The sequence below is a fragment of the Carnobacterium inhibens subsp. inhibens DSM 13024 genome (genome assembly GCF_000746825.1).
Taxonomy (GTDB): domain Bacteria; phylum Bacillota; class Bacilli; order Lactobacillales; family Carnobacteriaceae; genus Carnobacterium_B; species Carnobacterium_B inhibens.
This window is the reverse complement of the sequence record NZ_JQIV01000006.1, coordinates 115,343-173,013: the sequence shown is the minus strand read 5'-3', so window position 1 is coordinate 173,013 and position 57,671 is coordinate 115,343. Positions and strand designations below refer to the sequence as shown.

Sequence of the window (57,671 nt, the reverse complement as noted above, 5' to 3'; positions counted from 1 at the left end):
CTTCCGGCGCAAATTGTTTTGAGATTGAGCCGCCAGCACTAAATAAAGCAATATCAACATTTTCAAAAGAATCAGCTGTTGTTTCTTGAATTTCGATTTCTTTTCCATTAAATAAAGCTTTTTTTCCAGCTGATCTTTTAGAAGCTAATAGTTTCACCTCTTTAATAGGAAAAGCAGCTTGTTCCAACATTTGAATCATTTTTGTTCCTACAGCTCCAGTTGCTCCAACAACTGCAATAGTATATCCACTCATTTATTTATCTCTCCTAATACATTTCTTTTTATCTATTAACTACACGTACTCCCAATATACATTTTAGCACAATTTTAAAGGAAATTATACACATGTAGATTATTCGCTCTCTTTTGTTTTATTATTATAACGTAGCAAAGTAAAAGTATGATACACTTTTTACGTCTATTCCCTCAATCAAATATGAAAGGAGAGCATATGAAACGCAAATATAAAATTTTAATAATTGGTATCGTTCTTTTTGTTTTACTTATTCTAGGAGGTTTGTTTTTTTTACGCTCTATGACTTACCTGCCTTTAGACGAAGCTATTGAAGAGACTATGCCATCCAATCAGAATTATCAAGTCAAAGAAACCTCTGATGCCGTTATCTTTATGCCATTGAAGGAATCACATCCGACGTCAGTTATTTTTTATCAAGGAGGGTTGGTAGAGGAAAAAAGCTATAGTTCCCTCGCTGCTAAACTCGCTTCAAAAGGGTTTCCTGTATACCTTGTTAAGCATGCGTTAAATCTTGCTGTTACCGATACAAATAAAGCAGAAAAACTGATTGTTGATGAAAACATAACTGATTTCGTTATTGGAGGTCATTCTTTAGGAGGCGTCATGGCCAGCCGCTTTGCAAATGAAATAGATTCGGATCTGTTAAAAGGGGTCTTTTTACTAGCCAGCTACCCTGATGAAAAAGGTCGACTAGACACCTTACCTATTTCAGTTCTTTCACTTGTAGGTTCTAAGGATGGTGTACTTGACAACGAAGCCTACCAAGATGGAAAAACTTACTTGCCTGATTCTACATCCTATTACATTATCGAAGGCGGTAATCATGCTGGATTTGGAGATTATGGACATCAAGAAGGCGATAATGATGCTAGTATTTCTCATGAGGAACAACAAGAATTAACCGTTCAATTTTTAGTAGAATGGCTGAATAAGATTGAAGAATAATCATAAAAAAAGAGCCCAATTAAAAATTGGACTCTTTTTTCTATTCATGTTTATTTTTCTTCAGTTTTCAATAATACTTTACGAGAAAGGTTGATTCTTCCTTGTTTATCGATTTCGATAACTTTAACATCCATTACTTCGCCTAAAGTCAAAACATCTTCAACTTTCGCAACACGTTCGTTTGCTAATTCAGAAATATGAACTAATCCATCTTTTCCTTTAGCAATTTCAACAAAAGCTCCGAATTTTTCAATTCGTTTTACTTTTCCTGAATAAACTTTACCAACTTCGATATCTTTTGTTAATTCTTCAATAATTTCTTTAGCACGTTTGATCATAGCCGCGTCTTCAGATGCAATACTGATATTTCCTTCTTGATCGATATCAATTTTAACGCCGGTTTCATCAATAATAGCATTGATTTGGTCACCACCGCGGCCAATAACAACTTTGATTTTTTCCGGTTTGATTTGCATCATTTCAATTTTAGGAGCATATGCGCTTAATTCTTCATGTGGCTCAGCAATTGTAGAAATCAATTCATCAAGAATTTCCATTCTTGCTTTTTTAGCTTGAGTTAAGGCTTCTTCTAAAATTTGTTGCGTAATTCCTTCAATTTTAATATCCATTTGAAGAGCAGTGATTCCTTTGCTTGTACCAGCTACTTTAAAGTCCATATCGCCCAAGTGATCTTCTAATCCTTGAATATCCGTTAAGACAGTATAGTTTTCGCCTTCTTTAACAAGTCCCATTGCGATCCCAGCTACTGGAGCTTTGATTGGCACGCCGGCATCCATTAAAGCTAATGTACCCGCACAGATACTTGCTTGTGATGAGGAACCATTTGATTCAAGAACTTCAGCCACTAAACGAATCATGTATGGGAAATCTTCTTCACTTGGAATCACTTGTGCTAAAGCACGTTCACCTAATGCTCCGTGTCCGATTTCTCGACGACCTGGTCCACGTGATGGGCCAGTGCTTCCAACAGAGTATTGTGGGAAGTTATAGTGATGAATGAATCGTTTGCTGTTCTCAACACCTAATCCATCAATAATTTGATGTTCGCCTAATGGTGCTAAAGTAGCTACAGACAAAGCTTGCGTTTGCCCACGAGTGAACAAACCAGAACCATGTGCTCTTGGTAAAAGTCCGATTTCTGAAGCTAAAGAACGAATTTCATCAATTTTACGACCATCTGGTCTGATTTTATCGACTGTAATTAAACGACGTACTTCATTTTTTTCCATATCTTCAACAATTTGTTTTACTTCTTTATTGATACGGTTAGATTCATCATGTTCTTTATATTTTTCTTCGTAAAAAGCAATTGCGTCTTCTTTAACTGCTTCAATATTTTCTTCACGAGCTAATTTTTCTTCTGTTTGAATGGCAGCAATCATTTTACTTTGGAAAGCATCATTCACTTCTTTTTCTAAATCTGCATCGATTTGTAATAATTGAATAGTCATTTTTTCTTTGCCGACAGCCGCAACGATTTCTTCTTGGAAAGCAACTAATTCTTGAATAGCTCTATGTCCAAACATTAAAGCGCCTAGCATATCTTCTTCTGAAACTTCTTCGGCTCCACTTTCAACCATGTTGATAGCTTCTTTTGTACCAGCAACTGTTAAGTGTATATCTGATAAAGCTTCTTGTTCAACTGTTGGGTTAATGATGTATTCTCCATCAATGCGTCCAACGTCTACTCCAGCAATTGGTCCATTAAATGGAATATCTGAAATTGCTAGTGATAAAGAAGAACCAAACATAGCTGAGAAAGATGGTGAACAGTCTTGTTCTACAGACATAACTGTATTTGTGATTTGAACTTCATTACGAAATCCTTCAGCAAACATTGGACGAATCGGACGGTCGATTAATCGAGCTGTTAGCGTCGCTGTTTCACTTGGACGCGCTTCTCTTTTAATAAAACCACCTGGGATTTTCCCAACTGAATACATTTTTTCATCATAATTTACAGTTAACGGGAAGAAATCTACATCCTTAGCTTTTTTACTAGCCACAGCTGCTGTTAATACTGCAGTATCATTATAACGAATCAAAACGGCTCCATTAGCTTGTTTTGCTAATTGTCCAACTTCAACTGTTAATGTACGTCCTGCCCATTCTTTAGTGAAAACTTGCTTCTCTGTCATTGTGTGCATTTCTCCTTTTTCTTAAAGCTTTTATTCGTTACTTCCAAACAGACTACTAAACAAATGTCAACATTTCACTTTCATTCAAATGCTCACATTTGTATAGTAGGATGGATAACAAAATAAAACAGCTTTTTTCTTTTACATACAAAATGAAGCGAGATTCCTTAGAACCTCGCTTCTAAATAGACTACGAAAAATTAACGACGTAGGCCTAATCTTTGAATCAATTCACGGTAACGAGTAATATCTTTGTTGCGTAAGTACGCAAGCAAGTTACGACGGTGACCAATTTTTTTCATAAGTCCACGGTAAGAATGGTGGTCTTTTTTGTGAACACGTGCATGTTCATTTAAGTGGTTGATCTCAGCTGTTAATACAGCAACTTGTACTTCGGGAGAACCTGTATCTCCTTCGTGGATTGCGTATTCTTTGATGATTTCATTTTTACGTTCTTTAGAAATTGACATTTCTAAGCACCTCATTTCTCAATTTTTCCTCTTACTGAGTAGACGTTGGTGATTCGTTTTACCAAGTAAAAGGTATGTGTTTAGTACACATTTAAATTCTACTAGAATAAATGACAAAATGCAAGTTTTTTAATTAACATTCTTCATTTAACTAGTCCTTTACTTTCTCCTATAATTCATCATTTTTTTAATTTATATTGAGCTGTTATTTCTAATATCAAATCTCTTAAGTTAGCCGCTTTTTCAAAATTCAATTCTTTTGCTGCAACTCTCATTTCTACTTCCATGCCATCAATTAATTCTAAACGCTGCTCTCTAGTCATCTTAGCAATATTCTCTAATCCAGATGCTCCCACTTCATCTCCTTCTACTACTGAAGTAATAGAAATCAAGTCACGAATGTCTTTAATAATCGTTTTAGGCGTAATACCATGTTCTTCATTGTACTCTTGTTGCGTTGCACGACGCCTTTCTGTTTCTGTTATGGCGGCATTCATAGAATCCGTTATTCGATCAGCGTACATGATCACTTTCCCATTTTCATTACGTGCAGCGCGACCAATAGTCTGTACAAGTGAACGTTCACTTCTTAAGAAACCTTCTTTGTCAGCATCTAAGATAATAACTAAAGATACTTCTGGTACATCAATACCTTCACGTAGCAAGTTGATCCCGATCAGTACATCGTACACACCTAAACGCAAGTCTCGAAGAATTTCTGTTCGTTCAAGTGTTTTGATCTCACTATGCAAATAGGCAACTTTAATGCCTACTTCTTTCAAGTAATCTGTTAAATCTTCTGACATTTTTTTAGTCAATGTAGTAATAAATACACGCTCATTTTTTTCAGTGCGTTCATTTATTTCACCAATTAAATCATCAATTTGTCCTTTGATTGGACGTACTTCTATAATAGGATCTAGTAATCCTGTAGGACGGATAATTTGTTCAATAACCTCTGGAGCTCGCTCCAATTCATATGGTCCAGGTGTAGCTGAAATATACATAATTTGATTCACATGTTTCTCAAATTCTTCCAAGCGTAGCGGGCGATTGTCTAAAGCACTTGGTAATCTGAAACCATATTCAATCAATTGTTCTTTTCTAGCTCTGTCACCGTTATACATTCCTCTAATTTGAGACATTGTAATATGCGACTCATCAATTACGATCAAAAAATCATCTGGAAAGAAGTCAATCAATGTATAAGGTGCTTCTCCAGGTTTACGCCCATCCATATGCCGAGAATAGTTTTCAATTCCAGAGCAATAACCCATTTCCAATAACATTTCTAAATCGTAGTTCGTGCGTTGTTCTAAACGTTGAGCTTCAATCAATTTGTTTTCAGCACGTAAAACTTTTAGGCGTTGTTCTAACTCTTCTTGAATATTTTGAACAGCAGACCTTGTTTGTTCATCATTTGCAACAAAGTGAGTTGCTGGAAAAATCGGAACATGTTGAACATCTGCTTTAACTTCACCTGTTAAAACATCTACTTCTCTGATACGATCGATTTCATCTCCAAAGAACTCTACACGGATAGCTTCACTGTCACGCGATGCTAAAAATATTTCAACTACATCTCCTCTAACACGAAAACGTCCACGTTGAAAATCGATATCATTTCGTTCGAATTGCATATCGACTAAACGACGCAACATTTCGTCACGGTTTATTTCAGCCCCTACACGTAGAGAGAGGACATGATCTCGATAATCTTCGGGGTTAACCAGCCCATAAATACACGAAACGGAAGCTACTACAATCACATCTCGTCGTTCTAATAAAGAACTAGTTGCAGAGTGGCGTAGTTTATCGATTTCATCATTAACGCTCGACTCTTTTTCAATAAATGTGTCACTTGAAGGAACGTAAGCTTCTGGTTGGTAATAATCATAATAACTAACAAAATATTCAACTGCATTATTAGGAAAGAATTCCTTAAACTCCCCATACAGCTGACCAGCTAAAGTTTTGTTGTGTGCAATGACCAAAGTAGGTTTATTTACTTCTTTGATAACATTTGATACCGTGAATGTTTTCCCGGTTCCTGTGGCACCTAGTAAAGTTTGTTCTTTTTTGCCTGTTTCTATACCTTCAATTAATTTTTTTATCGCAGCAGGCTGATCACCGCCTGGTTGGTACTTAGAAACCAATTCAAATTGATCCTTTGGCATTCACTTACCTCCTCACACTTCTAAAAACAAGATTAAATACTATTTAATAGACATACTGCATACTAATCCTATTTTATTATTCTAGCACGGAACGTGTGTTCTTACAACTAATTCGATATGTTTCCGATAGGATTTGACGATTTCTATTTGTTGAAAACAAAAAAAAGCTATAAGTCCTGATTACTCGAGACTTACAGCTTTTTTAAAAATTTTATAACAATGACCTCTTATTTAGCTAATTTAGCAGTTAAACGAGATTTATCACGGTTAGCTTTATTTTTATGAATCAATCCTTTAGATGCAGCCATGTCAATTGATTTGATTGCTTCTTTAAGTAATGGTTCAGCGTTTTCGTTACCTGCTTCAACAGCTTGAACGTATTTTTTAATAGCAGTACGCATTGAACTTTTTTGAACGTTGTTTTGTGCAGCTGATTTCTCAGAAGTACGAACACGTTTGATTGCAGCTTCGATGTTTGGCATTTGATTCACCCCACTTTCAATTATTTACAACATAAAATAGTCTATTCTAGTTGTTTCAACAAATTCAATTATACATAAAGACAAGCTTCAATGCAATAAAAATGTGTAAAGTTTTTTTACTTGATAGCTAGATTCATTTAAATCCTTGTACCTGTCTTCTTTAGAGAGTTCTTTTGTGCATATTGGAGAACAAATAATTCAAATTGCATCTCTTTATCGCCTTGTCCTGTTTTTAAGCGGTATTCTGCATCAATCAATCCTTTATAAGCTTCTATAAGTGCAGCTTCCTTAATTTTTCTCATCTGTTGGATGGCTAGCTTAACACGGTAAGGATGAGTTTTTATTTGTTTCGCAATATCTCCTTGCTGATAGCCCTTTTTTTCTAAAATTTTGACTTGGATAAGCAAGCGGAATTGAGAAGTCATAATCGCATTTATTTTAATTGGATCCTCTTTTTGCAACAAAAGATCTTGATATAAATTAAGAGCTTGTCCGACATCTTTTTTCAAAACATATTCATTTAAGGCAAAAATATTTTGTTCTAACGATTTAGCTACGAGTTCTTGAACGGCTTCTTTTGTAATATACTTAGTATCTTGAGCATAAAGAAAAAGTTTAGGCAGCTCTCCCATTGCTACAGATAGTCTAGCGTCTGTTAATTGAATAAATAATTCAAATGCTTCTGGAGAATAGCGATACCCTTCATTCTCTATTGTATCTTTTACGTACTTTCGCATCTCTTTTTCCACTAACGCATTTACTTCAATAACTGTTGCTGTCTTTTTTAGTAATTTCGTTATCTTTTTGCGTTCATCTAATTTTTCATAGGGAGCAAAAAACACAAGTGTCGTTGATTCAGATGGATGACTTAAATAACTCTCCAACCATTTCAAGTCATGTTCCAACTTTGATTTTATTTTTTCACCTGTTAAAAAAATGGGTCTATCGACAAAAACGACTCGACGGTCTCCAAAAAACGGAATCGATTCTGCATCTTCTAAAGCCGTTCCAATAGTAACCTCTTCCATATCGTACGCACCAAAATTGAGTTCCAATTCTTCTGAAGTCAATAGTGAATCTGTTAGTGTCTTTCTAGCCACACTTGCCAAATAGGACTCAGTTCCTAACACAACATAAACTTGGGCAATCGTACCATTTTTTATTTTAGTTATCTCAGATCCAAAATTCACTTTGTTCCACCACTTTCTTATATTGTCTTTATGGTACATAGCATTAATTTATTTTGCAAGGCTATTCCTGAATTATTTTAAAATCGTTTGAAAATCCATCCCTTTAATTCCATTCCATTGAGTAATATACCGGTATCTAAAACTACCTTGCAGATCTGTGCGGTAGACCAGAGCATTTACATCTTCTAATCGGTTTAACACTTCATCCTTAGGGTGACCATAGCGGTTATTTAAGCCACAAGATATTATTGCTGCCTTAGGATTGATTCCTTCAATAAAGGATTGACTGGTTGAAGTTTGACTTCCGTGATGAGCGACCTTTAAGATATCTACTCTTAGATTAGGATAAAGAGCGGTTAACTCTAATTCACCTTCTTCTTCGATATCGCCTGTAAATAGCCAATAATACTCTCCAATTTTTCCATATAACACTAGAGAATCATTGTTACCGCCTATTCCATTTTTTAAAGGCCATAAAACAGCTAACGACGGACCAACTAATTGTTTCTGATTTGTTTCAGCCGTAACTGCTGTTAACCTCACTCCCTTTTTTTCTAATGCAGTGATTACATCATAAAATTGTTGTTTTTTTGGTGCACTTTTTGGAAAAACAAGCTCCTTTATTTTGATACTCTCAAACATTTCCATTAAAGCACCCATGTGGTCTTCATCTGAGTGAGTAATAAAAACTTGATCCAGTGTTGTTACACCTAAAGATTTAATAACTGGAACTAAAACGCGGCTGGCAACAGTCGATTGTTTTGTTCTTATCTGCCATTCTTCTTTTTCAAAAGTTATTGACCCTCCCGTATCTATTAAATAAACACCCTTTCCATAGGGTTCTTTAATTAAAATAGCATCTCCTTGCCCTACATCTAGTACAATCACTTCTCCATAAGGATTGTAGTTTTGATAACGAGTGAATACACTAAGAATGAGCATAAATAAGATAATTGATCGTTTTCGTTTCTTTTTTTTCTCTAAAGAAATAAGCAAAATAATCAAAGCAGAAACGGTTAAGACAACTAAACTAAGAGGTACTTTGCCTGTAACAATCGTGCCATACGGAAAAAGCGCTATTTTTAAAACGATCCATTCCATTAATTCTACTATCCATTCTGTTAAATGGATAAAAAAATCAAAAAATATTGTTCCATTAAAAATAAACGAACTGAAGAACAATAAAATGATCATAGGCATAACAATCCACGCAAATAAAGGAACAAAGATTATATTAGCAAATATCCCTACCCATGAAAATTCAAAAAAATGGATACTAAGAATAGGAACAGAAATCAACGTTAAAACAAATGAAATAACTAAACTATTTACACTGTTAAACTTTGATTGATTAAATAACGTGTTCGAAAATAAAATCAACGCTAAACTAAGAAGATAACTTAATTGAAACCCTACAGAAAAAATTTGATAAGGATCAACCCAAAGACCAATAATCAACGTCCAAGACCATGTGTCCATCCCAGAAATAGGTCGTTCAAGGCGTGAACCCGTTTGACTAATCAAACTCATTGAAATAGCTCTAAAAATACTAGTTCCCCAACCTGTCAAACTCCCATATATCAGGAGTAAAAACAATAAAATCAGATAGGTACGTTCTCGTGAGATACCAATTCTCCAGAGACTATATGTTAATCCTGTAATTAAAAATTGAATGTGCAGTCCGGAAATACTTAACAAATGAATGATGCCAATTTCTTTGTAGCCATTCATCACTTGGTTCTCAATAGAACTAGTATCTGCAAACAACAGTGTTTTTATGTAACTTGAAACGGTTGGCGTTGTATGATTATCAATATGAGATAAAAGGATTTGTCTTATATTTTTAATGTTTAATTTTTCAAAAAATGTTTGGTGGTAGTTATTTGTATAAGGAGTGATTGTTTCAGCTTCTAATATCCAAAACAGGTTATTCCGGTATAAGTACTGCTGATAATTAAATTGATTTAAGTTTCTATTCTGTTCTGGCTCAGTTAATAAACCGGAGACAATAAACTTCTCTACTGTTCGTTGCTTCTGCCAGAGCAGCTTCTCTTCTTCATCAGATAAACGATAAAAAACAACGACTTTTTCAGAAACTTTTTTATTTTCAACAACTTCTGTAACTGTTCCATAGAACTGAACTTGATCTCCATCGATTTTAAGATCATTGGGGTCTAATGTAATCAAAAATAGTTGTTCTTCTGCAGAAAGTTCTGTATGTCTACTGCTCTTTTCGATACTTACAATCAGAAGGGTGAGACTAACCAGTAAACAAGAGTAAATGATCAGTTTTTTTCTACGAGTAACAAGTAATCGAGCCACCCAAATGATGAGTAAAAGAATACTCAACCAATGAGCAGACAGAACAACGATCGTACATAATAAACACAAAATGGCAGAAAAAAGGACATATCCTTTCAACTATTGAATAGCGGTATGTCCATCACTATGGCTTAAACTAGTTTCTTTATTGGATGAGAAATCTAGTTGTTGAAAAAAATCTTTTGGAAGGGCCACTTTTTGGCATTGAACGTGGGCTTGTTCAATTAACTTTAATGCATAAGGATTATTATGGTAATCTTCTAAATAATTTATTTTAGTAATACCTGCTTGAATAATCATTTTTGTACACTGCAAACAAGGGAAATGCGTGACATATATTTCAGCGCCTTCAGTTTGAGCACCAAATTTTGAACATTGAAGTATAGCGTTCATTTCAGCATGAATCGTGCGTAAGCAGTGTCCGTCAACTACATAACAGCCTTCGTCTATACAATGCACATCTCCATTTACAGATCCATTATAGCCTCCTGCAATGATTCTCTTTTCTCTTACAATAGTTGCACCAACCGTTAATCGAGTACATGTACTTCTTAAAGACAGCAATAAGCTTTGAGACATAAAATATTGATCCCATGGTATACGTTCTGGCATGCCAATCCTCCTCCAATCGATTTCGTTTAAATACTGATTTCATTCATGTTTTCTCAAGTATACAAAAGGCTGTTACGACTTTCAATACTTCTTTTTCTCATTTACTTTCTTTACTCATTGCCCACTGTAATGCTCGATTGTATAGCCTCAAAAGTCTTTTCACCAATGCCGGACACATTTTTCAATTCTTCAATTTTTTGAAAAGAGCCATTATCCTGTCTATAAGTAACGATTTGTTCTGCTTTTTTCTCTCCTATTCCAGATAACTGTTGCAACTCACTAGCATCTGCAAGATTGATATTCACTTTTGTTGATGCGTTGGGTTCGCTACTTCCCTCAGGTACTGTAATAACATTCTCTTCCATCGAAGCAACCTGTGTTTCTTGATCCGTTTGAAGGGTTTCAGAGTCTCCTAATTTTGGAATAAATATGACCATTTGATCCGCTAATTTTAAAGATAGATTTACTGGTGTTTGGTCAGCCTCCTCACTAAACCCGCCAGCTAAATCGACAGCATCAATCAATCGCATGTCACTGGTTACTTCATACACACCTGGAAGGTATACCGCTCCTTTAACATCTACATAGATTTTTTCTACCGAACTTTCAGACACGTGATCTACTGATTCTAGTTCTACGGATGATTTCCTATCATTTTGCAAGTAACTCATTGTCATTGACTGTTCTTCTACAGAGTTCGAATTTTTAAATAGAAGAAAACTTATTCCCAATACGCTTATTATTAAACAACAGAAAACACCTATTTCGATAGCTAAACGGTATTTTATCAACCATTCTTTTCCTGTTTTTAACATCTCCTTACACTCCTTTTCGAGTCCTTCTAACAAGTAATATACGTTAAAACTCATCTTTTCAGTTTAAATAAGCGCTTTAATTTATTTCTTTTCAAGTTTGTAGTATGGTTAAGTTGATTAAAAAAGTTCATATTAGGAGTGATAAAATGAATAAAGGTAAACTGATTGTATTATATGTAGCCTATTTAATAATGGTTGCTACAAATGCTTTAGCAAATATTCTTCCAATAAATGGCTATCAAACGGGAGAAATTTCAGATATGCATGATGTATTTTTTACTCCTGCTGGTTTCATTTTTAGTATTTGGGGAGTGATCTACTTCGCATTGTTAGTGTGGCTGCTAAGTTTTAGTTTCAAAAAGCAAAACTTGAGTCATTCACAACTTTTGGGCTTCTTATTGACTTGTTTGTTTAATGCAAGTTGGATTTTGGTTTGGCATTTCCTTTTAGACGGAGTTGCTCTTATTGTTATTTTCTTATTGCTTCTTTCGCTTATCTTTTTATATCAAGCACAAAAGAAATCTCACTCTTCCAAGCTTTACTTGGTTCCTATTTCACTTTACTTAGGATGGATCATTGTTGCGACAATCACTAATTTCAGCTATTGGTTAGTTGCCAGTATAGGAATTGATGCAAGCCTTCAAAACTTGTTGACGTATGTATTATTAGCCTTAACAACACTTGTAGGATTAGGTATTGTTTTTTATTTAAAAGACTTAGTTATTCCGTTAGTCTTTGTCTGGGCCATGTTTGGTATTTTCACAAAAAACTTGCCTGATCATCGTATGATGGCTATTTTTACAATCGTTTTAGCTATTGTACTTGTCATTGGGAGCTTGGTTTCGTTATTCACTAGCAAAAGAACAAATCAAAAAAATCCTTATCATTTCTAAAATAAGAAATACAAAAAAGAAGTCAGCGCTAAACTGACTTCTTTTTTGTATATAAAATTATAAGCCTTCTAAATAATCAATTGCATCTTGGAAGTTTTTTACTGGAATAATTTTCATTTCAGTATCGATTTCTTTTGCTGCTTCAAGCGCTTCTTGATAATTCGTCATCATTTCAGGATAATTAGCTTTTATCACTGGATCGATCGTATCATCTGGCGCAAAAAAGATCGTGGCACCTTCTTCACTAGCTGCTACAACTTTTTTATCGATCCCTCCAATTCGACCTATTGTTCCATCTGATTCAATTGTTCCTGTTCCCGCGATTTCATTTCCATCACGCAAATTTTTACCAGTCAATTGCGTATAAATTTGCAAAGCAAACATAAAACCTGCAGAAGGTCCACCAATTTCTCCAGCATTTATAGCTACAGGAATTTCTGTTTCAATGGAAGTATTGTCGACTAAAGAAATTCCTAAACCAGCTTGTTTCGTTTCTTTCATATCCATTAGGTTTCCGGATGTCGTTTGTTTTTCACCATTATGCTCATACGTTACTTCTATTGATTGACCAACCTCTTGTTGTTGAACATACTCAATAAATTCTGCTGAACTCTCAAAATTCTGTCCATCAAGCGAAAGTATGGTATCACCAACTGTTAATTTTCCTTCAAAACTGGATCCTTCTAAAATAGACATGATATAGATTCCATTATAGGTCAATTGATACTGCTCACCAGCTGTTTTATATGCCAACTCAATAGCTGAATTGATGGAACTTGTCATGTAGTAATTCTGTAGATTCGTATACTCTTCATTAGAAGTATTTGTACCAAATAGTTCTTCTTTTGTAACTCCCTCATGAAAAGGCAAGTATTTCATAAAGTAAGTAAGTGGTGTAGCTTTTCGAATAGCAACTGTAGTCAACATATAATGACCTTTTTCTTGATCATCTTTTTGATTTACTTTTACCAATTCATTTAACTGTACAGCTGAACCCGGGCCTTCTATATAATAAGGAATAGGCATAAAAATTCCAAAAAGAACAATCAGTACTAGCAGAATAAGTAGACTCTTATGTCTCTTTTTTTTCATATCGTTCATCTTAATCATCCTTTATATACATAAATTGACTATTCAACTACTATTCGATTATTTTTGATACTTCAACTTAATGGCTTCATTTACAACTTTTGGAACCAATGTGGAAACGTCACCGCCAAACATAGCCACTTCCTTGATTAAGCTAGAACTTAAAAATCGATACTTCTCATTTGACATTAAAAAGACCGTTTCAATGTCTTTATGTTGAATCTTATTCATAGTAGCAATAGTAGATTCATACTCAAAATCAGCATTATTTCGTAGTCCTCTTAATAAAGTAACGGCTCCAATTTCTTTTGCCAATTCCACTGTTAGTCCCCCACTGTGTTCAGTCACACTGACATTTTCTAAATAATTTACAGCACTTTTTATAAAGGTTATTTTTTCTTCTAACGTGAACAAAGCATTTTTAGAGGTATTAGTAGCAACTGCTATAACTACCTGATCAAATAATTTAGCAGCTCTTTCTACTGTGTCTAAATGCCCATTAGTAAAGGGATCAAAACTTCCAGGAAACAACGCTATTTTATTCATTTGTCTCCTCCTGATCATTAATGTATTCATACATAACGATTTGAGTTGATCCATAAAGTTCTTTTCTAAACGATATTGCTGCCCCAATAGTTTCTTTTAAATGTGTATGTTTATCCAATTCACAAATAATAATAGCTTTATTATTCAACAAATCAGAAGCGATTATTTTTTCGATTTGTTTTTCAATTTCTTGTTTTGCATAGGGTGGATCTAAAAATAATAAATCGAATTTTTTTTTACCTTTTAATAAATCTAAAGAACGATTAGCATCGTTTCGGTAAACTTCAAATTTTTCTGGTTCTTTTGTTACAGCAATATTTTCTTTTATTGTTTTGAGAGCTAAAGGATCTCGATCAATTAAAACCGCCTTATCCATACCACGAGAAATAGCCTCAATAGACAATCCTCCACTACCAGCAAATAAATCCAAACAATTTCCCCCATCAAAATAAGGACCTATGATATTGAAAATAGATTCTTTTACTTTATCTGTTGTAGGTCTTGTATTATTTCCGGGAACAGCTTTTAATTTTCTGCCTCCATATTCTCCAGTAATGATTCGCATAAAACTACTTCCTTTCAATCTTCAATTTCGCTTATCTATGCAGCAACAGATTTGTAATATAAAATGCTAAACAAGCCGAGAATTGAATCGACTTATTTAGCATGAAAAATTAAAAACTAGTTTCACCAGCGATAGTATCTTCATTTATTTCTTTATTGCCATGGGTATCTTCTTTACCAAAAACATCTTTAAAGTCTAAATTAATAAATGGTCGATACGACAGTTCTACTTTTCTTACGAAATGCAACTCGCTTAATTTCTTTTGTGTTGCTTCTACATCAGATTGATTGATATACATCACTACATACTTCATTCGTCTAGAAGCATAATGAATCAACCCAAAACGCTTAAGTGTTTTAAAATGCCTCAAACTGTATACCCACACGATAATTCCTTGTCTTTCATTTGTGGTTAATTCCATATCTTCCCTCCTTGTTTACCCTAATTAAATTTTCTTAATGGAGAATAAGCAAGACATCATTTGCACGATAAGCTATTCCAATTTCTGTCATATCTGCATCCATTAAAAAATTTCTTTCTATTTCAAGTGTAAACCAATTAGTTACTAACCAATTCATATCTTTTTTCTGGTTTGAATACAACACACGTATTTTATCCAGTTCTAAGTCAGTATCTTGTAAAGTAAGTTCAATTTGATCACTTGTTAATGTTTGAAATTCTTGATCTATACCTTCATCAAGAGACTCTGATTCATCCTCTAGAATAAAAGTTTCGACAGAAGAGGATTGGTTATTTGGTTCATCTATTGAACCTTCACTTGAATCGATTGACTCAGACGACTGGTTCTCTTCAGAATCTAGTTGTACTTCTTGATTCACAAAAATTGTTTCAGCAACTTCAGATAACTGAATATTCAACTTAAGAGGTTCCAGTTCATACCTTTGACGTAAAATATTTACAATCTCATTCACTTGCAATTGATTACCCTCATTGATTTCTCTCTGAATTTCGCTATCAATTTCTTCAGCATTCTCATTACTTTTAGCAGAACCGTTATCGTATACTCCTAATTCAAGCAAGGAACTAGAATCTAAATAGCGAACCCCAACAATTTGATTCGTTGATCGGTCCATCATTAATATGGCAAATGTATGATTATCAAACGCAATAAGTGGTCGATAATTTAAATCACTTTCTGTTAATTCCAGAGTCACTTGTTCTCCTTGGTCATCTACAGAATAGGTTGGATAAAAGCTTGCTAATTGAAATACTTCTATGATAGACATACCAATGCTAAATGGAGCAACATTCAAATCAGATCCTAGCACAAACAAATCAGTTATGATTCCATCTTTTACTCCTAATTGGACATAATCATTTTCATTCTCTCCAAAAATCCACCATTCTTTACCGTTTATAGCAGGGTCTTTGCGCTTTGGTTGCCCATATTGATCAGTAAAATCGTCACTGCTTAATCCTATATAACTACCTAATCCAGAAACTGGAAGTTTTTCAGGCTCTAAATCCGTAGTTTGGTAATTAAAGGGTTCAGACTGAGCGACCTCACTTTCTTCATTTGGTGTAATGATATCAGCGGGGTTTTTAGAAATAACTTCTGGCAACCAATAAGTCGCCAGAAGCATAAGGAACACCAATGGTACAGCCCTTAAAAATGTCTTCAATCCATTTAGCCTCCTCATTTTGGTAGCTAAACCATTCTTACTTTAATTTTCGGGTCATCTATCAGCTGAAATGAACTTTTCAGTATAGATCTATCTACTACTGTTTATTATTTAGCTTTAATCTCAATTAATAAGTCGCCAGTTTCAATAATATCCTCATCAGAAACATAGATTTGATCAATGACCCCTTCTATATTCGCTTTGATGGTCGTTTCCATTTTCATTGCTTCTGTAATAATAATAGGCTGACCTTGCTTGACACGTTCACCTTTTTGAACTAATACTTCCAGAACAGACCCAGGCATAGTAGCACCAATATGTTCTTTATTGGTAGGTTCTGCTTTTCTACGGACAGCTTTTGTACTTGTGATACTGTAATCTTTTACGACAACTTCTCTTCCTTGTCCATTCAAGTCAAAGTATAGAATACGCATTCCTTCAGAATTCGGTTCTCCTATTTGGTTCAATTTTACAATCAACGTTTTACCTTTTTCTATTTGAACTTCAATTGATTCACCTGTACGCATCCCATGGAAGAATGTCATCGTATCTAATAACGTTACTTCACCAAAGGTTTCAAGGTTATTACGGTAATCCAAAAATACTTGTGGATACATAATGTAACTAAGCACATCTTCTTTAGTCGGTTCAGCTTGGATTTTTTCTGCTAGTTCTTTTTTGATTTCATTAAAATCAACAGGTGAAGCTAAACTACCAGGACGAACCGTAATCGGTTCTTTTCCTTTCAAGACAATACGCTGAAGTTCTTTAGGGAATCCACCAGTAGGTTGACCTAAATCTCCCATGAAGAAACTAATAACAGAATCTGGAAAATCAATGTCCATTCCTTTTTCAAAAATGTCTGCTTCAGTTAGTTTATTTTGTATCATGAATAAAGCCATATCTCCAACAACTTTAGAAGATGGCGTTACTTTAACGATGTCTCCAAACATTTGGTTAACTGTTGAATACATTATCTTAACTTCATCCCATTGTTCTTCTAACCCAATGGCTTTAGCCTGTTGTTGTAAGTTAGTGTACTGTCCACCTGGCATTTCGTGTTGATATACTTCAGTTGATGGGGCACTGATACCCACTTCAAAATCACTATAAAGTGCACGAACATCTTCCCAATAATGGTTGATTTGTTGAACATTTTCAATTGTAATGTCAGGAGCTCTGTCTGCATTTACTAAAGCATAATACAAACTATTCATACTTGGTTGGCTAGTTGCTCCGCTCATAGCGCTCATAGCTACATCTACAATGTCCACACCGGCTTTTACAGCCGCTGCATAGGTAAAGATACCATTTCCGCTAGTATCGTGTGTATGCAAGTGAATTGGGACATCTACTGTTTCTTTCAATTCACTGATCAAACGATAAGCAGCTTGTGGCATCAATATTCCAGACATGTCTTTGACTGCAATAATATGCGCTCCTTGATTTTCTAATTCTTTAGCCATATCTTTATAATACTCAATCGTATATTTATCTCTTTTAGGATCATTAATGTCTCCGGTGTAACAAATGGTTGCTTCAGCAATTTTTCCATTATCACGTACACTTTGAATACTTTTTTCCATTTGTTGAATCCAGTTTAAACTATCAAAAATACGGAATACATCAATTCCATTTTGAGCTGCTTTTTGAATGAAAGCCTCAATAACATTATCAGGGTAGTTTTGGTAGCCAACAGCATTCGAGCCTCTAAACAACATTTGGAATAAAGTATTCGGCATTTTTTTACGCAATTTTTCTAATCTTTCCCAAGGATCTTCGTTTAAGAAGCGGTAAGCTACGTCAAATGTAGCTCCTCCCCACATCTCAGAAGAAAATAATTGTGGAATGCCTTTTTGTGTTTCTTCAGCAATATTTAAAAAGTCTTGGGTTCTAACACGAGTAGCTAATAAACTTTGGTGTGCATCTCTAAACGTCGTATCTGTCAGCAATACTTCGTTTTTATTTTTGATCCATTCTACTACGGCATCTGCACCATTAGTGTCTAGAATATTTTTTGCACTTATATAATCATTGTCTAATGTTAGTAATTTCCCAGGTTTTCTTGCGGGTGCAAAGAATTTTTTCTCTCTTTGTTCAATTCCCGGGAATCCATTGACCGTAATATTTCCAATGTATTGCATCGTTTTATTTCCACGGTCTCTAACTTTTGAAAATTTAAACAATTCAGGTGTTGTATCAATAAATGTCGTTTTGGCTTCACCTGATAGAAAAACAGGATGCGAAATAACATTTTGCATAAACGGAATGTTGGTTTTTACACCTCTGATACGAAATTCTTTCAAAGAACGCTCCATTTTTTGAACAGCTAATTCGAAAGTAGATGCTTGGACACATGCTTTAACTAATAACGAATCAAAGAAAGGTGTGACAACACTTCCTTGGAATCCATTACCAGCATCTAGTCGGATACCAAATCCACCCGGAGAACGATACGTATTAATTTTACCAGTATCTGGCAAGAAATTATTCATCGGATCTTCAGTAGTGATTCGGCACTGAATAGCAGCACCCATCAATGGAATATCTTTTTGTTGTGGAATATGAATATCTTTGTGTAGATCTTTGCCTTGAGCAATAAGAATTTGTGCTTGAACAATATCGATCCCAGTAATCATCTCAGTGATTGTGTGTTCAACTTGAACACGTGGGTTAACTTCAATAAAATAAAAATTATCGCCTTCTAATAAAAATTCCACAGTTCCAGCATTCACATACCCAACGTGCTCCATCAATTGAACAGCTGCTGAACACATTTCCATTCTTAATTCCTCAGAAATAGACACACAGGGAGCTACTTCCACAACTTTTTGGTGACGGCGTTGAACAGAACAATCTCTTTCATAAAGATGCACGATATTTCCGTGTTTATCTCCTAGTATTTGGACTTCAATATGTTTTGGATTTTGAATGTATCGCTCAACATATATTTCTCCGCTACCAAATGCTGCTTTAGCTTCACTTTGCGCTCGTTCAAAGCTGTCTTTTACATCAGCTTCACTCTTGGCCACACGCATACCGCGTCCTCCGCCACCAAGGGCAGCTTTAACGATAATAGGATAGCCATAGGTCTTCCCAAATTCTTTTACCCCATCTAGGTTAGCTACTGGACCATCGGATCCTGGTATAGATTGAATACCTGCAGCTATGGCTGCCTCTTTAGCTTTGATCTTATCTCCAAAAATATCTAAGTGATGTAGTTTTGGACCAATAAAAATAATGCCTTCTTCTTCACAACGTCGAGCAAATTCAATATTTTCAGATAAGAAACCATATCCAGGATGAATGGCATCTGCCCCTGAATCTTTAGCAATACGAATCAAGTCTTCGATATCTAAGTAGGCATCAATTGGCTTTTTCCCTCTTCCAACTAAATACGCTTCATCGGCTTTAAAACGATGAACCGATCCCTCATCTTCCTGTGCATATACAGCTACTGTTTCAATAGCCAATTCTGTTAAAGCTCTAAAAATACGAATGGCAATTTCACCACGATTTGCTACTAATACTTTTTCCATTTTGTCACTCCTGATCTTCGTATTTTTTTGTAATTGAATGAAGTTGATTTTCACTTTAAAAGGTAATAAAGAAAACATCGAGATCATTCACTAAAATTCAATTTGAATTTTAGTTTCTTTCCATAGCTTGCTGCCTATTTTTTTTATCAGTTGCACTAACATTTAGTACCAAACCAATAGAGATCGTTAGTACAATCGTACTTGAACCTCCATAACTGATAAATGGAAAAGTTACTCCTGTAATAGGCATTAATCCTATTACTCCACCTAAATTAACAAGTCCTTGGATTAATAACATTGTAGCAATTCCGATACAAATTAACGATCCGAATGAATCTTTTGCTCGAATACCTACTAGATAAATGCGTAAAATCAACAATCCAAACAACCCAACAATAAGGAAGACACCAAATAATCCTATTTCTTCACCAATGATAGACATGATAAAATCTGTATAGGGTTCAGGCAAATACCCTGTTTTTTGAATGCTCTCCCCTATTCCTACTCCAAAAATCCCTCCACGCTTTAATGCATAATAAGAATTTACTAATTGAAGTCCTGCACTTTCTGAAACAGCGAATGGATCCCAAAAGGCTAAAAAGCGATCATATTGATACTCTTCAAGGAATGGAAGACTCATTCCAAATATACGGACAAGCCCAAGTATTCCACCAATCAAAACAACACCTAAAGTTCCAACAGCTGCGGCAAGTTTTGTCGAAACACCACTTGCTAAAATCATAATGGTTCCAGTAACGAGTAAAATAGCCGCTCCCCCTACATCGGGTTGCAAGATAATTAACAATATATAAAAACCAAAAAGCGTTAATGGTGGAGCAACTGTTTCTTTAAAGTTATGAACCAGTTGATTTTGCTTTTTCGAAAAAATATAAGCGAAATACCAAATGACAACTATTTTTGCAAATTCAGCCGGTTGAAAACTAAACCCCAAAATAAATATCCAGCCTTTTGCCCCTTTTGTTACTGTACCAAAGAAAAATAAGTAGAGCAGCAGCAGCGCGATAAAACCGCTAGCGGCAACTAAAAAGCGTTTGTTCTTTAATAACTTATATTTGAATAAAAAAACAATCATGCTTGTAATTAAACCCAAAACAACAAAGATGGCTTGTCTAGTAAAATAATATTGAGAATTATTATATTGATTAATAGCAACATAACTACTAGCACTATAGACCATTAAGATCCCTATTATGGATAAAATTAAATAAGGGATAAAGATATAGTAATCAAGATATTTAAATTTTTTCATATTTACGGCTAAAAGACGCCTTTAGCCTCCCTATTTTTTAAATTTTGCTGCTACATTTTTTAAAGTCATGTCTTACGACTCTAACTGCCAGTTGTGCAACACTATTATTATAGCAACAAAATATCTATCCAACAATACAAAGGATAGGATTTGGCCTTAATCGTTCTATTCACTATTCATTCAAAAAAAAAAAGACAGCTTTTTTCAAAAATGAAAGTACCATTTTTGAAAAACTGTCTTTTATCGTTTTAGTTTTGTGACGCTTTATTTTTCTTAGCAGATTTTTCACGTTCATTTTTATTTAAAACTTGTTTACGTAAACGAACATTTTCAGGAGTAATTTCACAGTATTCATCATCACCTAAGAATTCTAATGATTCTTCAAGTGTTAAATGACGAGGTGCTTTAATTACGTTAGTTTGGTCTTTATTAGCAGAACGTACGTTAGTTTTTTGTTTAGCTTTCGTGATATTAACAGTGATGTCATTTTCACGAGAATTTTCTCCAACGATCATTCCTTCATAAATTTCAGTTGTTGGTTCAATAAAGATTGTACCACGATCTTCAACACCCATGATACCGTAAGTTGTTGCTTTTCCAGTTTCAGTTGAAACTAAAGCACCATTACGACGACCACCAATTTTAGTTTTTAAACGTGGCAAGTATTGATCAAATGTATGGTTCATAATTCCGTATCCACGTGTCATTGAAAGAAACTCAGTAGAGTATCCGATCAATCCGCGAGCTGGAGCTAAGAAAGTCAATTTAACTTGACCATTTCCATTATTGACCATATCTTTCATTTCACCTTTACGAGCACTTAAAGATTCAATGATTGAACCCATGTATTCTTCAGGAGTATCGATTTGAACTAATTCAAATGGTTCACATTGAACGCCATCAAAGTCTCTTAAGATAACTTCTGGACGAGAAACTTGCAATTCGTAACCTTCACGACGCATGTTTTCAATAAGAATTGATAAATGCAATTCTCCACGACCTGAAACGATCCATGCATCTGGAGAATCAGTAGGATCAATACGTAATGAAACGTCTGTATGCAACTCAGACATTAAGCGTTCTTCAATTTTACGTGAAGTTACCCATTTACCTTCGCGACCTGCAAAAGGTGAGTTGTTTACTAAGAAAGTCATTTGCAATGTTGGTTCATCAATATGAAGGATTGGTAATGGATCTACATGGTTAACTGGTGTAACAGTTTCCCCAACGAAGATATCTTCCATACCAGAAACTGCAATTAAATCTCCAGCTTTTGCTTCATCGATTTCTACACGTTGCAATCCGAAGAATCCAAAAAGTTTTGTTACACGGAAGTTTTTAGTTGATCCGTCTAATTTACTTAATGTTACAGAATCTCCAACTTTGATTGTTCCACGGAATACACGTCCGATACCAATACGTCCAACATAGTCGTTGTAATCCAATAACGATACTTGGAATTGTAAAGGTTCGTCAGAGTTATCAATTGGAGCAGGGATTTTTTCAAGAATTGTATCAAAGACATGAGCCATTGTTGGTTCTTGATCATTTTTATCATCTGATAAACTAGATGTTCCATTCATTGCTGACGCATAAATAACTGGGAAATCTAATTGATCATCATCGGCACCTAATTCAATAAATAATTCTAATACTTCGTCTACTACTTCTGCAGGACGAGCTGAATCTTTATCGATTTTGTTTACTACTACGATAGGAACAACTTTTTGTTCCAAAGCTTTTTTCAATACAAAACGTGTTTGAGGCATTGTACCTTCATAAGAATCGACAACTAAAACTACACCATCAACCATTTTCATAATACGTTCAACTTCTCCACCAAAGTCAGCATGGCCTGGTGTATCCAAGATGTTGATATGAGTATCTTTATATTTAACAGCAGTGTTTTTAGCTAAAATTGTAATTCCACGTTCTTGTTCTAAAGCATTTGAGTCCATTGCACGTTCTGCCAATTGGTTACGTGCATCTAATGTATCTGATTGCTTTAATAATTCATCGACTAATGTTGTTTTACCATGGTCGACATGGGCAATTATAGCGACATTTCTAAGGTTTTCTCTTTTTTTCATTAATGTATTCCTCCAAGATTCTTCTTCTTATTTCAATGCTACTGAATCGCTATCTACGAATAAAAAAGTGTTCTGTTCAATACAACTTTGCACTTGAACTATTCATAAGTTTTTTGCAATTCTTTGATGAAAACGCATTGAAAACTTATGAAGACAACTATCAACTTGTCTATTCTAACACTTATAGAAGTAATTGAAAAGAAAAAAGACACATTTTTTGCAATTTTTCAATTGTAAGCGATTCATTCATTAGATGATTCACATTTTTAAAACACTGTTTTTATATTATGTCCTAAAATATGAAAATACTGCTTGTTTCTTCTCTAATTATAAGACAACATTCAATCTCACCTTACTTTTTTGTGTTTAATAACATGATTATTTCCTTATGGGCGGTAGGCGTAGCAACAAGCGAAGGATTTTTTTGCAGCAAATCAATTGAACTTCCATTCATCTTAGTGTAGATGAGACCAACTTCTTCAGCAATAATTTTCCCGGCGGCAATATCCCACGGGGCTAAAGATGCTGCTATATAGCCAATCAATTGTCCAGAAGCAACATGAGCAGTCTCAATTCCAGCTGAACCAATCAATCGCACACCCGAACTTGCTCTTCCTACTAGTCTAGCTAACCCTTCTTCTTTTGACATAAGTGCGCTACTGATTGCTACTAATCCTTCTTTTAAAGATAGATCTTTAACAGGAGGCAGCTTCTTTTTATTGCAATAGGCTCCTTTACCTTTATGAGCTGAATACATCTTATCTTGCATCACATCATAAATGAATCCTGCTTGGCCTATCCCATCTTCATAAACAGCTACCATTATTGCAAAATCATATTGTTGTTTGATAAAATTTAAGGTTCCATCAATTGGATCTATGATCCATACTATTCCATCTAAATTTTGAAATTCATCTCCAAATCCTTCTTCCCCCATAATTCGTTCCCCTGGGAAAAACTGATGAATTTTTTCAATAAATTGTTTTTCTACAGCTTTATCAATATTAGTAACTAAGTCATTTCGATTCGACTTTTGCTGGATATCTAGATTCTCTTCAAATGATGACTTGATAAGTTTTGCAGCATCATAAATCCATTCTTGTATCAACTGAGTTCTTTCTATAAACTGATTCAAAACATTCACGTCCTCTTAAAAGTAATTGATTTTAGTTTACCAAGAAAAGTAAAAAAAACACAACTACTCTACTTTTCAGTTAGATGGATTCTTTTCTTTGTAGTTGTTTTCGCTTCTTTCACTACACGATAAAGGGAGTAATCTGAAAGAGCTTCAAATTTTTTGCCCCACCTTTTTTCTTCTCCAATAGCTGGAATAACTCTCTTGAATTTTTCATACTTCATTAAAAACTCTTCTCTATCAATCTCTTTTTCATAGGCTAACTCTACCATACGCCATATATTAACTACATCTTCCATTTGTTCCTTTGTCCAATCATAATCAATTGGGTAACTATAATTTCTTTCCATTTTTAACCCTCCATTTATTAACCTTGTTCTATCCAATCTAATTGGCTTCGAATTTCTTTTGCAATAACAATTAAATTTTTTTGCTCTGTTTCAGAAAAACTCAACCCGGCGATTTGTCTAATGCCATTTCCTCCTAATACAACAGGAATCGATAATGGAATATCTTTCATTTCACCTATATCCATTAGATGGACAATTGGAACAATAGCATTTTCATTTTTTAAAATAATTTGTACCAAATTTAGTAATGCAGCTGTATGAGTGCTCGTTAACTCCTGATTCTCATTTTGCTGGTTTTGCTTTCTTATCTTTTCTTCAATTTCAAACATATCATCTTGATTAATATTTGTTGTTGGATCCATTGTTAATCCTAATAATGAATTTCCCCCAACACTTGAACGACTCCAAGCTGCTAATTTATGTAAAGGACTGGTTCCTCCAATAACATACCCTTTTACCTCGCGAAATGAAGTATCTAAAACCTTACTGACTAATTTTTGAAAATAAAGAGTATCAATATACGTACCTATGCCAAAAATTTTATGCTTAGGTAATCCAGAAAATTTCCATACTAGATATGTAAATAAACCATTAAATTCGTTTGCTACTAAAATCAAGCCACTAAAACCTGATGCCATAGCTTGATTGATGATTTTGCGTACCAGTAATATATTCCTTCTAAGGTACTCTGAGTCCTGCTCATTCTCCTGTCTTTCTTCTTTAGCACTTAAAATTAAAATATCTGCATCCGCATAATCTTTTTCACTACCTAATTTCAATTCATTTATAGAAAAAACTTCAGATGCATATTTCAAATCATTGATTTTATCATTTTGTTGAATAGGAAAAGGAAATAAATAAATATCTTTTACATTTAATGTCATCATACTCAAAAAGCAAAAATGATAAGCTAAGTCATCGGATCCAACTATTACAATTTTTTTGTCGTTTTCCATTTGATCTCCTCCAATGTTAGATATTATCTATTTTACCAACCTTACCAAACTTAGTATACCAAAATATCTTCTTAAAGTGGGGACAATACACCCGACATCTGGTATTAAACAACAAAAAGCAGAGATGCAAAAAAAGGGGTTGAGACAAATTGTCTCAACCCCTTTTTCAGTATGAACACATTCTAATTGGAACAATTAAAATGACTACAAAGTAGTAGATTTCTAATAATTATGCGTGGATCGGTAAACCTAATGCCAGTTCAGCAGTATCCATAGTAACTTCAGCTAAAGATGGGTGAGCATGAATAGTTGATGCAATATCTTCTGCAACCATTCCAGATTCAATTGCTAAACCAATTTCAGCAATAATGTCACTAGCACTAACACCAGCAACTTGAGCTCCAACCAACACACCTTCATCTTTAGTAGTTATTAAGCGAACAAAACCTTCAGTAGCGTTTAGAGATAAAGCACGTCCATTCCCAGCTAATGGGAATTTAGAAGATTTAACATCTAAACCTTTTTCTTTTGCTTCAGCAGCAGTTAAACCAACTACAGCCAATTCAGGATCTGTAAAGGCAACAGCAGGCATTGCTCTATAATCGATTGCTACTTTTTTGCCAGAAATTGCTTCAGCAGCAATTTTAGCTTCGTAACTAGCTTTATGAGCTAACGCTGCTCCTGGAGTGATATCTCCAATTGCATAAATGTTTTTCACATTTGTACGACCTTGAGCGTCAACTTTAACAAGTCCACGTTCATTCATTTCAACACCAGTTGATTCTAAACCTAATTCATCTGTGTTTGGACGACGACCAACTGTTACCATTACATAATCAGCTTCAATTGTTTTTTCTTCGCCTTTCACTTCATAAGTGACAGATACGCCATTTTCAGTTTCAACCGCTTCTTTAGCCATTGCATTATTTTCAATCGTAACATTTTTCTTTTTAAAGTTGTCTGTTACTAATTTAACCATATCTTTTTCGAATGTTGGCAAAATAGATGGTGCAAATTCAAGAATTGTTACTTCAGCTCCTAAGTTTGCGTAAGCTCCAGCTAGTTCGCTACCAATATACCCACCACCAACTACAACAAGTTTTTTAGGAACTTCTGGTAAAGCCAATCCACCAGTTGAGTCGATAACACGTTTGCCGAATTTGAAACCTTTGATTTCAATTGGGCGGCTACCAGTTGCAACAATCGCATTTTTAAATGAATACGTTTGAGCAGCTACTTCAGTCATAACGCGTAAAGTATGTTCATCGTTGAAGTAAGCTTCACCACGAAGAATCTCTACTTTATTTTTTTTCAATAAGCCTTCAACACCCTTAGTTAAAGTAGCTACGACTTTATTGTTTTTCCATTCTTGTGTTTTAGCAAAGTCTAAAACAACATTTTCAGCAGTTACACCGAAAACAGAAGAATCTAAGGCATCTTGATAGTGGTGTCCAGCACTGATTAGTGCTTTAGAAGGAATACATCCAACGTTAAGACAAACTCCACCAATATACTCTTTTTCCACAATAGCAACTTTTTGTCCCATTTGAGCAGCACGAATGGCTGCTACGTAACCTCCTGGACCAGAACCGATGACAACTGTGTCTAACTCTATTGCGAAATCTCCTACTACCATTTAACCTTCACCTTACCCTTCCATTAACAATAATTCTGGATCAGCAAGCAACGTTTTTAATTCGTTCATTGCTTTTTGTGCAGTTGCTCCATCAATGATACGGTGGTCAAAACTTAATGACAATTGCATAACTGGCGCTACAACAATTTCGTCATCTGCGTTAACAACAGCTTTTTTAGCGATACGACCTACACCTAAAATAGCAACTTCAGGGTAGTTAATTACTGGAGTGAACCAGCCTCCACCGATCGAACCGATATTGCTGATTGAGATTGAACCATTACTCATTTCGTTAGCAGCTAATTTACCTTCTGTAGCTTTACCAGAAAGTTCAGTAATTTCGCTTGCGATAGAGAAAATGCTCTTAGCGTCAGCATCTTTGATAACTGGTACAAATAATCCACGATCAGTATCAGTAGCGATACCAATGTTGAAATAATGTTTGTAAACAATTTCGTTAGTTGAATCATCAATTGATGCATTCAATGCTGGGTATTTACGTAATACTGAAACGATAGCTTTAACAACGTAAGGCAAGAATGTTAATTTAACACCTTTGCTTGCTGCGATATCTTTAAAGTGTTTACGGTGAGCCATTAATTTAGTTGAATCTACTTCGTCGAACAAAGTAACATGTGGAGCAGTTGCTTTACTGTTTACCATTGCTTTAGCGATTGCTTTACGCATTGGAGTCATTGCTTCACGAGTTTCAAGTTCAGCTTGGTTAGATTTGAATGCTTTAGCTGGTGCTGCTTCTTTCTTAGCTGCTGGAGCTTTTGTTTCAGCAGCTTTTTCAGCTGGTGCTGCTGTAGCTTCAGGTGCTTTTCCACCATTTTTCTTGAAGTTTTCGATATCTTCTTTAGTTGTGCGACCGTTTTTACCAGTAGCAGAAACTTGAGTGATATCTACGTCATTTTCGCGAGCGAATTGACGAACAGATGGCATTGCTAAAACATTTTTGTTTGAAGATGGTGCTTCTGTTGAAGCTGTAGCTGTTGATGCTGCTGGAGCTTCTTGAGCTGCTGGTGCTGCTGGTGCTGCACCCTCAGTATTGTGTTCTGGAGAGTCAATTTCTAATAATGCTTGACCTACCATAGCAACTGTTCCTTCTTCAACCAAGATTTTTTTGATTGTTCCAGAAACTGGAGACGCAATTTCTTCTACAGATTTGTCGTTTTGGATTTCAGCAACAGAATCTTCTTCGTTAACAGTATCGCCTTCAGCTACTAACCATTTTACGATTTCGCCTTCTGCCATTCCTTCTCCAACGTCTGGCATTTTGAATTGGTAAAAAGCAGTTCCTGATGAAGCAGGTGCTGGAGCAGATGCTGCTGGAGCTTCTGGTGAAGTAGCTGGAACAGATCCTGCTTCTTCATCTTCTTCATGTCCTGGAGCATCAATTTCAACAATAACTTGCCCAACTGTTGCTACAGTTCCTTCTTCTACCATAATTTTCTTGATTGTACCTGAAACGGGTGTTGCAATTTCTTCTACAGATTTGTCGTTTTGGATTTCTACAATTGAATCTTCTTCTTCAACTGTATCGCCTTCAGCTACTAACCATTTTACGATTTCGCCTTCTGCCATTCCTTCTCCAACGTCTGGTAATTTAAATTTAAATGCCATTTGTTTTTCTTCCCTTCTATATTTAGCTATTCTTTTTTGAAATAGTTTTCAAGTATTATACTAGAAGAAACAAATGCAATAGACTTTTAACGGTTATTGCATCTGTCATTTCATTTTATGAATAGATTAGAAATTGTACGTTTCTTTTACTTTATCAGCGATGTCAGTTGCATTTGGCAACCAAGCATTTTCTGCTAAACCAAATGGGAAAACTGTATCTGGTGCAGCTACACGGCCAATTGGCGCTTGTAATGAAAGGATAGCACGTTCAGAAATTTCAGACATAACCATTGCGCCAACACCTGCTTGACGTTGTGCTTCTTGAACAACAACAACGCGTCCAGTTTTTTCAACTGAAGCAACGATTGTTTCAATATCTAATGGAGAAATAGTTCTTAAGTCAACGATTTCAACAGAGATACCTTCTTTTTCAAGTTCATCTGCAGCTTTAATAGCTTCACGAACCATAGCACCATAAGTGATAACAGAAACATCTTTACCTTCACGAGTGATTGCAGCTTTTCCAAGAGGAATAGTGTAAGACTCTTCAGGAACTTCATCACGGAATGAACGGTATAATTTCATATGTTCCATGAATACAACTGGATCATTGTCACGTAAAGCAGAAGTCAATAGACCTTTTGCATCATACGGATTTGATGGAACAACTACTTTGATACCAGGAGATTGAGTAAGAATACCTTCAAGGTTATCTGAGTGCATTTCTGGAGTATGAACTCCGCCACCAAATGGTGTACGAATAGTAATAGGCATGTTACGAGTACTGCTCATACGGTAACGAGTACGTGCAGCTTGTCCTACTATTGAATCTAATACTTCAAATAAGAATCCAATAAATTGAATTTCTGGAACTGGACGGAAACCTTGGAAAGCAAGTCCAATAGCTAATCCACCAATACCTGATTCAGCAAGAGGTGTATCTGAAACACGTTCTTCGCCATATTTTTCTTGAAGACCAGCAGTTGCACGGAATACTCCGCCATTTTTACCTACATCTTCACCGAAAATCAAAATATCTTGATCGCGTTCCATTTCTTGGTCAAGCGCTTCAGTAATCGCTTGAATCATTGTTAATTGTGCCATGATTATTTACTCTCCTTTGCTTCGAAAGTTGCAATTTGTTCAGCGATAACTTGAGTTGGTGTTTCATACATGTTTTTCAAGAAATCAGAAACTTTTTGTTTTGGTGCTTGGTCTGCTTCTTTAACAGAAGCTTTGATCTCTTCTTTAGTTTTTTCAATTAATTCATTTTCTTTTTCTTCTGACCATAAACCTTTTTCAGTTAAGAAATTACGGAAACGAATCAATGGATCGCGTTGTTCCCAGTAATCAAAACTGTCTTTGTCACGGTAACGAGTTGGGTCATCTCCTGATGTTGAGTGAGGACCAAAACGTGAAGTGATTGTTTCAATTAAAACAGGACCATTTCCAGCTACAGCCCATTCTCTTGCTTGTTTAGCAACAGCGTAAACTGCTAATGGATCCATACCATCTACTTGGATTCCTGGGATTCCAGCTGCAACAGCTTTTTGAGCCAATGTTGTAGCTGCAGTTTGTTTGTGACGAGGTGTTGAAATCGCATATCCGTTGTTTTGAACAAAGAATACTACAGGAGCTTTATATGCACCGGCAAAGTTCAATCCTTCGTAGAAATCTCCTTGAGATGAACCGCCATCACCTGTATAAGTAAATGCAACATTTTGTTTGCCACGCATTTTAAGACCAACACCCGCACCCATAGCTTGGATGATTTGAGCACCGATGATAATTTGTGGTGGTACAGCATGTAAATCTTCAGGATATTCATTTCCTGCTGAATGTCCGCGAGACCATAAAAAGGCTTTTGAAACTGGTAATCCATGTTGGATCAATTGAGGCATATCACGGTAACCAGGGAATAATTCATCTTCTTTTTCAAATGCATAATGACTTGCTAATTGAGAAGCTTCTTGTCCAGCTGTTGGAGCGTAGAAACCTAAGCGTCCTTGACGAGCTAAAGCCATTGAACGTTCGTGTAAGATTCTAGACCAAACCATTTGTTCCATTAATTCAACTAGTTGATCGTCAGATAAATCAGGCATGATGTCTTTGTTTACAACTTTACCGTCCTTATCTAAGATTTGTACCATTGGGAAAGCAGCATCAATTGTGCTTAACAATGCTTCAAAATCTACTGGTTGTTTTTTGTTAACCATGTATAACCCATTCCTCTCTCGTTTACAATATTGTTTTTCAAAATTCTGTTTTATACTGTTAAAGAAACTGTATTACTCAGAATTTTTCACAACTTAAATTTAACACGCTTTCAACTTAGATGCAAGTAAACTAAACGTTAAACCTTATGAATTCTATCTATCTACCTTACTTTAGTCTAGATTTCCAGTCATACTGGAATCCTTATTGTGAAATTTTTCACTATTAAAATTGTTTATCCCTTGTTATATAGCACATTAGCTTTAAATTAAACTCTGAAAAAAGCGGATACTTACCTCTTTAAAACTGTTATATAATTTTTATGAAACTGTATTACTTTCTAAAAAAAACTTCTTTATTTTTTTGGATACATCTTTTTTCACAATACGATTTTCTTTTGATTAGTATCCAGTAAATGTTCACTTTTTCGCCATTTTTTTATTTTTCACCTATTTTTTTTCGTAAATTTTAACCATAAGTACAAATAAAAACACTATTGTTTTATTTGTACTAAAAAAAAACCCGTTTTTTAACGGGTTTTCTTTTAGTTCTATTTAAATAATTCCTTGACTTAACATTGCTTGTGCAACTTTTGCAAAACCAGCAATATTAGCACCAGCAACGAAGTCTCCTTCTAAATGATAAGATTTAGCTGTATCTTTTATTTCATTGTAGATGTTCTTCATAATTCTTTTCAATTCTTCATCCACTTCTTCAAAAGTCCAATTTAATCTTTGACTATTTTGACTCATTTCTAAAGCTGAAACAGCTACTCCACCTGCATTAGCAGCTTTTGCAGGACCATAAACGATTCCAGCCTTTTGGAATGCCTTAACTGCTTCTAGATCACATGGCATGTTTGCACCTTCAGCAACAACGCTTACGCCTTGGCCAATCATTTTTTCAGCAGTAGTTCCATCAATTTCATTCTGTGTTGCACAAGGAAGAGCAATAGTATATTTTTCTTCTAAGTCCCAGATATTCCCTTTTTTATATAGTGCATTTGGGCGTTCAACAACATATTCTGAAATTCTCTTTCTTTCTACTTCTTTGATTTTTTTAACGATTGCTAAATCAATTCCTTCTGGATCAAAAATGTACCCATCAGAATCTGAACAAGCAATAACTGTTCCTCCAAATTCTTGTACTTTTTCAATAGCATAGACAGCAACATTTCCACTACCCGAAACCACAACCTTTTGATTTTCAAAAGATTTTCCAATATCATCTAACATTTCTTTAGTGAAATAAACCAATCCATAACCAGTTGCTTCAGTTCTTGTTAAACTACCGCCTAAGAAAAGTGGTTTTCCAGTTAAAACACCTGCTTGAAACCCATTTAATTTTTTATATTGACCAAATAAAAAGCCGATTTCACGCGCTCCAACACCAATATCTCCAGCTGGCACATCAATGTCTGGACCTATATGTCTTTGTAATTCGGTCATAAAACTTTGACAAAAACGCATAACTTCTTCATCAGATTTTCCTTTTGGATCAAAGTCACTTCCACCTTTTCCTCCACCGATTGGAAGTCCAGTCAGACTATTCTTAAAGATTTGTTCAAATCCTAAAAATTTTACGATGCTTTGTGTAACAGATGGATGAAAGCGAAGACCGCCTTTGTAAGGTCCAATTGCTGAATTGTATTGTACCCTGAATCCTCGATTCACATTCACTTCTCCTTGATCGTCGACCCAAGGAACTCTAAATTGAATGATTCTTTCTGGTTCTACTAAACGTTCTAAAATATTTTTTTCAATTAATTCTGGATGTGCTGCGAAGACTGGTTCGATAGTATCAAAAAATTCCTTAACCGCTTGTAAATATTCAGGTTGATCTGGATCCCGTTTTGAAACTTTAGTATAGACCTCATTAACATAATTTTTTGCATCTACCATATTCTAATCTCCTCTGACAATCAATTTAGAAAATCTTTCTTTTTCATGCTCACCATTATCTCATAATCTATATATGAAACAAAGTTTTTTTTCAACTTTTTATACATCGTGCAAATTGCGGCTATTACTGATAAAATAAAAGGGATGAAATGAATAAGTATTTTCCTCATACGGGAAATACTTATTATGAACTAATATTAGGAGTGAAATATTTATGATTACCATGAAAGATATTATTAAAGAAGGACATCCCACACTAAGATTGGTTGCTAAAGAATTAGCATTGCCCCTTAGTGAAGAAGAAAAGCAATTAGGTAAAGACATGCTCCAATTTCTAAAAAACAGCCAAGACCCTGAAATTGCTGAAGAATATAACTTGCGCGCTGGAGTAGGTCTTGCAGCACCTCAATTAGACATTTCAAAACGAATGGTTGCCGTTCACATTCCAGGAATTGAAGAAGGCATTGATGAGCCTATTCTTAGTACAGTTATGATTAACCCTAAAATTATCAGCCATTCTGTTCAAAATGCCTGTTTAACTGAAGGTGAAGGCTGCTTATCTGTGGATCGAGAAGTACCCGGTTATGTTCCTCGTCACAGCCGTATTACATTAACATACTTCGATTTAGAAGGAGAAGCTCACAAAATACGTTTAAAAAACTACCCAGCCATCGTTGTTCAACACGAGATCGACCATATTAATGGAATCATGTTTTATGACCATATTAATAAAGAACAGCCTTTTAAAATCGATGATGACGTAAAAGTTATTTCTTAATATTCAAAAAGCAAAGGTCGGAACCTATTGATATGCTCTTCCTAAAGTAGACAGTAAAAAAAAGCAAACTACTTTAGGGGGATTTTTTTATGCAATCGAATAATAAACATACAGTTACAAAACTAGAACAATCTATTCAACTGTATCTCAATGAAGGAATTAGTTTTAAAGGATTAGAAAAAAACGTTGAGAGATACATTATATTAAGTTTTATAGTACCAAGAGAGTAACGGTAAAAATGGGTTTATCCATTCCACCATAAAAAAGCCATGCATGATTTTTATCATACATGGCTTTTTTTATTTACCTGTCTACTTGACAGAGGGAAGTTCAAATTAGGTCTCAAGCTTCCTTTTTAACTATCTTATAGGTCTTTTCCATTCGATTCAATGACTTTTTTGTACCAGTCAAAAGAATCTTTCTTACTGCGTTCCATTGTTCCATTACCTTCGTTATCACGGTCGACATAAATCATGCCGTAACGTTTTTTCATTTCTCCAGTAGTGAACGAAACGATATCAATGATGCCCCAAGGTGTATAACCCATCAATTCAACACCGTCATGATCTATCGCGATGCCCATTTGTTTGATGTGTTCACGCAAATAAGAGATACGAGCTTCATCATGGATGCTGCCGTCTTCTTCAACAGTATCAATCGCACCAAATCCATTTTCCACAATGAACAGTGGTATTTGATAACGATCCCAGAAACGATTCAACGTATAACGTAAACCTACAGGATCAATCGTCCAACCCCAGTCACTAGCTTTTAGATAAGGATTGTCTACTTGATGAGGAATCTTTCCATGCACGTTAGCCGCTTCATCATCGTTATTTTCATCTTTATGATCCACCACATTAGACATATAGTAACTGAACCCTAAATAATCCACTTTACCTTGTGTTAATATTTCAGCGTCTTCTTCTTGAATAGGAATATTCAAGCCATCGAGTTCAAATTCTTTCAGTGTATAGTTTGGATAATACCCACGTACTTGTACATCCGGGAAGAAATAACGCAGATGCATCGATTCTTCAGCTAACATTACATCTTCTGGATGAGCCGTTAACGGATAAACCGGTACATGTGAAACCATCGCTCCAATTTGGAAATCAGGATTGATTTCGCGACCAATTTTCACTGATAGAGCACTGGCTAGTAAAACATGGTGAGCTGCAGTGTACATCACTTCTTTAGCGTTCTCGCCTTCTTCAACTTGAACACCCACGTTTGTCCATAAGAAAATCGGGTTGGTGTAATCCATCATATTGTTGATTTCGTTAAACGTCATCCAGTATTTCACTTTATTTTTGTACCGGTCAAAAACAACCTCGGCAAATTTAACAAAGAAATCGACTACTTTACGGTTTCTAAATCCACCATAATTTTGCGCTAAGTGTAGCGGCATTTCAAAGTGAGTCAGCGTAATGACCGGCTCAATACTATTTTTCAATAATTCATCAAATAAATCATCGTAAAATTGAAGTCCAGCTTCATTGGGTTCAGCTTCGTCGCCTTTCGGGAAAATACGCGTCCAGTTGATAGATGTACGTAAACTGTTCAATCCCATTTCAGCGAACAACGCCACATCTTCTTTATAACGATTGTAAAAATCAATGGCTTCGTGATTCGGATAAAATTTACCTTCTTCAACCGTTTCGGTAATTTCGCGTGGCTTACCAGCTGCACCAGCAGTCATTACATCAGCGACACTAGGTCCTTTACCATCTTGATTCCAGCCACCTTCGAATTGATGGGCTGCTAACGCTCCGCCCCATAAGAAACCTTTTGGAAATTTAGACATTTTTATTACCTCCTATTTTTTGATTGTTAATATAGTACCTGTTACTTCTTTTGATACTAAGAACAGACGAGGCCGCACAGTGCGTAGAATTGCAATTTTTTTCGTCTTCCCTATTTTCCATTAAAATTATGTGGATATAATCACATCATAAATTATACCCATATAACTTGTCAATGCCCATATAATTCGAAATATGTTATAATTTTATGAAAAGGAGCAAATTGATGAATAAATACCACGATGTCGCAAATAAAATTAATCTGTCTATTCAAGAAAATAATTTAACACGCGGTCATAAATTGCCTACTCTCACTGAATTAGAAGGTATATATAAAGTCAGTAAAAACACGATTATTAAAGCGTTGGAAGTTTTAGAAACAAATGGTGTGATTTACCAAGTAAGAGGCAGCGGTACATATGTACGTGGTCGTCACCGCAAAGGCTTTGTGAATTTAACGGATGTTCAAGGATTTCACAGTATTTTTAGAGAATTCAATTTGTCTTCAGAAGTCATTGAATTAAAAGAAATCGAAGCACCTTCAAATGTCGCAGAAATACTTGAGCTTACAGATCAAGAAACAATCTATTACATTAAACGCGTCCGCTACATCGAATCACGTCCCTTTTGTGTGGAAGAATCCTATTACCTCAAGACGGTCGTGCCTTATTTGAATGAAGAAATTGCCAGCCAATCTATATTCAACTACTTAACGGAAGACTTAAAAATAAACATTCGTTTTTCAGATTTATTTATGCGTATTGGAAAATTAAATCAAGAAGAAGCAGCATATTTACAGTTGGAAACACACGATCCTTCTTTAACGATCGAAAGCATCTATTATTTAAACAGTGGTCGCCCATTCAATTATTCCAACATCAAATACCATCACGAAGAAGCTCAATTCTTTGTACAGGGGAATAATTTTTAGATTATTTTCAAACTATCAAAAAAAAATACTTTTCTAAAGGAGACAAACTAAATGTCAGAAGAACTCACTCAAGAAATGCTCGATGAACTATATGGTCACATCATCGTTTTGCATAAACCGGTCTTTTCTTTTACGGAATGCCTAACGACTTATTCGAAAGAAGATATGATCGCAATAGCTACTGACCTTCGTTATAAAGTGCGCCGCAGTAAAACAAAAACTGTTATTGCCGAAGATTTTTTCAAAGAACTATCGCTTAAAAGTCAACATCAATTATCTTTTCAATCAAAAGAAACCATTCAACTCTTAAAAGAACTGATGAATGGACCGAAAGAAATCAATTTCATTCCTTTCTCCCGCAAAAATCCGGGTTTATTTGATTTGCTTTATTCACGCTGGGTCTTTTTATTTTATTACGAGGATACTTACACCCTAGTACTGCCAAACGAGACCAAAGAAATGCTGCAAAGCTTTATTGATAATCCTGATTTTAAAGAAGAAAATAAAAGAAAAAATCTACTTCATGAATATGTAGAGGCGTTTATGAACCTGTACGGCGCTTTTGAAACGGACTTTTTCTTAAAAGTATGGAATCAACACAACAAACAATACCCATTAGAACTTAATGAATTATTGTTTGAATTAATTGGGTTAGCTTGGTTTAATGAACGACTAAGGTTTACAGATAGTCTAGAATACATTTTTGATAATTATGCTATGGATGAAAATGAAGTACCCTTTTTCATATCAAGTTCTTCAAACCACGATTATTATCAACCAACAAAAGCTGATATTAACTATTTTGCTAACCATGAATTTGACGAGCGAACTGCTCAATACAAAAAAATGAGTCGATTTTTCGCTAAGAAGTTGAATTCAGAAAAACTTGTAGCTGTCATGGATATGATTATGGTTTATATTAAACTGGATTTAGCCACGCAGGGTCTAGTTGAAGAACTAGACCGTCAGTTTGGCATTGTTTTTGATGGTATGAAAGACGTAGAAGAATTCAGCTATCTGTATTCAAACTTAAACAACCATTCGCGCATATGGTCTAACAAAGGTCATACGCCAAAAGAACTAACTAAACATCATAATAATACATTAACCTCGATTCCTAATAATGTTATTCCTTTTACGAATAAGAACACTGGAAAGCAAGAACCTATCCAAGTAAAAAAAATTGGCCGAAATGAGCCTTGTCCTTGTGGTAGCGGAAAGAAATACAAACATTGTCACGGAAAATAACTATTAACAAAAAGCCAACAAGCAATTTTCTGCTTGTTGGCTTTTTACATACTAATACTAATGCTATTCAAAGTCAGTGTATTTATTATTATTCCCCTTGCTTTTACTTACCGGGTATTTCTCATTGTTTTTTTTTAGTTTTTCATCAATGATCGAATCAATATTTAAATTGAGGTTATCTGCTAACATATGAGAATAAATCAATACATCTGCTAACTCTTCCTTGATTCGTCCTAAGTTGAATTCTTTTACTTCTTCGGCTGATTTCCATTGAAATAATTCAAGTAATTCTGAAGCTTCTAGTGAAATAGAGATAGCTAAATCTTTTTCATTATGAAATTGACGCCAATCTCTGTCATCTCTGAACTTATTCACCTTTTCCATACTGCTTTTCTCATTATCCATCGCTTTTTTACCCCTTTGCTGCATTTAATAGCGCTTTTTGAAGTTCCTCATCTACCGCGTAAATATATAAACCATTTACTCCTCTTGTTAAAAGCACATTTAATTCGTTTTTTAACAACATATCAGAAAACTGTTCTTTTTTCCCGTTCTTTAATGTTCTTTGGCGAGTAGCTTTTTTATTTTGACTGGAACTTCTATCGAATACAATTTCTCCATTTCTATATTTTACAGAAGGACCGATAATCACACCTGCATAATTTAGGTCAAATCCTTGAATAGTAAATGTAGAACCTACTTCATCAATAGTTTGTTCTTGTTCTGCCCAAGAAAGGTTTCTATTCTTTCTCTTTTGCTCCTTCATTTGAGGCAGTTGCAGATTCCAAGGTAGAGACCAATTCCCTATCTTAACTCTCCAATAATCATCTTTTTCTGGTTTTCTCTTGTCAACGTACTCCCAATCAAATGTTGCAGTAATTCGGGAAATACCTGAATTTTCATCTTTTGCTTTTTCTCTAATGGCTTGATACAACTCTTCAGGATGATTAAAAATTTTCAAATCATATCCTTTAATATCCTTGAGAATGGGATTGATTTTTCTATCATCAATCATCGACCTTATCCAATTAATAGTGCTCTGACTCGCGTTAATCCTCATTTGATTTTCTAAACGGATAAAATTTCCTTTTAAATTCGCCTCATGTTCTAAAGTAAGCAGTTCCTCTTCTTCCCAATATTGTTCAGTAGTAAGAACTTGATTGATATCAAATACCGCTACCACTACTTTTGCTCTCTCCATTAAATCATACAGCTGATTCTTTCCTCTATAAGATTGCTTCCCTTGTGTCCATAACAAATGAGCCTCATCTACAATAACAACATCTGCTTTTTCCTCTGGAGTATGATTATTGATAAACGTTGTTGGTTTACTGACTAAATTAGGCACTTTCTTAGACGTAATACCTAATTTGTTTGCAATTTGTTGATAAACTTTCAACTGTTGCTCATGATTTATCAACAAATAACTATTTGCTTCTTGTAAGACGATATTTTCTGACTCTTCTTGAGCTAGCTGTTTTAATTCGTAAAAGAGACTGCTCATTAAAACTGTTTTACCTGAACCAGCTTCTCCTGCTACTAAAATCAATTCTCCAGACTGGTTTCTCGTTAACGCCTCCATAATTTTTAAGATAACTTTATCCTTAGCTTGGATTTGTTCATCACTTAGTTTATGAAATGGCGAAGCTTTAAATAGAGCAGAGTCTTTGATTATTTTTTCAACAGGGAAAAGAGTTTTATTCTTATTTCTTAATTTTCTCCAAATCTTAGAAAAAATCTCATCTAATTTATCTACCGTATAATACTCTTTTTGTTGATTGGTTCTTCGATTATACACAGATTGAACCGAATCGATACTAGACATATACATAATTAATTTATTTTCAATATCTAAAGTCAATGATTTATTAAAATAATCATGGCCTATTATGTACATTTTTGAATCATCCGAGTTTGCGAGGCTTTCCCAATCTTCCCGTTTTTTGGGATCTTCAATAAGATGTTGTTTGGTTCTTTGTCTTATATCAGAAGTTTCTCCGATGTAAACTGAAAATTCGCGATTCTTTTTCTCATCATGAACGATGTAAACCGTGGGATAATCCAATAGGTATTTTGCATTAGATCCTTCTTCTTGAAGAATTCCACCTTCTAAACTTTCCACTGCTTCGTAGCTATAATCTATTTCATAGATAACTGGATTAGAGATTTTACTCATTTTTTCACCTTCCTCTCAAAACATAGATTTATTACTACGATAACTTTTCTCAGTTTATTCCAATTCTATGCCCGCATTTAAATTAATATTACTTTATAATCGATACTAGGTTTAAACCTCAATAACCCATCAACAAAAGATAGCATCTCTTGCCGTTCAGTTTTATCTAATTCTTTCCTAGCAGCATACTGAACAGTAAGCTAATTTTCACTAGACATAAAATCATCATAGAGATTTTTACCAAAACTATTAGGAGCTTTTTTAAAATTATCAGTTAATAACACATACGCAAGGTCGTTGTAGTTTTTCGAAAATCTATAGAATTCATTCTTTGAAGTTAGAATTAATCTTTTAAAATCCACTTTCGCGCTCTCCTTTTAGGTATGTTGCTTCTATTTTACTATAATAATACTAAGAATATATGATTATTTATTTTTTTCTATAAATACTGTGTTAGTCGCACCATATCTCTACATTAAATCCCATTCTCAATAATCTCATCCGGGTAGTGTTTAATAAAAAAATCACTATCTACTCCTGTAATTCTAAACCCACACTTTTGATATAAGACTAGTTGACCTAAACTAGAATTCTCTGTCCCACTTTGATTATTTTATAGCCTTTTTGTGCAACTTGCTTAACAGCATCCTGATCCTGTACTAACTTCTTTATACATCTACCTAACAAAAAAAGTTGAGTCACCAACTTTAACATGGTGACTCAACTTTCTATTAAATATTAAGTTATATATTAGAAAATTATTTAGCTACTTTAGATTCTAGACCTTCAGCTTTTAAGTACTCGCTAAATGGTACTAATTCTTCAGCTTCATATTTTTCTTTGTAAGCTTTGATTTCTTCTGCGCTGTACAATGTAGCGTCTAATTTCAATGTTTCTACTGGAATTGGACGATCTTTTGTAATCTTAGCATCGATTACAACTGTTTTGCCTTCTTTGTTAGCTTTAACAGCATCAGCCATTACTTGATCCATGTCTTCGATACGGCTTACTGTGAAACCAACAGCACCTTGTGCCTCACCAATTTTAGCGTAGTCTACATCAGTAAATTCAGTACCGAAAGTATTTGTATTTGTATCTTCGTATTTGTTCTTGATGAAACCATACTCAGTGTTAGTGAATACTACGTTGATAACAGGCATTTCGTAACGTACGTTAGTAACAACGTCTTGATAGTTCATAGAGAACGCACCGTCACCCATTAAATTAAATGCTTGACGATCAGGATATACGTTCTTAGCCGCAATACCACCTGGAAGTGCAATACCCATAGAAGCAAACAATGGAGAAGTTCTCCACATGTTTTTAGGAGTCATGTGTAAGTGACGGATAGATGTTTGAGTTGAGTTCCCAACGTCAATTGAGTAGATTGCATCTTCGTCAGCGTATTTGTTGATAGCATTGTATACTTGATAAAGTTGTAACGGACCATTTTCTTTTGTTTCCAACTTAGTCATGTAGTCACGCCAGTTTTGAATGTTTTTCAAGTTAGCAGTCCACCAAGCTGATTCTTCAACAGGTGCTACTTTTTCAAGTAATGAATGAACTGCTGCACCAGCATCTCCAAGAATAGCAACATCTGCATTGTGACGTTTGCCAAGCATTGCTGGGTTGTTGTCGATTTGGATGAAGTTTTCAACGTTTGCGAAAGTTTTTTCTACTTCAGCAAATGGGAAGTTTGAACCAACGAAAAGAACTGTATCTGCTTCTTTAACAGCTTCGTTAGCTGGTTTCCAACCAACACGGTATGTTGAACCAGTCAATCCTTCAAAGTCATAGTCAAAAGTTTCAAAGTTTTTACCAGTTGTAATAACTGGAGCTTTAAGTTTACGAGATAATTCTTGAACCGCTGGACCGTGTCCCATAGTTCCGACACCTGCATAAATAACAGCACGTTTAGATTTGTTCAATACTTCAACAGCTGCGTCAATATCTGCTTCGTTGATTGCAGAAGAAACGTAATCACGGAAGCTGTGACCTGAAGAGTAGAATGCGTCATTAGCGATTTCATGGTAACCAAAATCACCAGGTACTTCTAATACAGCCACTCCACGTTTAGCGATAGCCGTACGAATTGCATCGTCGATCAATTTTGGCAATTGTTCAGCGGTAGCTACACGACGGTTGTATACTGCGATATGATCAAACATTGGGTTTTGGTTCAATTCTTGGAATGCATCCATGTTTAATTCTCTTTGAGGACGAGATCCTAAGATAGCTAAAACTGGTGTGTTATCCATAGCTGCATCGTAAAGACCGTTGATTAAGTGAGATGCACCAGGACCACCTGATCCAACACACACACCTAATTTTCCACCGAATTTCCATTGCATTACGGCTGCCATTGCTCCAACTTCTTCATGTTTTACTTGAAGAAATTTAATATCTGTTTCTTCTTGTTCGCCTAAAGCTTCCATTAAAGGAGCCAAAGTTCCTGAAGGGATTCCATAAATTGTATCTATTCCCCATCCAGCCATTACTTTTAGTGAAGCTGTACTAACTTTAGTTTTTCCATCTGTCATTTTAAAAATCCTCCTAAATTAATTTCATAAAATAAACGCCAGTCCAATTTTAACACGTTTAAATTAAGAATCAAGGTTTACTTTCCAATAAAATGCAATTCTGTGAAAAAATGTACAGATTTTTAACCTAATCTAACGAACCATTCAAAATTCCATCATTTATTCTACATATTTACAATTAAAAATAATAAATCGCTCAATTTGACTAATAAATAGTTTTATCAATCAAATGAATTCTAATTCAAGATTCATTTGATCATTAAAGCAAATTTATCTATTAAGAGAGTCCTAAACTCCAACCTGAAAAGCATCACAAGCAAAAAGCATTGATATAAACCTATTATATCAATGCTTTCACAAACAACTATTAAATTTAAGTATGGAGTCTACGGGAATTGAACCGGTATTAACTGGCTGCCAGCCAATCGTAATCCCATTATACCAAGACCCCAGAGTAGAATGCTTCAGCAAATAAATAACTGAGCCATACCCCCAATATAAATAAATCGAAATTTATCTATTGACTGCCTACTTATTATATCAAACCCAGTTCTTTTAAAGCAATATAAATTCCATCTTCATTGCAACTTTTTGTTACTTTATCGGCTCTCAACTTTACACTTTCTAAAGCATTGCCCATTGCTACTCCAGTTCCAACTTTTTCGATCATTTCTAAATCATTCAAGCCATCTCCAAACGCAATGGTATCTTCTATGTTAAAGCCATTTTCTAAAGCAACTCTAATGACCGTATTTGCTTTTGAACCATCATGCGGCAATACATCTACTCCAGAATCATGCCAGCGTACAAACCGGAATTTCGAAAACTGACCATTTTCATAAAACTGCTTTTCATCTTCACGATAAAAAAGTAAACATTGAACCAATGAGTTATGCAGATAAAAATCAGCATCATACTTTGGAACACCGTATCCAACTGATTTCATAGCAGTAGTTATGCTAACATCAGCTTCTTCATTTCTTCTTCTTAATGTCTCTGGTGTTTCATAAATCATGTCATGGTTATTCAAATCAGCCACTTTAATCAATTTTTCTAATTGAGAATGATCCAATGGATTTTCATAAACAAGTTTATTATGTAAGTATCCTGCTGCACCATTACACACAATATAATGATCCATTTCTAATTCATCGACTATATTTTGAGCCATAAAAAGGTTTCTTCCAGTCGCAATGGCAACTTCATGACCGTTTTTTTTCAATTCTTTAATCGCTAATTTAGTACTCTCTGGAATGTTTTTTTGATCATTAACTAAAGTTCCATCGATATCAAAAAAAATCATTTTCTTTTGCATGTTTAGGTTCTTCCTTTCTATTGCTGCTTATAAGACAATTGTACCCTTTATTCTTCTAGACTACTAGACTGAAAAACAAAAAAACATAGAAGTCCATTCACGCTGGACTTCTATGTTTTTTTTGGTTCTTCAACATTTGACGTTGGTCAGTAATTAATTGAGTTTCTTTTAACACATTCCAGAAATTTTCGGAGGAATAGGAGAAGCTTGCAGCCATGAAAAAGGATGCATTGAGAATTACTTAGCGTTCGGCTTTAGCCGCTACGTTAAGTTTGACGCTTGCAAGTTTTGAGACGCGTTCTTCGGCTCAAAATGGTCCCACGGCTTTCCGCAAGCTATCCCATAATCCGAAGGAAATTTCCTTATCAACTCCAGAAAATAAAGAACCGTTTTTTAAAATTATTTTTATTCTTCTTCACTAAATTGGCTGTTGTATAGATTTGCATAAAAAGCTCCTTTTTCAAGCAGTTCTTCATGCGTTCCTTGTTCAATGATTTCACCTTGATCCATGACTAAAATTAAATCAGAATCTCGGATTGTGGACAAGCGATGGGCAATGACGAAACTTGTTCTGCCTTCCATCACTTTTTTCATCGCTTTTTGAATCAAACTTTCTAAACGTGTATCTACTGAACTAGTCGCTTCATCTAGAATCAAAATTTTCGGATCAGAAATTACAGCCCGTGCAATGGTTAAAAGTTGCTTCTGACCTAAAGATACATTAGACGTTTCTTTGTTTAGTTTCATGTTGTATCCATCAGGTAAAGTTCGTATAAAATGATCCACATTTGCTGTTTTTGCTGCTTCCACAACTTCTTCATCCGTTGCATCTAACTTACCAAAACGAATATTTTCAGCAATCGTTCCACTATAAACCCAAGCATCTTGCAAAACCATTCCAAATAAAGAACGAACATCTTGTCTGGACATAGATTTTGTATCGATACCATCAATTTTAATGGCTCCTTTATCTACATCATAAAAACGCATCAATAAATTGATCAATGTTGTTTTCCCTGCTCCTGTTGGTCCGACAACAGCTACAGTCTGTCCTTTTTTTACAGACACATTCAAATCACTGATCAATGTTTTATCTTTAGCATAACCAAACGCTACATGTTCAAAGTCAACATTTCCTTCTACTACAGCCGGTAGCGGATGTTCAGTTTCATTGATCACTTCTTCTGGTTCATCTAAAATCTCAAAAACACGGTTAATGGCCGCTGCTGCACTTTGTATGACACCTGAAAGTTGTGTAATTTGAGAAATCGGCTGATTAACTTGCCAAATGTATTGAGTAAAAGCTTGCAGATTACCTAGAGATAGCGTACCTATAATGACTAAGTACCCTCCTCCTAAAGCTATCCCAAAATAAGCAATATTGGAAACAAATCCTACTAATGGGCTCATGATCCCCGAAATAAAGGCTGCTCTAAATCCATTTTTATTTAACGTCGCATTGATTTCTTTAAACTCTTCTAGTTTATCTTTTTCTTTCCCATACAATTTGATTTCAGTAAATCCACTAAAGCTTTCTTGAACATGTCCATTCATAGCTCCTAAAGATTCTTGTTGACCTTTAAAATAAGGCTGAGATTTTTTGATCACTGCTTTGGAAATGATAAAAGAAAGCGGGATAGTGGCCATAATCACTAAAGCTAATGGTATAGAAATATAAAGCATCATAGCGATGGCAAATAAGATTCCCATAAACGAATTGACCATTTGAATCAGACTTTGCTGCATGGCATTACTGATAGAATCCACATCATTCGTTACACGACTGAGTATATTTCCTTGTTGATTTCGGTCAAAATACGATACTGGAAGGCGATTGATTTTTTGTTCAATTTCATTTCTTAAATCTCGCATCGTATTTTGAACAACATTTGTCATAATATATGAAGATAAATACAATGTAACTTGGTAAATTGCTGCTATCCCTAAAATAATAACGACAATATTGAAAATGTAAGGAAAATTAACTGTTGCACCAGGAGTACCATTTAACATGTCTGCAACGTTCTTTCCTAATTCTGTCATCGCTAATCCAATAATGAAGGGCTGTAGGGCATTGACAATCATACAGACAATTGTTAGTGCTATAGCAGAGAAAAATCCTACTTTGTAAGGTTTAATGTACTGCCAAATTCGACGAATAGAATCCTTCATACGACTCATGCTAATTCCTCCTTCGACAATTGTGATGAAGCAATATCATAATAGACATCAGATTTCTTCAAAAGCTCTTCATGTGTTCCTTGAGCGACAACCACACCTTTATTTAAAACAATAATATTATCTGCATGCATGATCGTACCTACACGTTGAGCAACAATCAAAACAGCAGCGTTTTTAGTTTCTAATTTTAAACGCGCTCTTAATTTTGCATCTGTTTGGTAATCTAATGCAGAAAAACTATCATCAAAAACATAGATATCCGGTTTTTTTATAATAGCTCGTGCTATTGATAATCTTTGCTTTTGTCCACCAGACATATTGCTTCCACCTTCAGATAAAAATTCATCAAACTGGTCAGGTTTCTTTAAAATAAAGTCTTTTGACTGTGAAATATCCGAAGCTTCTTCCACTTCTTTTTTATTTGCATTCCATTTTCCATAACGCATATTATCAGAAATCGTTCCAGTAAATAACAAGGCTTTTTGAGGAATATAGCCGATTTTTTGACGTAAGGCACTTAATTTATAATCTCTAACGTCTACTCCATCTACCAATATGCGTCCTTTCGTAACATCATAAAAACGTGGAATCAGTTGGATCAAACTAGATTTACCACTACCGGTACTTCCAATAAAAGCTGTTGTTTCTCCAGGTCTAACTGTAAAACTAATGTTTTCGATCACGGGTTCTTCTGTATTACCTGGATACGCAAAAGTTACATTTTCAAATGCTAGGTAACCATGTGTTTTTGTTTCTGTTATTCCATTTTCATTTTCAGTAATAGAAGGTTTAGTATCGAATATCTCTTGGATACGTCTTGCAGAAACTGCTGCTCTTGGGTACATCGTAAAGATATTAGCGAACATCATAAATGAAAAAAGTGCATGGAAGATATACTCAATAAAGGCTACTAAACTTCCGACTTGTAAATCACCAGCGTTTATTTCGATAGCTCCTAGCCAAATCACAATCGCAAAAATACAGTTAAATACTATTGAAAAAATCGGCATTGCTAAAGCCATCAGTTTAAATAGCTTTTTAGAAACAGTCATATAATTTTCATTTACTTCATAAAATCTATTTTCTTGGAATTTTTCTTTTACAAATGCACGTATAACTCTTAATCCAGTTAAGTTTTCTCGTAGGTTTAAATTAATATCATCTAAATTTGTTTGTTGTTTATTGGATAACGGACCTGAATACTTTCCTATAAAATAAACACTTCCTAAGAGAAAAGGAACCGCAATCAACACGATATAAGATAATGACGGACTTGTACGCACGATCATCACAAAACTAGAAATGAACATAAGCGGCGTCATCATTCCTATCCGAAGTACCATCTGTAAAAACACCATTATCTGGAAAGCATCATTTGTTGTACGTGTTACTAAAGATGAGACGCCAAATTCATTGTATTCTTTATGAGAAAAAGACTGAACTTTTTCAAAGATATCATTACGGATATCTTGAACGATCCTTGTAGTAATTTTACTAACGGTATATGCCAAGCCAATTAATCCAAACAACCCGATCACAGAAATAACAAGCATCCATTTCCCATAGTAAGTTACGACATCAAAGTCATTAAACATCAACCCTTTATTGATCAGCTGAGCCAATAATGTGGGCAGCCCTAATTCAATCAGGATAAACCCAAAAACACATAAAAAATTTAAGAATACTAATTTTTTATATTTCATAGTATATCTCCACATTAAATTCATTTTCTCATCTCCTTAAAATATAATAGATACCTTACAGTTTTTTTGTTTATAGCTATCAAATATAATGAATCTTATTACTCAATTATTTATTTAATATACCGCACAAAAAAATATCTATTTTACTATAGCATATTTTTTATAATGAAGGGCAAACTTCTAATTTTTTTATATCGTTTAGCAAATTTAACCTGTCAATCTCCAAACAACTAACTTTCTATACTTAATTAATGAATTATGTTAAAATAATAATAGCTGTTGTGTACTTACCACAACCACTCGTTCGGGAAAAATACTAAACTGAATAAAAGAATGGATCAGAATTTGTTTCTAGCAGCTTTACATTCATGTTAAGGAATTAAACTGACGTGGTTTTCGTTTAATCACCACTGAAAGTCCTTCACTGGTTGATTTTTCGTAATGCAAAACACTTCACCAATTTTTCATAAAAATAATTTGACGTTCTTCAATAAAGAACGAACGTATAAAGAGGAGAGAATTAAATGATTTTTAAAGTTAATTATCAAGAAACAAAATTAAGAAACCCCAAAAGAGAAGACACTAAAACTCTTTATTTGGAAGCTGAAACAGTTGTTGCAGCACGAGCAATAGTTGAACAAAATACCCCCTACAATATTGAATTTGTTCAACAAATTGATGGAAAGTATCTTGAATATGAACAAAATAGTCCAGATTTCAAGTTAACGGAGTTTAACTAATGAAACCTTCTATAAAAAATAATGAAGCTGCTGTCTTTGCCATTGGGGGTTTAGGGGAAATTGGTAAAAATACCTATGGTGTTCAATTTCAAGATGAGATCATTATTATTGACGCAGGTATTAAGTTCCCTGAAGATGATTTATTAGGTATCGACTATGTCATTCCAGATTACAGTTATATCGTTCAAAATATCCATAAAGTAAAAGCTTTAGTGATCACACATGGACATGAAGATCATATTGGCGGTATTCCTTTCCTATTAAGACAAGCTAATATTCCTATCTATGCTGGACCACTTGCTTCAGCTTTGATTCGCAATAAATTAACTGAACACGGTTTATTACGTGATACTGAATTACATGAGATTGGTGAAGATGATGTGATTAAGTTCCGTAAAACAAGCGTAAGTTTCTTCAGAACAACACACAGTATTCCCGAAGCTTTTGGTATTGTTGTTAAAACTCCACCAGGCAACATTGTATTGACTGGTGATTATAAATTTGACTTTACTCCAGTTGGAGAACCTGCGAATTTGCATCGGATGGCTAAAATCGGTGATGAAGGTGTATTAGCTTTACTTTCAGATAGTACAAATGCTGAAGTGCCTACTTTCACTAAATCTGAACAAGTTGTTGGAGAATCCATTACGAGTATCATGCAAAAAGTAGAAGGACGTATTATTTTTGCTACTTTTGCTTCTAACATTTCTCGTTTGCAACAAGTTGCAAATGCAGCGATTAAAACAGAACGAAAAATAGCTGTTTTTGGTCGCAGTATGGAATCTTCTGTTACAACTGGCCGTCAATTAGGCTATATTACAGCTCCAGAAGAAACATTTATTGAACCTAGAGAAATTAATCGTCTTCCTGCAAAGGAAAGCATTATTCTATGTACTGGATCTCAGGGAGAACCGATGGCAGCTTTAAGCCGTATTGCTAACGGTACCCATCGTCAAATCTCTATTCAGCCTGGAGATACAGTTATCTTTTCAAGCTCTCCTATTCCAGGAAACACTTCAAGTGTAAATCGTCTGATTAATTTACTTTCTGAAGCTGGTGCAAATGTTATTCATGGACGAGTAAATAATGTTCATACTTCTGGACATGGTGGTCAACAAGAACAAAAATTGATGCTCCGTTTAATGAAACCTAAATACTTTATTCCTGTCCACGGTGAGTACAGAATGCAAAAAATTCATGCTGGACTTGCTGAATTAGTAGGAATACCTAAAGAAAATTCTTTCATCTTAGATAATGGAGATGTTATTGCTCTGACAGCTGATAGTGCTAGAGAAGCTGGTCATTTCGAAGCTGGAGATGTGTATGTAGATGGTAAAGGGATCGGCGATATTGGTAATGTCGTATTACGAGATCGCAAACTTTTATCTGAAGAAGGTCTAGTGGTTGTGGTTGTCACGATCGATTACAAATCAAAAGAAGTCTTAGCTGGTCCAGATATTCTTTCTCGTGGATTTATCTATATGCGTGAATCAGGAGAATTGATAAATGATGCACAGCAAGTGATGACAAAAAGTTTAAATAAAAGTTTAGCAAATGATAAAGTAACCGAACAATCATTAAAAAATACGATTATTGAGAGCTTAAAACCTTTCTTATATGAACGTACTGAACGTCACCCAATGATTTTACCAGTTATTATGCCGGTTTAGTCGAAAAAAGCCGTTTACAACACTCTTAAGGATGTTGTAAACGGCTTTTTTTATTTTTGTTCAATAAAGTGATAAATCGGTTCATCTCGTTTTTTATCAAAACTAACTTGCAAATCATATCCACTAAAAAACCATTCATCATGCTTGTCAATAAAATAAATGATTCCATTAATCGTTGTTTCAGCTAAAATATCACTTGGTTGTCCTACTTCCATACCCACTGAAAAGCCTTCGTGTACTTCCGTGTTTCCATATACTTTACCTGAAAACCTTACTCCACTGCCTTTTTTAAGTCCAACCTCATTTTCAAACCATTCTCTTGCACTTTCTGTTATATCAATTTTCATAGTAAGTTTCACAGAAACCAGTTCTGTGAATCCTCCTCTCATAAGAACTTATCATCCTTATTAATATTAACATATTTAACGATTCAACGGCATATTTTGACGCTAATAAACCGGTCTTCTTAAGGCATTTGGTTTTCTAACCAGTCAATTTCTTTGTTTCCACCCACAACCATTAGTGTATCGTCCACTCGAATGATTGCCTCAGCAGCCGGAGATATAATCATCTCTTGTCCTCTTCGAATACCAATAACATTTAACCCAAATCGTTTTCTGAAATCCAATTCAAGAAGTGTTTTATCGAAGAACTTTGGATTGGTTACTTTTAACTCAACTAATGAGTATTTATCCGATAATTCAAGGTAATCCACAACATTATTTGAAACCAAATGGTGACCAATCCGAATTCCCATATCTCTTTCAGGATGAACGACATAATCTGCCCCTATTTTTTCTAATACTTTTCCGTGATATTCATTTTGTGCTTTAGCTGTGATATAAGGATTACCCATTTCTTTAATCATTAACGTTGTTAAAATACTGGCTTGAATATCTTCACCTATCGCTATTATAACGTGATCAAAATTTCGAATTCCTAATGACCTTAACACACTTTCATCTTGAGCATTAGCCACTACTGCATGAGTCGCTATATTCATGTACTCATTTACCCTATCTTCATTAGAATCAATTGCCAATACATCATGTCCACTTTCTACGAGAGTTCGACAGATACTGCTGCCAAAACGACCTAATCCGATAATTGCGAAATTCTTCTTCATCTCTTCACCAACTTTTCTTCTACTTTAATTTACTTTAATTTACTTTAACTAATCTAACCAGCGTTTACTTTTATTCAATGAGATGATGTTTAAAGGCATAAATAGCAGCTTGTGTGCGATCATCTACTTCCAACTTAGCCAAAATATTTGACACATGCGTTTTAACCGTTTTAAGCGTAATAAAAAGAGCATCTGCAATTTCTTGGTTCGAATTTCCTTGTGCGATCAACATCAAAATTTCTTGTTCACGGTTCGTTAAATCTTCATGTAACTGACGAACTTGTTTTTTAGTCAAACGTTCCATCATTTTCCCTGTAACTTCAGGTTCAAGAATCGTTTCTCCTTTATATGTAGAACGAATGGCATTAGCAATGGTGCTTGCTGTAGAGGTTTTCAAGATATAACTTGATGCCCCCGCTTCTAATGCTGGATAGACTTTCTCATCATCAATAAAGCTTGTTACGATAACAATTTTAGCATCTGGCCATTCCTTCATAATAGCTTTTGTTGACTCGATTCCATCCATGACATCCATAACCAAATCCATCAAGATAACATCTGGACGCAGCTCTATTGCTTTTTCATAACCAATTTTACCGTTTTCAGCTTCTCCTATGACTTCTATATCACTTTGGATAGACAAGTAAGAAGAAACACCTAATCGAACCATTTCATGATCATCAATCAATAGTACCTTAATCATTGTATACCTCCCCTTTTTCAATTTTATTCATCAGTGGTATTTTAATTTCAATACTTGTTCCCTTATTTTTAAAACTAATAATTTTACATGTTCCGCCCATACCTAATACACGTTCCTTAATATTCTGCAAGCCATAATTTCCAGCTTTACTTTCTTCTGTATTAAATCCAATTCCATCATCGATTACTCTTAACAATACAGATTGGTCAATAACATGTAAATAGACTTCTAACTCTTTTGCTTTTGAATGACGTAATGTATTGGAAAGTAATTCTTGAACGATTCGGAAAAGATGGTCTTCTATCCCATTGGTTAAACAAACATCTTCGATATCCCATTTCATTTCAATTTGTATTTTAGTTCGAAGCTCATTTAAGAGTTGTTCAATTCCTTTTTTCAATGATTTTCCTTCTAAATTAACCGGTCTTAAATGAAGTAATAGCGCGCGCATCTCTGATTGTGCTTCATTTACAATCGATTCTATTAGTCTTACTTGTTTTTGCAGAGCGCCCTTTGATTCGTCCATTTGTTCATTTAGAGCGGAAAGCATCATCATAGCTGCAAACAATTGTTGACTGACTGAGTCATGCAGCTCACGTGCCAGTCTATGACGTTCTGACACTAATATTTCTTCCTTTGTTTGTCCATTAATAGAATTTGGTGTATTGTTATTTAATTGTACCTCATTTGCTAAAGTTACTAATTTTTCTCGAATATCTACTAGCGATTGATTTAATTCATCAGTAAAATAATAGTCTTCTTTATTTTTTATGAGCATTTCTTCAAATATACCTTTTGAATAATTGGCTTCAATCAGAAGATGGAGCGTTTCTTCAATTTGATGCCACTGCCGTTTATTTATATAGTAAATAATGGTTGACACAGTTAGACCAATCGCTACTGAGGCAGCCAATAAGTACCATATAAATGGAATATAAAAGAAACGGGCAGTAAAAACATCCAAATACCAGCTTTCAGATGACACAGCATAACTATAGCTTACTGTAATGACAAATAACAAAATGAAAATGATGATGCTAGTGGTAAAAAAAAGAGAGGTTATTCTTTTTTGTTTCATATAGCGATCACCTCTAAATCTCCCACCAACACATTCGTTATGATTTTTATTGTTCTAGCTTGGCTCTCATACTGCTTACTATACATTTTAATCGATTCATTATCCAAAATATAATGTTGTTCCTCGAAAGAAATTTTCCCTTTGATCGCACTATGCTCAATCATTATGCCCATTCCACTTGGAACCAAAATCCGTGTTTTCCCAAAACCTTTTCGAATCACAATATAGCTATCATTTTTTGGCAAAATGGTATTTCCCAGATCAACTATCGTATCTCCCATAAAAATTGAAAAGTTAATATCATCCCATTCAAATACTGTACTACCGATTCGTTCATTTCCTAACCAATTTCTTTTAAAACGCTTAGCATTTTTGGGTAGATTATCCGTTGTTTCTACTACGATCATTTCTTTTTCATTCCATGGTGCTTGTTGAAAATTAAAAGTATCCATTTTTGATACGGACTTTCCATATGTTAGATAAAAAAAGATAACAGCTACTATTAACATATACCAAACTCCACCCAGAGACAATAATGCAAATAGTGCTAAAAACACACCAATCAATAAATACGTTCTTTTCTTTCTTTTTTGTTGATTACGCCCTAAAAACAATAACCAACTGCCAAGAACAAAAATGCCTAATATAAACACATTATTAACGAGTTGATATAAGGTAAAGATCATTAATAGTGATTCAACCAATAAGAACCATTTCCAATTATTTTTCATATCCATTAAGCCTCCTTGCGTCTTTCTTTCTCTCTAGTATACTGTTTTTGAGTAGTTATGTAATGCTCTTTAGCATGAGCTGCACCTACGACTAAAGACGTAGACTTCAAAAAAAATAAAAGCTGCTCAATGAGTAGCTTTTATTTTAAAAAAGATAAATCGCTTTAACTAATGTTTACAATTTTAATTAACATGTCTCCACCTGGAGTTTCTAAAGTAACTTCACTACCTACTTTTTTACCAATTAAAGCTTTGGCAATAGGTGAATCATTCGAAATCAATCCTTCAAACGGGTCTGCTTCCGCACTACCCACGATTGAATACTCTTCTTCTTCACCATCAGGTAATTCAATAAATGTTACTTTTCTACCTAAAGCAACTTCATCACTTGCAGTATTTGAATTGTCGATAATTTCAGAAAAACGCAACATATTTTCGATAGTTGTTACTCTTCCCTCAACAAAAGCTTGTTCATCTTTTGCTGATTCATACTCAGAGTTTTCTGATAAATCTCCAAAACTACGTGCAATTTTGATTCTTTCTACAATTTCTTTACGTTTTACTGTTTTAAGAAATTCTAATTCTTCTTCTAACTTTGCTTTACCTTCTAATGTCATTGGATATACTTTCTCAATCATTTAATACGGTCTCCTTTTTAGAATCATATCTGATTCTTGCTTTCTTTATTTTAGTTGAAAGCGTAATTATCTTTTCAATATTGACAAGATACCATGTTGTATTCTATTTGTAAACAAAAAATTCGAATTCATTCGAACTTTTAACTTGCTTATCATTCTTTTCAGGTGATCTTTTTTAGGCTTTATTTAATTCCTACTCTAACCTAATTAGTTGGAGAATTTAATTCTTGTACCAATATGCTTCTGATTTTAGTGGTCATCAAATCAATCGCCACTTGGTTGCTTCCACCTTCAGGAATAATGATGTCAGCGTATTTTTTAGATGGTTCTACAAATTGATGGTGCATCGGTTTAACTACGGTTAAGTACTGCTCAATAACAGAATCTAATGTCCTGCCACGCTCTTCTATATCCCGTTTAATACGTCTGATGATGCGTATGTCGTCATTTGTGTCCACGTATACTTTTATATCCATTAACTCTCTTAATCGCGGATCTTCTAAAATTAAGATACCTTCAAGAATGATAACTTCTTTGGGTTCTTGAATAATGATGTCTTCACTTCTCGTATGCGCTGCATAATCATAAACCGGTTTTTGAATCTTTTTGTAATTGATTAAATCTTTTAAGTGTTGGATCAGCAGATCCGTATCAAAAGCAAAAGGATGATCGTAATTTGTTTTTAATCGTTCTTCAAACGATAATTCACTTTGATCTTTATAATAAAAGTCTTGTTCTAACATTAAAATAGAATGACCTGCAAATTGATTATAGATTGCACGACTTACACTAGTTTTCCCACTACCGGATCCTCCGGTAACCCCAATCACTATTGGTCTCTTTTTGTCCGTCATACTTATTCCTCTTTCCTTATGAAAAGCACTGAATCAAATGATCCAATGCTTTTCTAATTCATTTTTGCAATTCATTTAACCTATTCTTAGTCAACATATTCAGCTTTGTATTCAAGATGCTGTTGGTATGTCTCCGCATAGTAAATTTTCCCTGTACTCATATCTGCTAAAAAGTATAAATACTCTGATTCAGTAGGCTCCAGTGTAGCTTTTATTGCATCAGCACTTGGACTATCGACAGGGCCGGGACCAAATCCAGGATGAACATACAGGTTGTAAGGTGACTCTACTGCAACATCATTATTCGATACATATTCTTTATGTTCATCTAGTGCGTAAAGAACAGCTATATCTGTTTGTAAAGGCATATTAATTTCTAAGCGATTATTAAAAACTCCAGCAATTAGTTTTCGATCTTCTAATGTAAAACCTTCACGCTCAACTAATGATGCAATCGTTAAAACATCATGTACATTTCTATTTGATTCTTTAATTTTAGGATAATATTCTTGCATTACTTCATCCATTTTACTGATCATATTTTCTACTAACTCTTCCAACGACATCTCTTCTGGAAAATCATAAGTAGCAGGAAATAAGTATCCTTCTAAACGATATCTAGTATCTTCAGCTTCTAAAGCTGAGGTTAATAATTCTGGATAGTTTGTTTTCATTTTAGTTAAAAAAGCCTCATCCTTAATGACAGTTAAGAAATCTTCTTTACTGTAATCGGTAGTTGCAGCAATAGCATCAGCAATTTGATCAATTGTAATACCTTCTTTAACCAATACTTTATTCCCTTTATATTCAGCAACAGTACCACCTTCTTGAAGTTGACTAATGATTGTATCAAGAGACATCGATGGTGAAAATTCATAATTTCCTGCTTGGAATCCTGTTTCGTTATTCATACGAACGTAATAGCTAAATACGATTGCACTCTTTATGATGTTATTATTTTGTAAAATTTGGGCAATATCTTTCGAACTAGAACCCGTAGGAATTTCAATTATTTTCTCTGTTTGATCATTCTTGTCTAATGGCTCTAAGGAAGTTGTAACATATTGATACCCGATTAGTCCAAAAAGGACGACTAGTATAATAAATGCCGCTGTAATGCTAAGTACAATTCTTTTCACTAACTTTTTTTCTTTTTGTCTTTCTGTAACTTTATCAGTTGGCTGGATTTTGACTTCTTTATGATTTTGTATTTGATTGTTGTCATTTCTTTTTGACAAGAAGCGACCCTCCTAACTATGCCAAGGTTTCCCTTGATTTTCTACTCTACTACTGACACTAACTTGTATCATTATACATGATATCTTAGTTTATGAGAACAAAAAAAAGCCAACAAATTAAATTTGTTGGCAATTTCACACATTTTACTCATATTGACATTATCAAAACTAATGATTATTCTTCTTCATCGGCTAAGAATGTATTTAGTACTTCTTCAATCATTTCCCATTCTTCTTCAGTTTCGATTGGTTTTAATTCACCTTGTTCTCCTGTTTCAGTTTCGATGAAAGAGTATACTTCAAGTTCTACTTCTTCTCCTTCAGCTGCACCAGCAGGATAAACAAAGACATATGATTTACCATAGTCATCTGAATCAAAAGTAAATAAGATTTCATATAATTGTTCATTACCTTGTTCGTCTACTAAAGTAATATGTTCATGATCATGATCGTGCTCATGGTCGTGATCGTGATTGTGGTCATGTGACATTGGTCAACACTCCTTTAATTATGTGATAAGTTTCATTCTCTATTTTAGCGTACAATCCATTGAATTGCTAGTTTTGATTTTGATTCAAATAATTTTGAAGAATCATCACTGCAGCAAGTTTATCAATAACTTTCTTTCTTTTTGCTCTAGAAGTATTTCCTTCTTCAATCAGCATTCTTTCAGCTTGAACAGTCGTTAGTCGTTCGTCTTGTAAGACAACGGGCAGTCCAAATGTATCTTCAATCAATTTTGCATAATGAATAGACGCTTCTGCTCGAGGACCGATTGAGTTATTCATATTCTTTGGCAGTCCAATAACCACTTTTGTTACTTCGTGAATTTTAATTAATTCACCAATACGATCAATTCCGTATTCTTCTTGTGCTTCATTTATTTTAACGATCTCAATTCCTTGTGCTGTCCAGCCAAAAGGGTCACTAACGGCTACACCAACAGTTTTGGAACCAACATCTAATCCCATTGTTCTCATTAAGCTTTAGGTCCACTCTCTTTCAAATAGGTCTTAACGATTTCTTCAACAATTTCGTCACGTTCATGGCGTCTAATTAAATTTCGAGCATCTTTATGACGTGGAATATAAGCAGGGTCTCCTGATAGCAAGTAGCCAACAATTTGATTAATTGGATTGTATCCCTTTTCTTCTAAAGCATCATATACTAGGCTCAAAGTTTCTTTTACACTTTTTTCACTATTGTCACCCACGTTAAAACGTACTGTTTCATCTGTTGAACTCATGGTCTACACCTCGATTTCTGTAACATCTATTCTTATTTTACAAGAAAGCACTTCAAACTACAATGATTATCAGAAAGGAACTATAGAAA

General features: G+C 34.7%; 50 protein-coding genes, 1 tRNA gene and 1 pseudogene (1 of these 52 cut by a window edge). 8 read left to right on the top strand and 44 right to left on the bottom strand.

Going from position 1 to position 57,671, the window contains the following annotated elements; genetic code table 11:
• Positions 1 to 253, bottom strand: partial view of an aspartate-semialdehyde dehydrogenase gene (locus tag BR65_RS02015; RefSeq protein ID WP_034536480.1) — the start only. Its footprint begins 797 nt before the window's first position; 253 of the gene's 1,050 nt are visible here — the first part of the coding sequence; the start codon lies at positions 251 to 253; its stop codon lies off the left edge, out of view.
• A 198-nt stretch (positions 254 to 451) separates the two neighbouring features.
• On the opposite strand from BR65_RS02015, the gene BR65_RS02010 reads away from it, so the two are divergent.
• Entirely contained in the window at positions 452 to 1,201 is a 750-nt protein-coding gene (locus tag BR65_RS02010; protein ID WP_034536479.1) for an alpha/beta hydrolase, read from the top strand.
• Between the two features lie 50 nt (positions 1,202 to 1,251).
• Here BR65_RS02010 and pnp read toward each other — a convergent pair whose 3' ends face one another.
• From pnp to BR65_RS01970, 8 genes are all read right to left on the bottom strand, one after another.
• Positions 1,252 to 3,360 (bottom strand): polyribonucleotide nucleotidyltransferase, encoded by a 2,109-nt coding sequence (pnp, locus tag BR65_RS02005; RefSeq protein WP_034536478.1) that lies wholly within the window; start codon positions 3,358 to 3,360, stop codon positions 1,252 to 1,254.
• A gap of 200 nt (positions 3,361 to 3,560) precedes the next feature.
• Positions 3,561 to 3,830: a 30S ribosomal protein S15 gene (rpsO, locus tag BR65_RS02000; RefSeq protein ID WP_013710576.1), complete on the bottom strand. Its 270-nt coding sequence runs from the start codon at positions 3,828 to 3,830 to the stop codon at positions 3,561 to 3,563.
• 179 nt (positions 3,831 to 4,009) lie between these two features.
• Entirely contained in the window at positions 4,010 to 6,007 is a 1,998-nt protein-coding gene (gene uvrB / locus BR65_RS01995) for an excinuclease ABC subunit UvrB (RefSeq protein ID WP_034536477.1), read from the bottom strand.
• Positions 6,008 to 6,234: 227 nt separating this feature from the next.
• Positions 6,235 to 6,489 carry a 30S ribosomal protein S20 gene (gene rpsT, locus BR65_RS01990; RefSeq protein WP_023177570.1) on the bottom strand — a complete coding sequence of 85 codons (255 nt, stop codon included), beginning with the start codon at positions 6,487 to 6,489 and terminating at the stop codon, positions 6,235 to 6,237.
• Positions 6,490 to 6,626: 137 nt separating this feature from the next.
• Positions 6,627 to 7,679: a DNA polymerase III subunit delta gene (gene holA / locus BR65_RS01985; protein ID WP_034536476.1), complete on the bottom strand. Its 1,053-nt coding sequence runs from the start codon at positions 7,677 to 7,679 to the stop codon at positions 6,627 to 6,629.
• A gap of 72 nt (positions 7,680 to 7,751) precedes the next feature.
• Positions 7,752 to 10,028: a DNA internalization-related competence protein ComEC/Rec2 gene (locus BR65_RS01980; RefSeq protein ID WP_280512912.1), complete on the bottom strand. Its 2,277-nt coding sequence runs from the start codon at positions 10,026 to 10,028 to the stop codon at positions 7,752 to 7,754.
• Between the two features lie 72 nt (positions 10,029 to 10,100).
• Positions 10,101 to 10,613 (bottom strand): ComE operon protein 2, encoded by a 513-nt coding sequence (locus BR65_RS01975; protein WP_023177564.1) that lies wholly within the window; start codon positions 10,611 to 10,613, stop codon positions 10,101 to 10,103.
• A 110-nt stretch (positions 10,614 to 10,723) separates the two neighbouring features.
• A complete protein-coding gene (locus BR65_RS01970; RefSeq protein WP_023177562.1) occupies positions 10,724 to 11,428 on the bottom strand; it encodes a helix-hairpin-helix domain-containing protein in 705 nt (234 codons plus the stop codon).
• A 146-nt stretch (positions 11,429 to 11,574) separates the two neighbouring features.
• Between BR65_RS01970 and BR65_RS01965 the strand changes: the two genes are divergently transcribed.
• Positions 11,575 to 12,321 (top strand): tryptophan-rich sensory protein, encoded by a 747-nt coding sequence (locus BR65_RS01965; RefSeq protein WP_034536475.1) that lies wholly within the window; start codon positions 11,575 to 11,577, stop codon positions 12,319 to 12,321.
• Positions 12,322 to 12,378: 57 nt separating this feature from the next.
• Here BR65_RS01965 and BR65_RS01960 read toward each other — a convergent pair whose 3' ends face one another.
• The 16 genes from BR65_RS01960 to gdhA all read right to left on the bottom strand — a co-directional run bounded on the left by BR65_RS01960 (position 12,379) and on the right by gdhA (position 32,881).
• Complete coding sequence (locus BR65_RS01960) at positions 12,379 to 13,413, bottom strand: SepM family pheromone-processing serine protease (RefSeq protein ID WP_156098874.1); 1,035 nt, start codon at positions 13,411 to 13,413, stop codon at positions 12,379 to 12,381.
• A 57-nt stretch (positions 13,414 to 13,470) separates the two neighbouring features.
• Positions 13,471 to 13,956 carry a pantetheine-phosphate adenylyltransferase gene (gene coaD, locus BR65_RS01955; protein ID WP_023177556.1) on the bottom strand — a complete coding sequence of 162 codons (486 nt, stop codon included), beginning with the start codon at positions 13,954 to 13,956 and terminating at the stop codon, positions 13,471 to 13,473.
• Complete coding sequence (rsmD, locus tag BR65_RS01950) at positions 13,949 to 14,539, bottom strand: 16S rRNA (guanine(966)-N(2))-methyltransferase RsmD (protein WP_256379554.1); 591 nt, start codon at positions 14,537 to 14,539, stop codon at positions 13,949 to 13,951. Before rsmD ends, coaD begins: the two co-directional genes overlap by 8 nt.
• Positions 14,540 to 14,630: 91 nt before the next feature.
• A complete protein-coding gene (locus BR65_RS01945; RefSeq protein WP_034536472.1) occupies positions 14,631 to 14,942 on the bottom strand; it encodes a YlbG family protein in 312 nt (103 codons plus the stop codon).
• Between the two features lie 34 nt (positions 14,943 to 14,976).
• Complete coding sequence (locus BR65_RS01940; protein WP_156098839.1) at positions 14,977 to 16,164, bottom strand: CAP-associated domain-containing protein; 1,188 nt, start codon at positions 16,162 to 16,164, stop codon at positions 14,977 to 14,979.
• 107 nt (positions 16,165 to 16,271) lie between these two features.
• Positions 16,272 to 19,703, bottom strand: coding sequence for a pyruvate carboxylase (locus BR65_RS01935; protein WP_034536471.1), 3,432 nt, complete (start codon positions 19,701 to 19,703; stop codon positions 16,272 to 16,274).
• Positions 19,704 to 19,812: 109 nt separating this feature from the next.
• The gene (locus tag BR65_RS01930) at positions 19,813 to 20,973 is read right to left on the bottom strand and encodes an FtsW/RodA/SpoVE family cell cycle protein (protein ID WP_023177548.1); all 1,161 of its coding nucleotides are present in this window, start codon (positions 20,971 to 20,973) and stop codon (positions 19,813 to 19,815) included.
• A 248-nt stretch (positions 20,974 to 21,221) separates the two neighbouring features.
• On the bottom strand, positions 21,222 to 23,063 hold the full coding sequence (typA, locus tag BR65_RS01925) for a translational GTPase TypA (protein ID WP_023177547.1): 1,842 nt from the start codon (positions 23,061 to 23,063) through the stop codon (positions 21,222 to 21,224).
• A 352-nt stretch (positions 23,064 to 23,415) separates the two neighbouring features.
• Positions 23,416 to 24,207 (bottom strand): inositol monophosphatase family protein, encoded by a 792-nt coding sequence (locus BR65_RS01920; RefSeq protein WP_051923381.1) that lies wholly within the window; start codon positions 24,205 to 24,207, stop codon positions 23,416 to 23,418.
• A gap of 59 nt (positions 24,208 to 24,266) precedes the next feature.
• Positions 24,267 to 24,548 carry a UPF0223 family protein gene (locus BR65_RS01915; protein ID WP_023177543.1) on the bottom strand — a complete coding sequence of 94 codons (282 nt, stop codon included), beginning with the start codon at positions 24,546 to 24,548 and terminating at the stop codon, positions 24,267 to 24,269.
• Positions 24,549 to 24,565: 17 nt separating this feature from the next.
• Positions 24,566 to 25,504, bottom strand: coding sequence for a lactate/malate family dehydrogenase (locus tag BR65_RS01910; protein ID WP_023177541.1), 939 nt, complete (start codon positions 25,502 to 25,504; stop codon positions 24,566 to 24,568).
• A 229-nt stretch (positions 25,505 to 25,733) separates the two neighbouring features.
• On the bottom strand, positions 25,734 to 27,140 hold the full coding sequence (lpdA, locus tag BR65_RS01905; RefSeq protein ID WP_023177539.1) for a dihydrolipoyl dehydrogenase: 1,407 nt from the start codon (positions 27,138 to 27,140) through the stop codon (positions 25,734 to 25,736).
• A gap of 12 nt (positions 27,141 to 27,152) precedes the next feature.
• Positions 27,153 to 28,766: a 2-oxo acid dehydrogenase subunit E2 gene (locus BR65_RS01900; protein ID WP_034536470.1), complete on the bottom strand. Its 1,614-nt coding sequence runs from the start codon at positions 28,764 to 28,766 to the stop codon at positions 27,153 to 27,155.
• Between the two features lie 126 nt (positions 28,767 to 28,892).
• Positions 28,893 to 29,870 (bottom strand): alpha-ketoacid dehydrogenase subunit beta, encoded by a 978-nt coding sequence (locus BR65_RS01895; protein ID WP_034536469.1) that lies wholly within the window; start codon positions 29,868 to 29,870, stop codon positions 28,893 to 28,895.
• Positions 29,871 to 29,872: 2 nt separating this feature from the next.
• Complete coding sequence (pdhA, locus tag BR65_RS01890; protein WP_023177533.1) at positions 29,873 to 30,982, bottom strand: pyruvate dehydrogenase (acetyl-transferring) E1 component subunit alpha; 1,110 nt, start codon at positions 30,980 to 30,982, stop codon at positions 29,873 to 29,875.
• A gap of 552 nt (positions 30,983 to 31,534) precedes the next feature.
• Positions 31,535 to 32,881, bottom strand: a complete 1,347-nt coding sequence (gdhA, locus tag BR65_RS01885) for an NADP-specific glutamate dehydrogenase (RefSeq protein ID WP_034536467.1) — start codon at positions 32,879 to 32,881, stop codon at positions 31,535 to 31,537.
• Between the two features lie 214 nt (positions 32,882 to 33,095).
• Here gdhA and def point away from each other — a divergent pair, with 214 nt between their 5' ends.
• On the top strand, positions 33,096 to 33,659 hold the full coding sequence (def, locus tag BR65_RS01880; protein ID WP_034536466.1) for a peptide deformylase: 564 nt from the start codon (positions 33,096 to 33,098) through the stop codon (positions 33,657 to 33,659).
• Between the two features lie 89 nt (positions 33,660 to 33,748).
• The gene (locus tag BR65_RS13785; protein WP_156098838.1) at positions 33,749 to 33,889 is read left to right on the top strand and encodes a hypothetical protein; all 141 of its coding nucleotides are present in this window, start codon (positions 33,749 to 33,751) and stop codon (positions 33,887 to 33,889) included.
• A 134-nt stretch (positions 33,890 to 34,023) separates the two neighbouring features.
• Here BR65_RS13785 and BR65_RS01875 read toward each other — a convergent pair whose 3' ends face one another.
• Positions 34,024 to 35,466: a 6-phospho-beta-glucosidase gene (locus tag BR65_RS01875; protein ID WP_034536465.1), complete on the bottom strand. Its 1,443-nt coding sequence runs from the start codon at positions 35,464 to 35,466 to the stop codon at positions 34,024 to 34,026.
• Between the two features lie 224 nt (positions 35,467 to 35,690).
• On the opposite strand from BR65_RS01875, the gene BR65_RS01870 reads away from it, so the two are divergent.
• Positions 35,691 to 36,395 carry a GntR family transcriptional regulator gene (locus BR65_RS01870; RefSeq protein ID WP_034536464.1) on the top strand — a complete coding sequence of 235 codons (705 nt, stop codon included), beginning with the start codon at positions 35,691 to 35,693 and terminating at the stop codon, positions 36,393 to 36,395.
• Between the two features lie 1,140 nt (positions 36,396 to 37,535).
• A pseudogene (locus tag BR65_RS14210) lies at positions 37,536 to 37,643 on the top strand (SEC-C metal-binding domain-containing protein); the annotation flags it as partial.
• 63 nt (positions 37,644 to 37,706) lie between these two features.
• Here the strand turns inward: BR65_RS14210 and BR65_RS01860 are convergent.
• The 7 genes from BR65_RS01860 to BR65_RS01825 all read right to left on the bottom strand — a co-directional run bounded on the left by BR65_RS01860 (position 37,707) and on the right by BR65_RS01825 (position 47,582).
• On the bottom strand, positions 37,707 to 38,048 hold the full coding sequence (locus tag BR65_RS01860) for a nucleotide pyrophosphohydrolase (protein ID WP_034536461.1): 342 nt from the start codon (positions 38,046 to 38,048) through the stop codon (positions 37,707 to 37,709).
• A gap of 7 nt (positions 38,049 to 38,055) precedes the next feature.
• Positions 38,056 to 39,819 (bottom strand): DUF2075 domain-containing protein, encoded by a 1,764-nt coding sequence (locus BR65_RS01855; protein ID WP_034536460.1) that lies wholly within the window; start codon positions 39,817 to 39,819, stop codon positions 38,056 to 38,058.
• Positions 39,820 to 40,577: 758 nt separating this feature from the next.
• A complete protein-coding gene (gene spxB, locus BR65_RS01845; RefSeq protein WP_034536459.1) occupies positions 40,578 to 42,359 on the bottom strand; it encodes a pyruvate oxidase in 1,782 nt (593 codons plus the stop codon).
• A 380-nt stretch (positions 42,360 to 42,739) separates the two neighbouring features.
• A tRNA-Ala gene (locus BR65_RS01840) sits at positions 42,740 to 42,810 on the bottom strand.
• Between the two features lie 84 nt (positions 42,811 to 42,894).
• A complete protein-coding gene (locus tag BR65_RS01835) occupies positions 42,895 to 43,674 on the bottom strand; it encodes a Cof-type HAD-IIB family hydrolase (RefSeq protein WP_034536458.1) in 780 nt (259 codons plus the stop codon).
• 405 nt (positions 43,675 to 44,079) lie between these two features.
• Entirely contained in the window at positions 44,080 to 45,855 is a 1,776-nt protein-coding gene (locus BR65_RS01830; protein WP_034536456.1) for an ABC transporter ATP-binding protein, read from the bottom strand.
• Positions 45,852 to 47,582, bottom strand: coding sequence for an ABC transporter ATP-binding protein (locus tag BR65_RS01825; protein WP_034536455.1), 1,731 nt, complete (start codon positions 47,580 to 47,582; stop codon positions 45,852 to 45,854). Before BR65_RS01825 ends, BR65_RS01830 begins: the two co-directional genes overlap by 4 nt.
• 500 nt (positions 47,583 to 48,082) lie before the next feature.
• Between BR65_RS01825 and BR65_RS01820 the strand changes: the two genes are divergently transcribed.
• Together BR65_RS01820 and rnjA are read left to right on the top strand one after the other, a co-directional pair.
• Positions 48,083 to 48,298 (top strand): DNA-directed RNA polymerase subunit epsilon, encoded by a 216-nt coding sequence (locus tag BR65_RS01820; protein WP_023177516.1) that lies wholly within the window; start codon positions 48,083 to 48,085, stop codon positions 48,296 to 48,298.
• Positions 48,298 to 49,968, top strand: a complete 1,671-nt coding sequence (rnjA, locus tag BR65_RS01815) for a ribonuclease J1 (RefSeq protein ID WP_023177515.1) — start codon at positions 48,298 to 48,300, stop codon at positions 49,966 to 49,968. The genes BR65_RS01820 and rnjA overlap by 1 nt, the downstream gene beginning before the upstream one ends.
• Before the next feature lie 50 nt (positions 49,969 to 50,018).
• Here rnjA and BR65_RS01810 read toward each other — a convergent pair whose 3' ends face one another.
• From BR65_RS01810 to BR65_RS01760, 11 genes are all read right to left on the bottom strand, one after another.
• Positions 50,019 to 50,315 carry a HesB/YadR/YfhF family protein gene (locus BR65_RS01810; protein ID WP_034538573.1) on the bottom strand — a complete coding sequence of 99 codons (297 nt, stop codon included), beginning with the start codon at positions 50,313 to 50,315 and terminating at the stop codon, positions 50,019 to 50,021.
• 119 nt (positions 50,316 to 50,434) lie between these two features.
• Positions 50,435 to 51,094: a potassium channel family protein gene (locus tag BR65_RS01805; protein ID WP_023177511.1), complete on the bottom strand. Its 660-nt coding sequence runs from the start codon at positions 51,092 to 51,094 to the stop codon at positions 50,435 to 50,437.
• 70 nt (positions 51,095 to 51,164) lie between these two features.
• Entirely contained in the window at positions 51,165 to 51,797 is a 633-nt protein-coding gene (locus BR65_RS01800) for a response regulator transcription factor (RefSeq protein ID WP_023177510.1), read from the bottom strand.
• The gene (locus BR65_RS01795) at positions 51,790 to 52,875 is read right to left on the bottom strand and encodes a sensor histidine kinase (protein WP_023177508.1); all 1,086 of its coding nucleotides are present in this window, start codon (positions 52,873 to 52,875) and stop codon (positions 51,790 to 51,792) included. Before BR65_RS01795 ends, BR65_RS01800 begins: the two co-directional genes overlap by 8 nt.
• Positions 52,872 to 53,606 carry a cell wall-active antibiotics response protein LiaF gene (liaF, locus tag BR65_RS01790; protein ID WP_034538572.1) on the bottom strand — a complete coding sequence of 245 codons (735 nt, stop codon included), beginning with the start codon at positions 53,604 to 53,606 and terminating at the stop codon, positions 52,872 to 52,874. Before liaF ends, BR65_RS01795 begins: the two co-directional genes overlap by 4 nt.
• 164 nt (positions 53,607 to 53,770) lie before the next feature.
• The gene (greA, locus tag BR65_RS01785) at positions 53,771 to 54,244 is read right to left on the bottom strand and encodes a transcription elongation factor GreA (RefSeq protein WP_023177504.1); all 474 of its coding nucleotides are present in this window, start codon (positions 54,242 to 54,244) and stop codon (positions 53,771 to 53,773) included.
• 203 nt (positions 54,245 to 54,447) lie between these two features.
• Positions 54,448 to 55,098: a uridine kinase gene (gene udk, locus BR65_RS01780; RefSeq protein WP_023177502.1), complete on the bottom strand. Its 651-nt coding sequence runs from the start codon at positions 55,096 to 55,098 to the stop codon at positions 54,448 to 54,450.
• An 86-nt stretch (positions 55,099 to 55,184) separates the two neighbouring features.
• On the bottom strand, positions 55,185 to 56,336 hold the full coding sequence (mltG, locus tag BR65_RS01775; RefSeq protein ID WP_034536454.1) for an endolytic transglycosylase MltG: 1,152 nt from the start codon (positions 56,334 to 56,336) through the stop codon (positions 55,185 to 55,187).
• Between the two features lie 175 nt (positions 56,337 to 56,511).
• Complete coding sequence (locus BR65_RS01770; protein ID WP_023177498.1) at positions 56,512 to 56,826, bottom strand: DUF1292 domain-containing protein; 315 nt, start codon at positions 56,824 to 56,826, stop codon at positions 56,512 to 56,514.
• 67 nt (positions 56,827 to 56,893) lie between these two features.
• Entirely contained in the window at positions 56,894 to 57,316 is a 423-nt protein-coding gene (gene ruvX / locus BR65_RS01765; RefSeq protein ID WP_023177497.1) for a Holliday junction resolvase RuvX, read from the bottom strand.
• Positions 57,316 to 57,582 (bottom strand): IreB family regulatory phosphoprotein, encoded by a 267-nt coding sequence (locus BR65_RS01760; protein ID WP_023177495.1) that lies wholly within the window; start codon positions 57,580 to 57,582, stop codon positions 57,316 to 57,318. Before BR65_RS01760 ends, ruvX begins: the two co-directional genes overlap by 1 nt.
• Positions 57,583 to 57,671: the final 89 nt, after the last annotated feature.

Bases quoted from the DNA above. Each gene is read 5' to 3' on its own strand.
- BR65_RS02010 (WP_034536479.1), top strand. From the start codon at position 452: ATGAAACGCAAATATAAAATTTTAATAATTGGTATCGTTCTTTTTGTT.
- pnp (WP_034536478.1), bottom strand. From the start codon at position 3,360: ATGACAGAGAAGCAAGTTTTCACTAAAGAATGGGCAGGACGTACATTA.
- rpsO (WP_013710576.1), bottom strand. From the start codon at position 3,830: ATGTCAATTTCTAAAGAACGTAAAAATGAAATCATCAAAGAATACGCA.
- uvrB (WP_034536477.1), bottom strand. From the start codon at position 6,007: ATGCCAAAGGATCAATTTGAATTGGTTTCTAAGTACCAACCAGGCGGT.
- rpsT (WP_023177570.1), bottom strand. From the start codon at position 6,489: ATGCCAAACATCGAAGCTGCAATCAAACGTGTTCGTACTTCTGAGAAA.
- BR65_RS01975 (WP_023177564.1), bottom strand. From the start codon at position 10,613: ATGCCAGAACGTATACCATGGGATCAATATTTTATGTCTCAAAGCTTA.
- BR65_RS01970 (WP_023177562.1), bottom strand. From the start codon at position 11,428: ATGTTAAAAACAGGAAAAGAATGGTTGATAAAATACCGTTTAGCTATC.
- BR65_RS01965 (WP_034536475.1), top strand. From the start codon at position 11,575: ATGAATAAAGGTAAACTGATTGTATTATATGTAGCCTATTTAATAATG.
- BR65_RS01960 (WP_156098874.1), bottom strand. From the start codon at position 13,413: ATGAAAAAAAAGAGACATAAGAGTCTACTTATTCTGCTAGTACTGATT.
- coaD (WP_023177556.1), bottom strand. From the start codon at position 13,956: ATGAATAAAATAGCGTTGTTTCCTGGAAGTTTTGATCCCTTTACTAAT.
- BR65_RS01945 (WP_034536472.1), bottom strand. From the start codon at position 14,942: ATGGAATTAACCACAAATGAAAGACAAGGAATTATCGTGTGGGTATAC.
- BR65_RS01935 (WP_034536471.1), bottom strand. From the start codon at position 19,703: ATGGAAAAAGTATTAGTAGCAAATCGTGGTGAAATTGCCATTCGTATT.
- BR65_RS01930 (WP_023177548.1), bottom strand. From the start codon at position 20,973: ATGAAAAAATTTAAATATCTTGATTACTATATCTTTATCCCTTATTTA.
- typA (WP_023177547.1), bottom strand. From the start codon at position 23,063: ATGAAAAAAAGAGAAAACCTTAGAAATGTCGCTATAATTGCCCATGTC.
- BR65_RS01915 (WP_023177543.1), bottom strand. From the start codon at position 24,548: ATGGAAAGAAATTATAGTTACCCAATTGATTATGATTGGACAAAGGAA.
- BR65_RS01910 (WP_023177541.1), bottom strand. From the start codon at position 25,504: ATGGAAAACGACAAAAAAATTGTAATAGTTGGATCCGATGACTTAGCT.
- lpdA (WP_023177539.1), bottom strand. From the start codon at position 27,140: ATGGTAGTAGGAGATTTCGCAATAGAGTTAGACACAGTTGTCATCGGT.
- BR65_RS01900 (WP_034536470.1), bottom strand. From the start codon at position 28,766: ATGGCATTTAAATTTAAATTACCAGACGTTGGAGAAGGAATGGCAGAA.
- BR65_RS01895 (WP_034536469.1), bottom strand. From the start codon at position 29,870: ATGGCACAATTAACAATGATTCAAGCGATTACTGAAGCGCTTGACCAA.
- pdhA (WP_023177533.1), bottom strand. From the start codon at position 30,982: ATGGTTAACAAAAAACAACCAGTAGATTTTGAAGCATTGTTAAGCACA.
- gdhA (WP_034536467.1), bottom strand. From the start codon at position 32,881: ATGGTAGATGCAAAAAATTATGTTAATGAGGTCTATACTAAAGTTTCA.
- def (WP_034536466.1), top strand. From the start codon at position 33,096: ATGATTACCATGAAAGATATTATTAAAGAAGGACATCCCACACTAAGA.
- BR65_RS13785 (WP_156098838.1), top strand. From the start codon at position 33,749: ATGCAATCGAATAATAAACATACAGTTACAAAACTAGAACAATCTATT.
- BR65_RS01875 (WP_034536465.1), bottom strand. From the start codon at position 35,466: ATGTCTAAATTTCCAAAAGGTTTCTTATGGGGCGGAGCGTTAGCAGCC.
- BR65_RS01870 (WP_034536464.1), top strand. From the start codon at position 35,691: ATGAATAAATACCACGATGTCGCAAATAAAATTAATCTGTCTATTCAA.
- BR65_RS01860 (WP_034536461.1), bottom strand. From the start codon at position 38,048: ATGGATAATGAGAAAAGCAGTATGGAAAAGGTGAATAAGTTCAGAGAT.
- BR65_RS01855 (WP_034536460.1), bottom strand. From the start codon at position 39,819: ATGAGTAAAATCTCTAATCCAGTTATCTATGAAATAGATTATAGCTAC.
- spxB (WP_034536459.1), bottom strand. From the start codon at position 42,359: ATGACAGATGGAAAAACTAAAGTTAGTACAGCTTCACTAAAAGTAATG.
- BR65_RS01835 (WP_034536458.1), bottom strand. From the start codon at position 43,674: ATGCAAAAGAAAATGATTTTTTTTGATATCGATGGAACTTTAGTTAAT.
- BR65_RS01830 (WP_034536456.1), bottom strand. From the start codon at position 45,855: ATGAGTCGTATGAAGGATTCTATTCGTCGAATTTGGCAGTACATTAAA.
- BR65_RS01825 (WP_034536455.1), bottom strand. From the start codon at position 47,582: ATGAATTTAATGTGGAGATATACTATGAAATATAAAAAATTAGTATTC.
- BR65_RS01820 (WP_023177516.1), top strand. From the start codon at position 48,083: ATGATTTTTAAAGTTAATTATCAAGAAACAAAATTAAGAAACCCCAAA.
- rnjA (WP_023177515.1), top strand. From the start codon at position 48,298: ATGAAACCTTCTATAAAAAATAATGAAGCTGCTGTCTTTGCCATTGGG.
- BR65_RS01810 (WP_034538573.1), bottom strand. From the start codon at position 50,315: ATGAAAATTGATATAACAGAAAGTGCAAGAGAATGGTTTGAAAATGAG.
- BR65_RS01805 (WP_023177511.1), bottom strand. From the start codon at position 51,094: ATGAAGAAGAATTTCGCAATTATCGGATTAGGTCGTTTTGGCAGCAGT.
- BR65_RS01800 (WP_023177510.1), bottom strand. From the start codon at position 51,797: ATGATTAAGGTACTATTGATTGATGATCATGAAATGGTTCGATTAGGT.
- BR65_RS01795 (WP_023177508.1), bottom strand. From the start codon at position 52,875: ATGAAACAAAAAAGAATAACCTCTCTTTTTTTTACCACTAGCATCATC.
- liaF (WP_034538572.1), bottom strand. From the start codon at position 53,606: ATGAAAAATAATTGGAAATGGTTCTTATTGGTTGAATCACTATTAATG.
- greA (WP_023177504.1), bottom strand. From the start codon at position 54,244: ATGATTGAGAAAGTATATCCAATGACATTAGAAGGTAAAGCAAAGTTA.
- udk (WP_023177502.1), bottom strand. From the start codon at position 55,098: ATGACGGACAAAAAGAGACCAATAGTGATTGGGGTTACCGGAGGATCC.
- BR65_RS01770 (WP_023177498.1), bottom strand. From the start codon at position 56,826: ATGTCACATGACCACAATCACGATCACGACCATGAGCACGATCATGAT.
- ruvX (WP_023177497.1), bottom strand. From the start codon at position 57,316: ATGAGAACAATGGGATTAGATGTTGGTTCCAAAACTGTTGGTGTAGCC.
- BR65_RS01760 (WP_023177495.1), bottom strand. From the start codon at position 57,582: ATGAGTTCAACAGATGAAACAGTACGTTTTAACGTGGGTGACAATAGT.